Annotated in this window: 50 protein-coding genes and 1 pseudogene (1 of these 51 running past the window's edge); 22 read left to right on the top strand and 29 right to left on the bottom strand. The window is 52.0% G+C overall.

Annotation, left to right across the window (positions count from 1 at the left end):
* A protein-coding gene (locus tag P3339_RS02115) for a glycosyltransferase (protein ID WP_040629039.1) crosses the window boundary here: on the top strand, window positions 1-1,054 show its 3' portion. It extends 2 nt beyond the left edge of the window; 1,054 of the gene's 1,056 nt are visible here — the last part of the coding sequence; its start codon straddles the left edge of the window (only 1 of its three bases is visible, at window position 1); it ends in the stop codon at window positions 1,052-1,054.
* A 153-nt stretch (window positions 1,055-1,207) separates the two neighbouring features.
* Here the strand turns inward: P3339_RS02115 and P3339_RS02110 are convergent, their stop codons facing one another.
* The 4 genes from P3339_RS02110 to P3339_RS02095 all read right to left on the bottom strand — a co-directional run bounded on the left by P3339_RS02110 (window position 1,208) and on the right by P3339_RS02095 (window position 5,399).
* Window positions 1,208-1,669, bottom strand: coding sequence for a DUF4136 domain-containing protein (locus tag P3339_RS02110; RefSeq protein ID WP_282952276.1), 462 nt, complete (start codon window positions 1,667-1,669; stop codon window positions 1,208-1,210).
* Between the two features lie 86 nt (window positions 1,670-1,755).
* Window positions 1,756-3,975, bottom strand: a complete 2,220-nt coding sequence (locus tag P3339_RS02105; protein WP_282952275.1) for a PqiB family protein — start codon at window positions 3,973-3,975, stop codon at window positions 1,756-1,758.
* Window positions 3,976-4,065: 90 nt separating this feature from the next.
* A complete protein-coding gene (locus P3339_RS02100; RefSeq protein ID WP_282952274.1) occupies window positions 4,066-4,752 on the bottom strand; it encodes a paraquat-inducible protein A in 687 nt (228 codons plus the stop codon).
* Window positions 4,749-5,399 (bottom strand): paraquat-inducible protein A, encoded by a 651-nt coding sequence (locus P3339_RS02095; RefSeq protein ID WP_020414300.1) that lies wholly within the window; start codon window positions 5,397-5,399, stop codon window positions 4,749-4,751. Before P3339_RS02095 ends, P3339_RS02100 begins: the two co-directional genes overlap by 4 nt.
* Window positions 5,400-5,754: 355 nt before the next feature.
* Between P3339_RS02095 and P3339_RS02090 the strand changes: the two genes are divergently transcribed.
* Entirely contained in the window at window positions 5,755-7,254 is a 1,500-nt protein-coding gene (locus P3339_RS02090; protein WP_020414299.1) for a TolC family outer membrane protein, read from the top strand.
* A 44-nt stretch (window positions 7,255-7,298) separates the two neighbouring features.
* On the opposite strand, the gene P3339_RS02085 is transcribed toward P3339_RS02090, so the two are convergent.
* The 3 genes from P3339_RS02085 to P3339_RS02075 form a co-directional block, all read right to left on the bottom strand.
* Complete coding sequence (locus P3339_RS02085) at window positions 7,299-7,574, bottom strand: hypothetical protein (protein WP_282952273.1); 276 nt, start codon at window positions 7,572-7,574, stop codon at window positions 7,299-7,301.
* Entirely contained in the window at window positions 7,571-8,443 is an 873-nt protein-coding gene (locus tag P3339_RS02080) for a 3-deoxy-D-manno-octulosonic acid transferase (RefSeq protein ID WP_282952272.1), read from the bottom strand. Before P3339_RS02080 ends, P3339_RS02085 begins: the two co-directional genes overlap by 4 nt.
* 254 nt (window positions 8,444-8,697) lie before the next feature.
* The gene (locus P3339_RS02075) at window positions 8,698-9,489 is read right to left on the bottom strand and encodes a glycosyltransferase family 2 protein (RefSeq protein WP_282952271.1); all 792 of its coding nucleotides are present in this window, start codon (window positions 9,487-9,489) and stop codon (window positions 8,698-8,700) included.
* A 316-nt stretch (window positions 9,490-9,805) separates the two neighbouring features.
* Here P3339_RS02075 and P3339_RS02070 point away from each other — a divergent pair, with 316 nt between their 5' ends.
* Together P3339_RS02070 and P3339_RS02065 are read left to right on the top strand one after the other, a co-directional pair.
* Window positions 9,806-10,924, top strand: coding sequence for a glycosyltransferase family 4 protein (locus P3339_RS02070; protein WP_282952270.1), 1,119 nt, complete (start codon window positions 9,806-9,808; stop codon window positions 10,922-10,924).
* 4 nt (window positions 10,925-10,928) lie between these two features.
* Window positions 10,929-11,594: a YrbL family protein gene (locus tag P3339_RS02065; protein WP_282952269.1), complete on the top strand. Its 666-nt coding sequence runs from the start codon at window positions 10,929-10,931 to the stop codon at window positions 11,592-11,594.
* Here the strand turns inward: P3339_RS02065 and P3339_RS02060 are convergent.
* Window positions 11,591-12,481 carry an ELM1/GtrOC1 family putative glycosyltransferase gene (locus P3339_RS02060; RefSeq protein ID WP_282952268.1) on the bottom strand — a complete coding sequence of 297 codons (891 nt, stop codon included), beginning with the start codon at window positions 12,479-12,481 and terminating at the stop codon, window positions 11,591-11,593. The two genes, P3339_RS02065 and P3339_RS02060, sit on opposite strands and share 4 nt — an antisense overlap.
* Window positions 12,482-12,751: 270 nt before the next feature.
* Here P3339_RS02060 and P3339_RS02055 point away from each other — a divergent pair, with 270 nt between their 5' ends.
* Both P3339_RS02055 and P3339_RS02050 read left to right on the top strand, forming a co-directional pair.
* Entirely contained in the window at window positions 12,752-14,116 is a 1,365-nt protein-coding gene (locus P3339_RS02055) for an O-antigen ligase family protein (RefSeq protein ID WP_282952267.1), read from the top strand.
* Entirely contained in the window at window positions 14,116-15,459 is a 1,344-nt protein-coding gene (locus P3339_RS02050) for a UDP-glucose dehydrogenase family protein (protein ID WP_020414292.1), read from the top strand. Before P3339_RS02055 ends, P3339_RS02050 begins: the two co-directional genes overlap by 1 nt.
* A gap of 79 nt (window positions 15,460-15,538) precedes the next feature.
* Here P3339_RS02050 and P3339_RS02045 read toward each other — a convergent pair whose 3' ends face one another.
* From P3339_RS02045 to tfpB, 3 genes are all read right to left on the bottom strand, one after another.
* Window positions 15,539-16,492 carry a branched-chain amino acid transaminase gene (locus P3339_RS02045; RefSeq protein WP_020414291.1) on the bottom strand — a complete coding sequence of 318 codons (954 nt, stop codon included), beginning with the start codon at window positions 16,490-16,492 and terminating at the stop codon, window positions 15,539-15,541.
* Between the two features lie 59 nt (window positions 16,493-16,551).
* Window positions 16,552-19,395, bottom strand: coding sequence for a bifunctional [glutamate--ammonia ligase]-adenylyl-L-tyrosine phosphorylase/[glutamate--ammonia-ligase] adenylyltransferase (gene glnE, locus P3339_RS02040; protein WP_282952266.1), 2,844 nt, complete (start codon window positions 19,393-19,395; stop codon window positions 16,552-16,554).
* Window positions 19,396-19,545: 150 nt separating this feature from the next.
* Window positions 19,546-21,321 carry a type IV pilus assembly ATPase TfpB gene (gene tfpB / locus P3339_RS02035; protein ID WP_282952265.1) on the bottom strand — a complete coding sequence of 592 codons (1,776 nt, stop codon included), beginning with the start codon at window positions 21,319-21,321 and terminating at the stop codon, window positions 19,546-19,548.
* Window positions 21,322-21,469: 148 nt separating this feature from the next.
* Here tfpB and P3339_RS02030 point away from each other — a divergent pair, with 148 nt between their 5' ends.
* The 8 genes from P3339_RS02030 (at window position 21,470) to ilvD (ending at window position 30,910) form a co-directional block, all read left to right on the top strand.
* Complete coding sequence (locus tag P3339_RS02030; RefSeq protein ID WP_020414288.1) at window positions 21,470-22,147, top strand: TIGR00153 family protein; 678 nt, start codon at window positions 21,470-21,472, stop codon at window positions 22,145-22,147.
* A gap of 10 nt (window positions 22,148-22,157) precedes the next feature.
* Window positions 22,158-23,432 carry an inorganic phosphate transporter gene (locus P3339_RS02025; protein WP_020414287.1) on the top strand — a complete coding sequence of 425 codons (1,275 nt, stop codon included), beginning with the start codon at window positions 22,158-22,160 and terminating at the stop codon, window positions 23,430-23,432.
* Between the two features lie 181 nt (window positions 23,433-23,613).
* The gene (locus P3339_RS02020) at window positions 23,614-24,603 is read left to right on the top strand and encodes a thiamine pyrophosphate-binding protein (protein ID WP_282952264.1); all 990 of its coding nucleotides are present in this window, start codon (window positions 23,614-23,616) and stop codon (window positions 24,601-24,603) included.
* Window positions 24,600-25,313, top strand: coding sequence for a thiamine pyrophosphate-dependent enzyme (locus tag P3339_RS02015; protein ID WP_282952263.1), 714 nt, complete (start codon window positions 24,600-24,602; stop codon window positions 25,311-25,313). Before P3339_RS02020 ends, P3339_RS02015 begins: the two co-directional genes overlap by 4 nt.
* 178 nt (window positions 25,314-25,491) lie before the next feature.
* A complete protein-coding gene (locus tag P3339_RS02010; protein ID WP_020414285.1) occupies window positions 25,492-26,370 on the top strand; it encodes a DMT family transporter in 879 nt (292 codons plus the stop codon).
* Window positions 26,348-27,511 carry an acetylornithine deacetylase gene (gene argE, locus P3339_RS02005; RefSeq protein WP_282952262.1) on the top strand — a complete coding sequence of 388 codons (1,164 nt, stop codon included), beginning with the start codon at window positions 26,348-26,350 and terminating at the stop codon, window positions 27,509-27,511. Before P3339_RS02010 ends, argE begins: the two co-directional genes overlap by 23 nt.
* Before the next feature lie 115 nt (window positions 27,512-27,626).
* Window positions 27,627-28,949 carry an amino-acid N-acetyltransferase gene (gene argA, locus P3339_RS02000; RefSeq protein ID WP_020414283.1) on the top strand — a complete coding sequence of 441 codons (1,323 nt, stop codon included), beginning with the start codon at window positions 27,627-27,629 and terminating at the stop codon, window positions 28,947-28,949.
* 125 nt (window positions 28,950-29,074) lie between these two features.
* Window positions 29,075-30,910 carry a dihydroxy-acid dehydratase gene (gene ilvD, locus P3339_RS01995; RefSeq protein WP_282952261.1) on the top strand — a complete coding sequence of 612 codons (1,836 nt, stop codon included), beginning with the start codon at window positions 29,075-29,077 and terminating at the stop codon, window positions 30,908-30,910.
* A gap of 48 nt (window positions 30,911-30,958) precedes the next feature.
* Here ilvD and P3339_RS01990 read toward each other — a convergent pair whose 3' ends face one another.
* The 10 genes from P3339_RS01990 to lgt form a co-directional block, all read right to left on the bottom strand.
* Complete coding sequence (locus P3339_RS01990; RefSeq protein ID WP_282952260.1) at window positions 30,959-31,609, bottom strand: energy transducer TonB; 651 nt, start codon at window positions 31,607-31,609, stop codon at window positions 30,959-30,961.
* A gap of 220 nt (window positions 31,610-31,829) precedes the next feature.
* Window positions 31,830-33,182 carry a tetratricopeptide repeat protein gene (locus P3339_RS01985; protein WP_020414280.1) on the bottom strand — a complete coding sequence of 451 codons (1,353 nt, stop codon included), beginning with the start codon at window positions 33,180-33,182 and terminating at the stop codon, window positions 31,830-31,832.
* Window positions 33,183-33,193: 11 nt separating this feature from the next.
* On the bottom strand, window positions 33,194-33,811 hold the full coding sequence (locus tag P3339_RS01980) for an energy transducer TonB (protein ID WP_282952259.1): 618 nt from the start codon (window positions 33,809-33,811) through the stop codon (window positions 33,194-33,196).
* A 5-nt stretch (window positions 33,812-33,816) separates the two neighbouring features.
* Complete coding sequence (locus P3339_RS01975; RefSeq protein WP_282952258.1) at window positions 33,817-34,218, bottom strand: ExbD/TolR family protein; 402 nt, start codon at window positions 34,216-34,218, stop codon at window positions 33,817-33,819.
* 114 nt (window positions 34,219-34,332) lie between these two features.
* On the bottom strand, window positions 34,333-34,860 hold the full coding sequence (locus P3339_RS01970; protein WP_282952257.1) for a MotA/TolQ/ExbB proton channel family protein: 528 nt from the start codon (window positions 34,858-34,860) through the stop codon (window positions 34,333-34,335).
* A 14-nt stretch (window positions 34,861-34,874) separates the two neighbouring features.
* Window positions 34,875-36,245 carry a MotA/TolQ/ExbB proton channel family protein gene (locus tag P3339_RS01965; protein WP_282952256.1) on the bottom strand — a complete coding sequence of 457 codons (1,371 nt, stop codon included), beginning with the start codon at window positions 36,243-36,245 and terminating at the stop codon, window positions 34,875-34,877.
* The gene (locus P3339_RS01960; RefSeq protein ID WP_020414275.1) at window positions 36,242-37,024 is read right to left on the bottom strand and encodes a DUF3450 domain-containing protein; all 783 of its coding nucleotides are present in this window, start codon (window positions 37,022-37,024) and stop codon (window positions 36,242-36,244) included. Before P3339_RS01960 ends, P3339_RS01965 begins: the two co-directional genes overlap by 4 nt.
* A gap of 287 nt (window positions 37,025-37,311) precedes the next feature.
* On the bottom strand, window positions 37,312-37,821 hold the full coding sequence (locus P3339_RS01955) for a dihydrofolate reductase (RefSeq protein WP_020414274.1): 510 nt from the start codon (window positions 37,819-37,821) through the stop codon (window positions 37,312-37,314).
* 10 nt (window positions 37,822-37,831) lie between these two features.
* Entirely contained in the window at window positions 37,832-38,665 is an 834-nt protein-coding gene (locus P3339_RS01950; protein WP_282952255.1) for a thymidylate synthase, read from the bottom strand.
* A gap of 6 nt (window positions 38,666-38,671) precedes the next feature.
* Window positions 38,672-39,523 (bottom strand): prolipoprotein diacylglyceryl transferase, encoded by an 852-nt coding sequence (lgt, locus tag P3339_RS01945; protein ID WP_282952254.1) that lies wholly within the window; start codon window positions 39,521-39,523, stop codon window positions 38,672-38,674.
* 95 nt (window positions 39,524-39,618) lie between these two features.
* Between lgt and P3339_RS01940 the strand changes: the two genes are divergently transcribed.
* The 6 genes from P3339_RS01940 (at window position 39,619) to mepK (ending at window position 47,091) form a co-directional block, all read left to right on the top strand.
* On the top strand, window positions 39,619-40,455 hold the full coding sequence (locus tag P3339_RS01940; protein WP_020414271.1) for an NRDE family protein: 837 nt from the start codon (window positions 39,619-39,621) through the stop codon (window positions 40,453-40,455).
* Between the two features lie 426 nt (window positions 40,456-40,881).
* The gene (locus P3339_RS01935) at window positions 40,882-42,849 is read left to right on the top strand and encodes a L,D-transpeptidase family protein (RefSeq protein WP_282952253.1); all 1,968 of its coding nucleotides are present in this window, start codon (window positions 40,882-40,884) and stop codon (window positions 42,847-42,849) included.
* Between the two features lie 250 nt (window positions 42,850-43,099).
* On the top strand, window positions 43,100-44,065 hold the full coding sequence (locus tag P3339_RS01930; protein WP_282952252.1) for a L,D-transpeptidase family protein: 966 nt from the start codon (window positions 43,100-43,102) through the stop codon (window positions 44,063-44,065).
* An 11-nt stretch (window positions 44,066-44,076) separates the two neighbouring features.
* Window positions 44,077-44,283 carry a hypothetical protein gene (locus tag P3339_RS01925; RefSeq protein ID WP_282952251.1) on the top strand — a complete coding sequence of 69 codons (207 nt, stop codon included), beginning with the start codon at window positions 44,077-44,079 and terminating at the stop codon, window positions 44,281-44,283.
* Window positions 44,284-44,310: 27 nt separating this feature from the next.
* Window positions 44,311-45,489 (top strand): L,D-transpeptidase family protein, encoded by a 1,179-nt coding sequence (locus tag P3339_RS01920; RefSeq protein WP_020414268.1) that lies wholly within the window; start codon window positions 44,311-44,313, stop codon window positions 45,487-45,489.
* A gap of 1,068 nt (window positions 45,490-46,557) precedes the next feature.
* Window positions 46,558-47,091: a peptidoglycan L,D-endopeptidase MepK gene (mepK, locus tag P3339_RS01915; RefSeq protein ID WP_020414267.1), complete on the top strand. Its 534-nt coding sequence runs from the start codon at window positions 46,558-46,560 to the stop codon at window positions 47,089-47,091.
* 56 nt (window positions 47,092-47,147) lie between these two features.
* Here the strand turns inward: mepK and P3339_RS01910 are convergent, their stop codons facing one another.
* Together P3339_RS01910 and P3339_RS01905 are read right to left on the bottom strand one after the other, a co-directional pair.
* Window positions 47,148-48,326 (bottom strand): imelysin family protein, encoded by a 1,179-nt coding sequence (locus P3339_RS01910; RefSeq protein ID WP_282952250.1) that lies wholly within the window; start codon window positions 48,324-48,326, stop codon window positions 47,148-47,150.
* Window positions 48,327-48,373: 47 nt separating this feature from the next.
* Window positions 48,374-49,039 (bottom strand): histidinol-phosphatase, encoded by a 666-nt coding sequence (locus tag P3339_RS01905; protein ID WP_020414265.1) that lies wholly within the window; start codon window positions 49,037-49,039, stop codon window positions 48,374-48,376.
* Window positions 49,040-49,207: 168 nt separating this feature from the next.
* On the opposite strand from P3339_RS01905, the gene P3339_RS01900 reads away from it, so the two are divergent.
* Window positions 49,208-49,885, top strand: a complete 678-nt coding sequence (locus tag P3339_RS01900; RefSeq protein WP_020414264.1) for an RNA pyrophosphohydrolase — start codon at window positions 49,208-49,210, stop codon at window positions 49,883-49,885.
* A 95-nt stretch (window positions 49,886-49,980) separates the two neighbouring features.
* A pseudogene (gene ptsP / locus P3339_RS01895) lies at window positions 49,981-52,247 on the top strand (phosphoenolpyruvate--protein phosphotransferase).
* A 70-nt stretch (window positions 52,248-52,317) separates the two neighbouring features.
* On the opposite strand, the gene gcvH reads toward ptsP, so the two are convergent.
* The 6 genes from gcvH to P3339_RS01865 all read right to left on the bottom strand — a co-directional run bounded on the left by gcvH (window position 52,318) and on the right by P3339_RS01865 (window position 57,655).
* On the bottom strand, window positions 52,318-52,704 hold the full coding sequence (gene gcvH, locus P3339_RS01890) for a glycine cleavage system protein GcvH (RefSeq protein WP_020414262.1): 387 nt from the start codon (window positions 52,702-52,704) through the stop codon (window positions 52,318-52,320).
* Window positions 52,705-52,770: 66 nt separating this feature from the next.
* Entirely contained in the window at window positions 52,771-53,859 is a 1,089-nt protein-coding gene (gene gcvT / locus P3339_RS01885; RefSeq protein WP_282952249.1) for a glycine cleavage system aminomethyltransferase GcvT, read from the bottom strand.
* 203 nt (window positions 53,860-54,062) lie between these two features.
* Window positions 54,063-54,539, bottom strand: coding sequence for a CBS domain-containing protein (locus P3339_RS01880; RefSeq protein ID WP_282952248.1), 477 nt, complete (start codon window positions 54,537-54,539; stop codon window positions 54,063-54,065).
* Entirely contained in the window at window positions 54,455-55,177 is a 723-nt protein-coding gene (locus tag P3339_RS01875; protein ID WP_282952247.1) for a CNNM domain-containing protein, read from the bottom strand. The genes P3339_RS01880 and P3339_RS01875 overlap by 85 nt, the downstream gene beginning before the upstream one ends.
* A gap of 130 nt (window positions 55,178-55,307) precedes the next feature.
* Window positions 55,308-56,312: a rhomboid family intramembrane serine protease gene (locus P3339_RS01870; protein WP_282952246.1), complete on the bottom strand. Its 1,005-nt coding sequence runs from the start codon at window positions 56,310-56,312 to the stop codon at window positions 55,308-55,310.
* A gap of 107 nt (window positions 56,313-56,419) precedes the next feature.
* Complete coding sequence (locus P3339_RS01865; RefSeq protein WP_020414258.1) at window positions 56,420-57,655, bottom strand: UbiH/UbiF/VisC/COQ6 family ubiquinone biosynthesis hydroxylase; 1,236 nt, start codon at window positions 57,653-57,655, stop codon at window positions 56,420-56,422.
* Window positions 57,656-57,671 lie beyond the last annotated feature (16 nt).

Below are 57,671 nucleotides of genomic sequence, written 5' to 3'. Positions count from 1 at the left end.
GAGTAACAAGCCAATTCGAGTGGCACAAGTCCTCGCCGGCGCCGAACACGGTGGTGCGGAAAATTTTTTTGTACGCCTGGTAAGTGGATTAAACCCAAGAGGGGAAATTAACGAGAAGGCATTTATTCGTAACCACGACCATCGCGTACAGGCACTGCGTAACAATGGCGTTGAAACTGAAGGCTTCAAGTTTGGTGGCAAGCTGGATTTTCTCGGCCGCAGAATTTACCGGGAGGCCTTGGGCAACTGGCAGCCCGATATTGTGATGACCTGGATGGGGCGCGCCACGATTATCACCCCCAATTCAAAAAACTACTTACTGGTTAGTCGCCTAGGGCACTACTACAATCTTAAGTACTACCGCCATGCAGATTACTGGATCGGTATCAGTAAAGGCATCTGCCAGCATATGATTGATGGCGGTATCCCCAAAGACCGCATTTTTCATATCCCCAACTTTGCCGACGAGACTCCTGTAGAACCTCTACCACGCAACAGTTTTAATACTCCGGAAGACAAACCCCTGATTCTCGCTGCCGGACGTCTGCATATCAATAAAGGGTTCAATGTTCTGCTGCACTCCCTGGCACAGATTCCCAATGCGACACTGTGGCTAGCAGGTGCTGGGCCAGAGGAGGCTAAATTAAAGGCCCTGTGTCACAGGCTTGGCCTGGATCAGCGGGTACGCTTTCTGGGCTGGCGCAACGATGTCACCACCCTGATGCGCACTGCCGATCTATTTGTGTGCCCATCACGCCACGAGGGATTGGGCTCGATCGTAATGGAGTCCTGGGCGCACCGCTGCCCAATAGTAGCAACCAACTCCCAGGGGCCGGGTGAGGTAATTACTGACGGTAAGAGCGGCCTAATCACTCCGATCGATGATGCAGACGCACTAGCTAAAGCCATTAAATCAGTACTGGACAACCCTGAGTTGCGCCAGAGCCTGATTGAAAATGCGTCGGAGGTCTATGCAAATGGCTATTCGAAAAAGTTTATCGTGGACTCCTATATTGAGCTCTACGATAAACTAATGCACCGAGGGCGCCCTTAATGAACAAAAAAAGCCACCAATTTATGGTGGCTTTTTTCACATCAGGCCAAAATTTTGGCACCTGCTACTGATAAGCCTCCGGTAAATCCCTCAATAAGGCGCTCACACCCCGGACAATGAGACGCTGGCGCTGCTCAATGCTATCTGGGCGAGTCAGTAGTTCACTGGCACTTCCACCCCAAATAATTTCCCCCCTGGGCGACCAATCCCCACACTCATAATCACCAGAGGGGCATCAGTAAGCGGCGGTAACTCTACAACCTCTTGGGGCGCATTACTGTCAAACTGTTTATCCCAACTGGGGTCCCTAGTATCCCCGGAAAAAAACTCATCAACAACGGCAACCTGGTAGTCGACCACCATATCGGCTTCCTGGTCCTGCCCCACCTGACGATAACCTCTTTGCTGCAACTGCGCCGCGACTGTGCCACGCATTTCTTCATCCAACTCCACCAATTGCGCCGGCGCATCGGGCGCATCCCCGAGCGGCGTTACTCCCCATTTGTAGGTGGAAAAAGCCACCGGCTGGGCTCCTGTATTTACTCGCTCCACCTGCATCTCCTGGCATCCTGCCATTAATAGCAATGTCACCAGACCCGTCATTATGTAACGCATAAATACTCCTTAACTTTCATACTTATTTAACCGGTTCAGAAAAATCATAGAGTTCTATTTTGGGACTCCACTTATACCATTCAGGTTCAGCTTTTGGGTACAAAGGATAGTGACTGCCGCTCTCCACCTCGAAACCCATGAAGGGCGCTTCCGGCGTCGCAAAGGCAACCCCCTTTTATCAAGGCTTGAGCGGATTCTGTATTGACATTAAGACCGCTCCTCAAACCAAAATTCACCTCTACACCACTGGCATTCCAAAACACAGTGTGCTCACGCACTAATGGTTGATACTGCGGCTCGATATGCACATAGATGTAAACTCGGTCAGCCAATTCTCCCAGGGAAAAACCTGTAACCTCACCCACCTGGACCTGCCGGTAATAAACGGGACTCCCAGCTACCAGAGAGCCGCGCCTCGCGGCATCCAGTATCACAGCTAACCCCGGTCGGCTCATGGTATCGGCAAGATCCTCTTTAGGCGCTTGCAGCTCTGCATAAAACTCCGTTTGCATGGGCCCCAGGCCCGGCTCTAAAGCCAAATAGCGCCCGGTTATCAATGTATCCAGGTGGGCAACTTTACTTATGCCTATCTGTGGCGACACCACCCAAATACGTGTGCCTGCACGGGCAAAGCTTGCACCACGGTGATAAAGCTTGGCACGGGCATGGACCTCTCCGAGGCCTGCGCCAAGACGTAACCGAGTAATTTCCCCAATTTGCACACCTTTATAGCGCAGAGGGGCCCCAACTTTCAGCCCTTCCGCACTGGGAAGGTTGATTCGTATTTCAATCCCTTCTTCAAGTGCATCCTCACGACTGCTGTACAGAGGAAATTGATCACCATTTTGCACTGGTGCTGATTTCGCACGATCCTCACGCCGGATGCCAAAAGCAACGCCCCCACGCAACAATGACATCAAGGAGTCCGCCTGTACTTCAATCCCCTCACTAAGACTGGCACTGGCGCGCAGACCGCTGACATTCCAAAAACGAGTACCCTGGTGTACCAAGTGCGCATAGCGCGGCTCAATTACCACGTACACCTCAACCCCCTCACCATCTCTACGCAGCTCCATTCCCTGCACCTTACCCACTTCGATACGCCGGAAGTACACAGGAGCTCCTCGTTGAAGTGAACCTGGGTTGCGTGTGGTGAGACGCAGGTGTAAACCGGGTACGCGGGGATCTCTTGGCGGTGCCGAGGCACGTGCCGTAAAAATACGCTGGGATCGGTTTCCCCGGCGAAGATCTACTTCGATGCGATTGCCCTGAATCAGCTTGTTAAGGCCGCCAGTAAAGTCAAATGTGGGGGCTAGCCAGAAACGAGTATTTTCACTGAGGAGGTCATCAGTTACTGGGTCCATCAACACTTTAACTTCTATGCCATCCATACGCTTGTTAGCTTTTGCCCTGCTGACTTCACCTACTTGAATCCCCTGGTAATACACTTTGGTGCTGCCAGGCGTAACATCTACACCGCGATCAAAATTTAAAGTGACAGAAATCCCTGCATCTGCAGCAGCAAAATTTTTATATAATTTAAATTCTGTGCCATTTACGGCTAAGGGGGATTGACGCTGAGATTCCGGGGTATAAAAGCTGACACCGCCGGCAAACAAGGCGGCAAGAGATTCCAAATTAATGCTAATTCCGCTGATGCCACCTTCAATTGAAATACCTGAACTGTTCCAAAAACGGCTGCCCCGGTGAATTAGATAGGCATATTCACGGCGAATAAACAGCTCGATACTGACTTCATTACCATCCTCTTCAAGGCTGTAATCCGCTACCTGGCCCACCCTTAACTGGCGGTAATAAACAGGAGAGCCACGGCTCAATGAGCCCAAGCGGCGGGATTTGAGCACCACGCGCAGGCCATCTCCGCGAATAAATGCCGGGGGCTGGTCCAGCGCAACAAATTCGCGCTTGCGTTTGCCGCTGCCAGATTCAACTGCAATATAGTTACCTGATAGTAATGTCTCTAAACCACTGATACCTGTGATGGAAAGCTCCGGTTTCACTACCCAGAATTCAGTCCCTTCAACTAGCAGATACTCTGCACTGCGATTGAGGCTGACCTCCGCCAACACTCCATCAGCACCATTCAACTCCTTAGCATTGGGTACCAGGCGTACATCCTGCACAAGGCCGATATCTACACCGGAATACTTCACGACGGTCTTCCCCTTCACCAAGCCATCGCCAGAGTGAAACAGGATGCTCGCCTTTACATCTCCCTCGGCCACGTCCTGGTATAGCAGCCAAACTGCGATCAGCCCCGCCACCAAAGGCAGAATCCAAACCAACGGTAATCCCTTACTCGCGCGCACCACCCCCGCTGGGCCCCACCGTTTAAACGTGCCCCTTCAACACCACTATTTTCAGGGGGCAAATTATCAGCCATTTTCTGCGGCACCCCGATGTGCCGTCTCCGGTGCTACATCCTTACTGTATAAGTCACCATCATAAGCATCCCAAATAAGTCGGGGATCAAAAGAACGTGCAGCCAACATAGTAACGATTACCACAGAGGCGAAAGCGGTGCTGCCAGGACCCGCCACCACCTGAGCAATAAATCCCATATCGACTAATGCCACCAAAATGGAAATCATAAAAAGATCCAGAAGAGACCATCGCCCAATACCGGCAACTACCCGATAGATTTTCATTGCCTGGGAAGGCACAAACGTTAGGCGCAGTTGCATCTGAACCAGCAATAAAGCCAAGCCCAACAACTTCATTACTGGCACAGCAATACTTGCCACAAAGACAATAAGCGCAATTCCCCACATCCCGCTGTTATATAGCTGCATAACGCCACTAATTATGGTGGTTGGGTCGCCGGCACCGAGGTAAACCACCGTCATAATCGGGAGAATATTTGCTGGTAACAATAATAGGGCCCCGGTAATTGTTAGTGCCCAGGTAAGCATCAAACTCCCCAAAATACGCCTGTGCACCCGCCCACCACAGCGAGGGCATCGGCAGTGCCCACCCGTAATTGGCAAAATAATTAATTGATGGCAGCTGAGACAGCTTGTCAGGCCCTCATGAATCCCTTTGCGAGGGAATTTCGAACTCATGTCAGTTTCTCCCGCTGAGCACGCCGAAGTGCCAGCCGGTGCCAAATGGCATTCTGGTCAAAACTGAGTGAAGAGAGATTCGCAACCAGCATCATGGCGCCAAAGCAATACAGCCCCGGTTCCACATCCATTTTCCCCAGATCCCTTAATTTAATCAGCGCTACAAGAATGCCGAGCATATATACATCCAGCATCCCCCACTCTTTTATATGTTGGTACCAGCGCACCGCAATAGAAACCCAGCGATCCAGCAGCCCCAAAAAACTGCCGCAACAAACAAATAACAGCAGCAGAAATTTTCCCAAAGGAGCCAGCACACTGCAGAATAAGACCAGTGACGCCAACCAGATATAGCCAGCTTTAAATAATGAATAAACACCATTCATCAGGGTATTCTCGGCACCAAAAGAGAATAACGAGAATTTAAGGAGCGGGAGACTCGCTGAGGGAATAAATAGCAGTAGCCCAGTCAAGCTTAAAGCAATGGTGTAGTAGACGCTGTGATTGGCATTGCGATGCAGAGTGCAACCACAGCGTGGGCAAGTCAGCTTTTGACCGGGCGGTGCCAACCCGCCAGTCAGCAATAGATCGCACTCATGGCAAGCATGCTGCCAACGTATCTGTTTATCATCACGCAGCTGTTCCATGTGCGAGAGGTCCTTGCCTTATCCTGCACAATTTTTGCCGCATCCAAATGCTTCGATGGCGCGTCTATTGCAATATAGGGCCATTGCCCTATTCAATGCTGCCCTGACATTGCCAGGCAGTTACCGGTAAACGCACATTCGCGTCGGTTTAACGAAGATATACCAAAAGCCGAAAGCGTCGCCTCGACGCTCAGGCTGGCCGCGGGTACACTCTCGCGACTGCTGATTGGGGAGACTGGCAGCACAACCTAACTTTGCGAGCCAAAGGAATCCACCGAGTACCCAGAACTCGAGTGCCGCTCCAGATACTTTTTAGAAGCTTGAAGACCGCACCCGCCACAGGAAGTTGAAACAGATGAAAAGAAGTAACCGCACAGAGCCGCGAGGCCGCCAGTTGCGTCCACTGAAGAAACTACTCGCCGCCGCCCTACTCGGATTCGGTGCCATGCAGGCCCAGGCCGACACCCTGTGGGATATTTATACTCAGGCGCTAGATAACGATCAGCAACTTGCCGCCGATCGAGCCACCTACCATGCAGGTATCGAGGCAAAGAACCAGCTGCGAGCACCGCTATTGCCGCAGGTAAATGCCAGATTCGAGGCCTCCAGAGTCCATGAATTTAACATCTCAAACGGGGCACAAATTCTTGAAGATGGCCCCGTTGATGGTGATCTAGTTGACTTTAACCGAAGATCAACCGGGACCTATCAAAATAGGGTGTACAATGCCACACTGACCCAAGCAATTTTTGACGCCCCTGCTTGGTTTGATTACCAACGGGGTAAAAGATTAACCAAAGTTGCTACTGCAGAATTTAGTGCCAATCAGCAAGAAATGATGCTTCGAGTCGCCACAGCCTATTTCGATGTACTACGCGCCTATGACATCCTGGAATCCGCAGTGGCCGAGGAGAAAGCCCTAGCCAAGCAGTTGGAGCAAACTCAGCAGCGATTCGAAGTGGGCCTAACCGCAATTACTGATGTGTATGATTCCCAGGCGGCCTTCGACAGCTCTGTAGCCCGCCGCTTAACCGCTCAAGACGAGCTGCTCAGTAACTTCGATGCCCTATCAATCCTCACCGGTAGCTATCACGATGAGGTTGCTCCTCTCGTAGATACCTTCCAAGTCGCACCTCCAGTGCCGGCTGAACGTGCAGACTGGGTCGACTTCGCTTTGGCCAATAACTTCGACTTGAAAGCTGCACGACTGAATGCCGAGGCGGCCCGCTACAATGCCCGTTCTGCCGCCAGTGAGCACCTGCCCACTCTTACCGGCTCCCTCTCCTATAACAAGCTCACCTCAAACGGCACTGAACGTGTGAGATTCAGAGACGAGACTCGCCAATCAGATACTGAGTTTCCCAGGGACTTGGACGACCGTGATTCTGTAGCCGCAGTCACACTGAATATACCGATTTATACTGGTGGCCTTTTGAGCGCCAATCGACGTGAAGCGCGTAACTTATCCTTTCAAGCACAAGACCTGCGCAACCTGGCTGAACGCAATACTATCCAAAACACCCGCACCCTACATCGTGCAGTGGTAACAGATGTATCCCGTGTGGCAGCCCGACAACAGGCTGTGGTCTCCGCAAAGAGTGCATTGGATGCCACTCAAGCCGGCTACGAGGTGGGTACGCGCAATATCGTAGATGTGCTTTTAGCGCAAAACACCCTTTATTCAAATCAAACCGAATATGCCAACGCCCTCTACGACTACATCATCAACACCTTAAGCCTTAAGCAGGTAGCGGGTCTCCTTTCACCACAGGATCTACAAGAATTGGATGTTATGTTGAACCCGGCCAACAATGTTCACCGGGTAGCGGAAGCCGGCCCAAGCGGTTCCAAGTAGCTAACTCGACTCCAAAGAAATGTGAGCAGCTCCAAGAGAGCCGCTCACATTTTTCCTGAACTCGGCATCAGCCTGTCTATCTCTTCCAGCAGGCGCTGCAAAGCCCCACTATTTTGCTTCGCTACTGCCCTAGCTCGTTGACCTAAGACCTGTCGCTCCTTATCGTTCAGTAACCACTGCTTTATCTGATTACTCAGTGATACAGCATCCGCCGCAATTGCCAATCCGCCAGCATTCTTTAAAAGATCAGCCACGGTCGCGAAGTTATGCATGTATGGCCCGGAGATAGTCGGTATCCCCCAGGCCGCCGGCTCAATCATATTGTGCCCTCCCACAGGGACCAGGCTCCCCCCACAAAAGCCACATCACAGGCACCATAGAAACGCAGTAGCTCACCCATGGTATCCCCTAAAAGAACCTGATCATCCGCTTTTGGAGCACCACCACTACTGCGCCTTGAAACCTGAAAGCCTCGCTCCTGACATAAACGGGCAACATCATCAAAACGCTGAGGGTGACGCGGTACCAAGACTAAAAGCAGATCTGAAAAGTCCTTAATCAGGGTAGAGAACGCATCCAGTATGATCTCATCCTCGCCGGCATGGGTGCTGGCTGCCAGCCAAACCTTACGATTTAAAGAGCCGCGCCATTGGTGGGATAGCGCCTGCGCTTCGCTGATGAGGCCCAGGTCAATATCCAGGTCAAACTTAATATTGCCGCTGGCCACTACTTTCTCTCGAGGCAGGCCCAGAGAAACAAAACGTTCAGCGTCTACTGGGTACTGGGCAACAACTTTATCCAAATTGCCCAACATTGAGCGGGTAAACCCAATAAATCGCCCATAACCCCGGGCAGATTTCTCACTCAAACGTGCATTGGCAAGCAATGCAGGGATCGCCCTCTTTCGACATAAACGCAGAAGGTTTGGCCACAATTCGGTCTCTACAATCACCAACATAGTGGGGTTGAGAGCTTCCAGAAATGGATTGAGGAACTCGGGTAAGTCATAAGGTAGATAATAATGGAGCAGGCGGCCACCCAAAATCGGGCTTAAGGACTTTGTAACCCGCTCGGAGCCTGTAGGGGTACTCGTTGTAACCAGCCAATGCCAATCAGGATAGCGAGCTGCTAATTGAGCAATAACGGGGATCGCAGCGAGGGTCTCCCCACAGATACGGAGTGAACCCATATTAATGGAGCTTGACTATAGCGTTTTGGCACCCGACCCAGCCGCTCCTCGAAACGCTGACGATAAGCTGGCTGGCTACGGCCGCGCCACCATAACCGAAAAAAATAAATGGAATGGCTAAGCGAAAAAGCCAGTTGTAAAGGGTCTGCATATATCCAGCTGTCACCAGTTGGCAATTATTTGGAATCCGAGCCGAAGCTCCAGCCAGCTATCTTACAGGCAGAGAGTACAACTTGAACTTTTTATGTGACTTACTAGCAGTCCACAACCCGGTAAAAATCTGAGCGAGCCCCAAACACTCCACAGGCCATGCCTACAGAACGACATAGGCGCAACCAAGGCCGGGAACCCAGGCGGAGCCCTCCAAAAACCAAGCCAAACAAGCAGAGAACCCCTGCAACCATAAGTTGGAATATCGCTGAAAGTAAAATTCCTAGCCGACTGCGCCCAGATTGCAACTTTTGCTTTGCAAGCGTGATACCTGCTGAATATTTGCGACGGGAAAGCCAGCGTAAGTTCGCGCGGCTTATTGGTACAGGTTCGAATACTTTTGCTTCAGCGCAATGAATGATGTCTCCACCCTTGGTATGCAGCTCAGAAAAGAACAACACATCCTCACCACCTCCAAAGGGATCCCGCTCATCAAAGGACAAGCTAAACTCACGAATTATTTTCATTGGAATCAGGACATTATTGGTGGCACAGTAGGTGAGGTGATCACCTGTTTGCCTCTTCCTTCGAGAGAAATATCTTGAGTAATAAGCCGGCACTGAGTCTGGCAATTCCCGTATCACACTACCATTCACTACCGTGTTGCCACCAAGCTCTTGAGCAAATCGAAACAACTTGACCAGCCAGTCTCGAGCCACCCATTCATCATCATCAATAAAAATAAGGTAATCCGCATTTTTGCCCTGTGCCTCTTGAATACAGCGATTGCGGGCAATGGGAATTCCACGGCGTTCTTCAAGGACGTAAAGAATTGGGAGGGACGAATCTGTTGCGAAGGACTCCACTACCGCCTTCCCCCTGCTCCTCAGGGTCATTATCCACTACTGTCACACTTACATCTGCATCTGCAGGTAAATCAAGCTCGGCAAGACTTTGCAAAGCAACGCGAAGTTGCTCCGGCCTTTTGCAGGTGCAGATACAAATGTCTAGCAGTGGTCGCAATTTAAACTCCACAAACAACCAAATATTAAATCAGGGCGTTAGCAATAGCAGCGCAGCCTATACCCCTCTATTTGGCATGTCTATAATATTTGACTTTTAGTAAGCCTGTAGTCAGCTCATCAACTTATTGCCCGTTGAGCTAGACAGTCTGAGTAATACCTAGTACACACTTATGTCGTGAAACAATCCATGAAAGTAATGCAACTGCTTCCCGCTTTAAACTCCGGGGGAGTCGAGCGGGGTACGCTCGACTTGGCAAGAATGCTCATTCAAGCCGGCCACACATCTATCGTTGTATCTTCTGGGGGCACCATGGTTCCAAAATTGGAATCCGAAGGGTCCAGGCATTTTACACTGCCTATCCACAAAAAGTCCCTAAGTAGTTTGCTACAGGTTAGACCGTTAAGACAACTTATCGAATGGGAAGCTCCAGATATATTGCATGTTCGATCCAGGGTCCCCGCCTGGCTCACTTTCTTGGCTTGGAGAAAACTAGATATCCAGTCGCGGCCACGCCTAATTAGCACCGCCCACGGCCTGTATTCAATTAATCGCTACAGCGCCATTATGGCCCGCAGCGAGCAGGTAATCGCAATATCCGAGTGCGTGAACGATTACTTACATGATAATTACCAAGCCTATCTACAACGTCCCCCAGAAGTGATCTATCGCGGAGTTGATACCGAGGAATTCAATCCCAACATCTCGGTTCCAGCTGACTGGAAAGCGAACATTGAGAAGGAATATCCAAATCTAGCAAATAAGCAATGGCTTCTCTTGCCCGGCAGGCTGACTCGCTGGAAAGGTCAAGAGGATTTTATTGAGCTAATCCAGCGTTTGATCAGTAAGCATCATGATATTCATGGGATCATTCTCGGTGGGGCTGAAGCTAACAAGAGCCACTATGAAAAGGAACTGAAACAAAAAGTAAGAGAGAAAGGAATAGAGGGGCACCTTACCTTTGTCGGCCATCGTAGTGATATTCGTTATTGGTATAAGGAATCTCGTCTCGTGTACAACCTATCCAAACGACCTGAGCCATTTGGACGTACCGTGATAGAATCTGCAGCTATGGGAACACCCGTAATTGGATACAACATCGGTGGTCCCGCAGAGTCTCTGCGTGTTTGCTTTCCACAAGGGTTGGTAGAGCAAAACGATGCTGAAGCACTTTATAATCGCTCACGGGAATTGCTAAAAGGCCCAAAACAAAAAGCCTCCCTTGCTGAAGACTTTACCCTCAAGCGCCAAGCAGAACATACCATCGAAGTCTATGAAACCATGATCAAAAAGTCGCCCGGAGCCTGATATAGTGATTGATTTAGGCTACAGTAAGCCTTTTGCCAGTGGTGGAAACCGCTTTTGCTACCGCCACCCAGAGAAACCTCTGCTCTGCATAAAGGTTATGCGCCCAGGGCGCACCGCAGAATTGCTCGGACGAGCACCATGGTACAAAAAGTGGCGCGGTGAAGATGATTTTGATGATAATTTGCGTGAACAAGAAGGCTATTCGCAAAAAGCTATCCAGCAAAATAAAGAAGGCCTCTGGCAACATTTACCTCGCTGGTACGGGATACAACAAACCAGTCTGGGCCCCGGTGCAGTAACAGACCTTATCCTGGAGAGCGAGGGCAACCCAGCCCCTACCTTGCGCCAATATCTGAATAAGCATGGCCTAAACAGTGAAATAAGATCTGCCCTTGAGCGCTTTGCAGCATGGCTCTTGGAGTATGGTGTACTGACCAAGAACCTGATTGCACACAATCTAGTTGTACGCAGGGAAAATGAAAAATTAGAAATTTATATTATTGATGGCTTGGGTTGTGCATCTTTTTTGCCCTTGCCTCAAATTTCTGACTTCTTCGCCAAACGCTACATTCAGCGGCGAATCCGGCGCATGTGGCTTCGAGTTGAGTGGGAGATTTCAGATAAGAAAACTCCCTGGAGGAAGTTTGAGTCTCAAGGCCTCAAACACTAGCGAAATGGCAAGTCGCAGCGGCGGAGTAAAGCCTGGGCACATAGGAGATATTGATCCAAAGGCTCTCGTCGCTTTTGTTTTGCCACCTCAGCTACTTGGTCACTAATAATTCCCTGGTCTACCAACCTTTGCACCGCAGCCCTGACTTTATTGGATCGTGCTCGACTTGGCACACGTATAACACCCACCTGGGCACTGCTCTGTAAAGATTCAAACAGCATAGAGATACTGTCTTCACTAACCCAAATTTGCTCAGCCGCCGCCATCTCTTCTTGTAACCACATGGGGGAGCAGGTACGCCAATCCACCATCTGGACATTGTCTACCAATAGTGAAGTAATCGTGCTCTCAGGAGTTCTGCGGCTATTGGACAACTGCCATTTAAGAGGTTGTTGAAGTAACTGATCCACTTGGTGATGAATAGCACTGTCATCCCATGAATAGTGACTACTTGGTCCCCCCAGTAATATTAGCCCCCGCCCAGATTTTTTAGACCCTTGTGGCAAAGGGCCTGTCAGTGCACCCTGACTGAGAATCACATTATCTAAAGGAGGCGGGCGGTCGTGCTCTGGCACTATCGAAAAGTCAAACCAGCGAAATGGCAACTGTGGGAGGTTAATAGCTACTGCACGCCCCCCAAAACGGTGACGTGCAGCTAACATAGGCAAACGACTTCGGCGGCCAGTTCCAATCAGAAAATCCGGCTTAGGGAGCTTGGGAATCTCACCGGCAGTTCCGAAAAGGATATTAGAGGCCGTAATGGAAGTGGAGATATCAAAGCTCCTAACCTGGCCCACGAAACTACTTCGCAACCCAGTGATCAATGCCGCACTTTGCTTTTCGTGTGCGCGGTTACCATCTAGAAAGCACCATATTGTCAGTTGCAAAAGAAATCCTTGATATGCAAACAGAGGCCAATTATTAAACAAGTCATCAACTTACTGGCACCAATTGCTAAAATCTTGTAGATGCTTTTACAGGGGCCGCCACTGTTGAACCCTCACCTCTTCCAGTATAACCTTCCAGCCGGTTGTGCGGATGCTTAGAACCCTGCACATCTAAAACTTATCAATGCACTAAATATATTACCTATTTCGAAGATTGTATCCATCTTAAGCTCCCCAGAGTATTGCTATAGCATTTACCGTTGGCAACCCATGGGCAGCTTCAGCAAGCCTTGTTTGCCTAAAGCAGAAACATTATCAACTACACACTTAGTTATGTCAGAAACTGGAAGTAACTCCAATCCACTCCCTCCAGCACGTTACCGAAGGCAAGATTCCAGGTGGGTCTCTATACCGCTCCGCATAGTTTACTTGGGGCTATTCCTTCTGCTTTGCGGTTTTTACCTGACTCCCAAGGTCTCGGGCGTACAAACAAGCTTCTATTTAACTTTACTGCCAGCGACACTTTTTCTGCTGCCTTGGAGAAAAGACTATTCGTTCATATTTTCATGGCAATTTGTTGCTTTTTGCAGCCTTCCTTTGATATTGGCACTATCCACTTTTTGGGCCGATGGTGCGAATGCTGATGTCGTGCGAGAGGCAACATACTACTGGAAGCTGGTACTCTATTTAGCGGCTTTTTACTGTGCGATATATCTATTATTAGAACAATATGGAGATAAAATTTTACGAAACCTATTACTTGCAATAATTTTAGTGGGATTAGTTTCCGGGATCGCCTCATTAATTGCATATGGTATTGATGGTGGGTTTCAGAAATTTTACCGTATAGGTGGAATATCTTTAGAAGGGAATATTGATAAAACCGGCATGCTATTTGGCTTCCACGCGTTGTTCTGCTGCTATGGAATCAGGCACTCCTCTCTATTTTGGCGCTGGCTATCTTGGACTGGATTAGTGATTTCCTGCACCTATATTTTTCTTTCACAGACCAAAATTCCGATAATAATGGCAGGGGTTGCTATTCTACTCTCAGCAACTCTAACTCCTTCGCGTATATTCAAAATACTTGTGGCACTGGTACTTTTTACTGCTATACCCTTTGCCTACTTTATTATGTTTGGTGACTTGCCGCTATTCCATCGAAGCGTCGCCTATTCAGCTCGCCTGGAACTATGGGGCAAAACTTTCGAAGAATTTATGCTTTCCCCTATCGTTGGCTCAGGGCTGGTTCACAAGCAATTTATCACGCTAAATCATGTACTGCCTCATCCACATAACTACCTCTTGGATGTGGCTCGCTTTACAGGCCTACTCGGCATCGCAGCTTGTGCCTGGCAGGGGCTAGGCGTGCTTTACACTGTCGCAACCAAGAAAAACCTACTTAGTTGGGTTCCAGGCTTATATGTTGCCTGGTTCCTGTTCGGTACTTTAGCGATGCTAATTTACGCCCAACAACCTTTGGTCAAACCTAACTACATCTGGTTCTTCTATTGGGCTCCTCTCGCAATCCTTTTGGCCCGCAGTTATCTTGAGCAAGGTAAACTCAGGCCCTCGGGCTCTGCTTACCAGCAGATCTACCAGAAACAAACTCCTCCAAATATTGAGTCAAACTGATGAATGTCACCGTTTTCGGCACCGGTTACGTAGGTCTGGTGCAAGCTGCTGTACTGGCTGAGGCCGGCAATAAAGTAGTCTGTATTGATATTGATAATGACAAAGTCGAGCGTCTGAAACAGGGGCATATCCCTATTTTCGAGCCAGGCCTTGAGCCGATGGTGAAAAGTGGGATCAACACCGGCAATTTGTCATTCTCGACCAATGCCGCTTATGGTGTTGAACATGGAGAGCTTATTTTTATTGCGGTCGGCACGCCACCAGATGAGGATGGCTCCGCCGATCTTAGACACGTCCTAACCGTTGCAAAGACTATTGCGCAACATATGGACAGCAAAAAATTTATTATCACAAAGTCAACGGTGCCCGTAGGTACTGCCGACAAAGTCCGCGCGACAGTCGAACAGCAGCTAACTGGCCGCAATAGACCCGATTTAACATTTGATATTATTTCAAATCCGGAGTTTCTCAAGGAAGGATCTGCTGTCTCAGATTGCATGCGCCCTGATCGCATCATAATAGGCACCTCTGAGGCCGAATCGGAGCAAAAGCTCCGCCATCTATACGCGCCATTTAATCGCAATCACGAGAAGATTCTCGTTATGGATGTTAAAAGCGCAGAGCTGACCAAGTATGCGGCTAACTGTATGCTCGCTACCAAAATCAGCTTTATGAATGAGATGGCAAATATTGCCGATAAAGTTGGTGCTGATATCGAGGCCGTGCGCAAAGGTATCGGCTCTGACCCACGGGTTGGCTATCACTTTATTTATGCTGGCATCGGTTATGGCGGCTCCTGTTTCCCAAAAGATGTCAAAGCCCTGATTTCTTCTGCACAGCAATTAGGCTTGTCGGCGGACATCCTCTCTGCAGTCGAATCACGCAACGAACAGCAGAAACACTATCTAGCCGAGAAAATTGTGGGACATTTTAAGGGGAACCTGAAAGGGAAAACCTTTGCGCTCTGGGGCCTTTCTTTTAAACCCAACACCGACGACATGCGAGAGGCACCGAGCCGTATCCTACTAGAACGCTTGTGGGAGCAGGGTGCACGGGTTCAGGCTTTCGATCCTGAAGCCATAGAAGAGTGTCGCCGTATCTATGGAAATCGAGCAGACCTAAAACTCTGTGCATCAAAAAATGAGGCACTGCAAAACGCCAATGCCCTGATTATCGCTACAGAGTGGCAACAGTTCAAAAGCATCGATACAGATGAACTGAAAGCAACTTTGGTTTCTCCAGTCATTTTCGATGGCCGCAATCAGTATGAGCCAAGCGAAATGCAGGAAGATGGATTTGATTACTATTGTGTGGGAAGGCCTGATACCAATGCAGCCCCATAATAAATAATATAATTACAAGTTTGATGAGTAATAAAAAACCCGGTTTTCACCGGGTTTTTTATTATCTCTGACCAGCATCTTAAGCAATTCGAATATTTACTTCAGGTGCATCAGTGACATCGCTCAACCACCCCCGATGAGCGGCGCTACGTCCCTGAACCACATCGAAATAGAGACTCTGTAAGCGGCCGGTGATCGGCCCGCGCCGACCACTGCCAATTGAACGCCCATCTAGAGAGCTGATCGGCAGTACTTCAGCCGCAGTGCCCGTAAAGAAGGCTTCATCGGCAATATATACTTCGTCCCGGGTAATCCGCTTCTCCACCACCCTGTATCCGCATTCCCTGGCGAGTTCAATTACAGTATCGCGGGTAATTCCATCCAGGCAGGAGGTAAGCTCCGGCGTATAGATGATACCTTCGCTAACGATGAAAAAGTTCTCTCCACTCCCCTCCGCCACATAGCCTTCTGGGTCTAATAGGAGCGCCTCATCACAACCGTTGCGCACAGCCTCCTGTAGAGCCAGCATAGAGTTGATGTAATTGCCATTGGCCTTGGCTTTACACATGCTGATATTGACATGATGGCGGGTATAGGAGGAGGTATTCACCTTGATACCTTGTTCCAAGGCCTCCGGGCTCATATAACTGGGCCATTCCCACGAAGCTACGATGACATGGGTTTTGAGACCCTCAGCACGTAACCCCATTCCCTCGGATCCGAAAAACACCATGGGCCTCAGATAGGCCTGATGCAGGTTATTCTCCCTCACTACCAAACGCTGAGCTTCATTCAGTTCATCAACATCGAATGGCATTGGGATATTCATAATTTTTGCAGAGCGAAATAGTCGGCGGGTATGGTCCAGCAAGCGAAAAATACTGGCGCCTCGGTCAGTTTCATAAGCCCGTACCCCCTCGAACACTCCCATCCCGTAGTGCAGGGTATGGGTCAGTACATGAACGCGTGCATCGCGCCAGGGGACCAGCTCACCGTCAAACCAGATAACGCCGTCGCGGTCGGCAAAAGACATGGGAAACTCCTACAAATCCTGAAAAACAGTTTAATCGGGCAGCAGGAGGTAGCCGGCCTTTAACCGAGCAATTGCTGCCAGTTTGTTTGAACGGTCTTTCTTTCCGCTGTGAATCGGTCATCGCTCACAATCCCTGGCAGTTGTTGTAGTGCCAGGCGATGACCCTCAGATCGGTAGGCTTTGTAGGCGTCGATCAGATGTCCAGCTTGTTTGGCTGGCATCAGGCCCGCGTCAATCAGACTTTCGAGAATGCGAATATTATCGGTATAACGCACTATCGAGGGCGCAGTTTGCGCCCAGGCCAGAGCAGCATATTGAACCAAAAACTCAATATCGACAATACCGCCCGCTCCGTGTTTCAGGTCGAACTTTTGATCATTGCTCTTATCGAGATGGGAGCGCATTTTATTTCGCATTGCGATCACTTCCTCGCGCAATTTCTGCTCATTTCTGTGCTCGCAAAGCAATCTCAAACGAAGCTCCTGGAAATCCTCACACAGGCGGCTGCTACCCGTCACCGGCCGGGCGCGCACAATTGCCTGGTGCTCCCAGGTCCAGGCACTCTCACGCTGGTACTTGTCAAATGCCGCCATAGAAGTGACCAGTAGCCCTGAATTACCAGAGGGCCTCAGGCGAGTGTCCACCTCATAGAGTGGTCCGCTCAATGTGCGCGTTTGCAGAATATGGATCAGGCGCTGCGCCAGACGGGTATAAAAACGCTGGTTATCAATGCTGGTATCCCCGCTAGTATTGAGCTGGGGGTCTGCATCATGCACAAACACAATATCCAGATCAGATCCATGGGCCAACTCGAGACCGCCAAGTTTACCGTAGGCGATAATGGCAAAACGCATATCCTCTACGGTAGCGCCTGCAGGCAAGCCGTATTTGTCCACCATCTGCGCCCAGGCCAGATGCAAAGATTGCTGTAGAATTGCCTCAGCAAGCCAAGTGAGGGAGTCGCTCACTCTCATCAGCGGCAGAGCCCCACTTACCTCCTGGGCAGCAATACGCAGGCTTTGACTCTGCTTGAAGTAACGCAACGCTTCCATCTGTTGCTCCAAATCAGCAGGATCAACGCGCAATAGTTCTCGACGCAGCTCATCTGCAATATCCTCCGCTGTAGCCGGCGCTAACAGGCGACGTGAATCCAGTAATTCATCCAGAAGTATCGGGTGGCGTGCGAGCTGCTCTGCAATTCGCGGGCTGGCACTACAAAGCCGCACTAGCTGGCTCAGTACCGGTGGGTTTTCATTGATCAAAACCAGGTAGGCGCTGCGGCGCAGTACTAAGCGCACTAGGGGCAGTACTCTAGCAAGCACCAGCAGCGGCTGCTCCTGTAAACTGGCTGCCGCCAATAGCAGAGGCATAAACTGGTCCAGGCGCTCCCGGGATGAAGCAGGCAATGCGATCACCATTGGTGAGTTGGATAGCTCCCGCAACAGATTCAGGGCCTCCCCAGCAGGGACAAAGCCAGCATCCGCCAAGCTCTGCAGGTTGATCTCCTCACTTCCCGGCTCATTACAGCTGCCCCAAAGCCCCTGCCATTCCTCCGCTACACGCGGCTCAGCGATCTCCTCCGGAGGCGCGATTACAGTATCGAATTCACTTTCGACTACATTGCGCACCGATGCCAACTCCCCGAAGAGTTGTCCCCAGTCATCCCGCCCCAGGGCATAAGCAAGCCGCTGACGTTCCTTATCATCTTGGGGTAATGCTTGAGTTTGCTGGTCTCGATAAGCTTGTAGCGCGTGCTCAACCCGGCGCAGTAACAGATAACAGTTTGCCAATTCAGAGGCTACACCGGGCTCTACATGCCCATCACTTTCCAATAGTGGTAGGAGCTTCAACAGGTTGCGTTCACGCAGTGCCGGTTGGCGGCCACCGCGAATTAACTGGAACGCCTGGGCGATAAATTCGACTTCGCGAATACCACCTCGACCGAGCTTGATATTGTCTGTTAGACCTTTTGCACGCACCTGGCGTTGAATCAATGCCTTCATCTCCCGCAGCGCATCGATCGCACTGAAATCGATATAGCGACGATAAGTAAACGGGCGCAGCAGCTCCATCAAATCTGCCGCAACTTCCTTATTACCGGCCACAGGTCGCGCCTTGACCATGGCATAGCGCTCCCATTCGCGTCCCTGGGTCTGGTAGTAGTCCTCCAGTGCAGCAAAATGGCTCACAAGCGGGCCACTGTCTCCATAGGGGCGCAAACGCATATCCACACGAAACACAAAGCCTTCGGCATTAATAGCATCCAATGATTTGATTAGTCGCTGTCCCAAACGCTGAAAAAACTTCTGGTTTTCCACGCACTGTTCGCCATCTGTGTGGCCGGGTTCCGGATAGGCAAAGATCAGGTCTATATCTGAGGATAGATTCAGCTCTCGCGCACCCAGCTTGCCCATACCGAGCACTACCATAGATTGCGCACGCCCTTCTCTATCCCGCGGCTCGCCATAGCGCTTTACCAGCTGGGAATGGTGCCATCGCAGCGCCGTATCAATACAAAGCTCCGCCAACTCACTCAGGCGCAGGCAAGTCCGTGGAATATCCCACTGGTCGGCAAAATCGCGGAATATCACCTCCGCGGTAGCGCGATTGCGCAGAAACCTCAGTGCGCTGTCGAGGCTTTCATCACTATTGAAGTCTGGCAGTGCAAGCCCAAGATCCTCGGCTTTTAACAGCTCAACCAAGAACTGAGGTTGCCGGCAGCAATAACGGTGAAAAAACTCAGAACCGATAAAGCTTCTTGCCAATCCCGGCTCTAGGGCCCGCTCTTCTGTAAGCCTCTCCACCTCATCACTAAAAGCAGTGCCCGCCTGTTCGCACCAATCACTCCACAATGAATCCAGCTGGTGTTTGAGTGGCTCGGGGCAATTGGCGTGGTCGAACATGGGGTATCAATCCTTAGAGCAGCTATGAGGCTGGTGTGCCTGCTCATTTTTTCCTAGGTCGAATTCAATTTTGAAGCGAGCAGCTTAGGACAGCTAGCTTCTTAATGCCTCCACCTATTCTTCACCAGCTAGGCAATCCAGCTCCAAACTTTAAAACGCAATGTCTGGCGGCGGAGCTACACGCAACACTTCCGCAACGGTAGTCAGGCCGGCTGCCACTTTTTTGGCACCTGAGAGACGCAAGCTACTCATACCCTCTCGCATTGCCTGACGACGCAGCTGCTGCAGATCGCAATCAGGGGTAACCTGTGCCTGGACAGGCTCACTGAACGGCAGTATTTCGTAAATGCCTTGACGTCCCAAATAACCGGTATTACGACACTCCAGGCAACCTATCGGTGCATATACCTTTTCCGGGAGCGGAGCCTTCCATGGGCGCACCAGGGAATGCCAATCGGCCTCTGCTATCTTATCCGCACGCTTGCATGACGGGCACAGGGTGCGAACCAGTCGCTGCGCCATTACCCCGAGGATGGTCGATTTAAGTAAGTAGTGAGGTAACCCCAGGTCAAGCAATCGAGTGACCGCCGTAGGGGCATCGTTGGTATGTAAGGTGGAGATCACCAAGTGCCCGGTAAGCGCCGCCTGTACCGCCATCTGCGCTGTCTCAAGATCGCGGATCTCCCCCACCATAATGATATCCGGGTCCTGGCGCATCAGGGTCCGAATACCTGCGGCAAAATCGAAACCGATAGAGTGGTGCACCTGGGTTTGGTTGAAGCTCTCTTCAACCATTTCAATCGGATCTTCCACCGTGGAGACATTCACCGCGCTGGTAGCCAACTGTTTGAGGCCTGTATACAGAGTGGTGGTCTTTCCCGACCCCGTAGGCCCTGTTACCAGTACAATGCCGTTGGGACGCGACAACATTTTTTGCCAGCGGGACAAATCTTCACCACCCAAGCCCAGGTCACTGTAGGAGCGCGCCAGCACTTCGGGGTCGAAAATTCGCATCACCAGTTTTTCACCAAAGGCTGTAGGCAACGTAGAGAGGCGCAGCTCCACTTCACTGCCATCGGGTCGCTTGGTCTTGATACGTCCATCCTGGGGCTTTCGCTTCTCAGCCACGTTCATTCGCCCGAGAATTTTCAGGCGGCTGGTCACAGCAGCATTCACCTGATCTGGCAGCTCGTGAATAGGGTGCAGCACACCATCGATACGGAAACGGATTCGCCCCACTTCCCGCCTTGGCTCGATATGGATATCACTGGCGCGCTGGTCGAAGGCATGCTGCAGCAGCCAGTCGACAATATTGACGATATGTTGATCGTTGGCCTCGGGATCCTTGAGGTTGCCGAGCTCCAGCAACTGCTCAAAATTGTTCGCAGTAGATGTACCTTGCAGGCCGCTGGCCCCAGAAATGGAGTTGGCAAGGGAGTAGAACTCCACGCAATAGCGCTTAATATCTGCGGGGTCCGCCACCACTCTCCGTACCATACGGCCACTGGTGTGCTCCAACTGCTCTTCCCAGCCCCTAGCGAAAGGCTGTGCAGTTGCAACCAAGAGTTCTTCTGCTCCCGCTTCAACACATAAGATCTGATGGCGCTTGGCAAACTGGAAGCTCATCACCTCGGTCACCGCACTCACATTCACTTTAAGCGAGTCAATATGATAGAGGGCATGAGAGGAAATATCTGCTAACCAGGCACTGAGAACTTCGCTGTTCAATAGGGCTCCGGGGGCTTTCCGGTTGGCGAGGTCGCAGCTTGCGATGTAGCTGAGAGGGTGCATTTGTGCCTGCTCAGCAGTACGCGGAGTACCTACAATCCGGTTAGCATCCTGCCTGCTCACATAGCCCTGGCCGACAAGGTCATCCAGCAGCCCATGTAAGTCCAGCAGCCTGTCCGCGGCTTTGCTCTCTGCCATTGGTAAACCCCCTTTATTCTCATATGGCGACGCCGCATTGTAGCCCCATCCTCAGGGTACAACAGTGCATCGTTAACGCACTATTACCGAAGTTGCTCCGATTGGGGTACCATGCCGCCGTTTCGCACCCTGAGCAATGGAGCTAACCATGGCCCTGTCGAATATTGCCAATCTGTTTGGCCGCTCTCCAATCAAGCCGATTGAGAAGCATATGGCTACGGCCCACGAGGCTTCAGCCGATCTGATTCCGTTTTTTGACGCACTGATCAAAGGTGATCTGGAAGAGGCGGAAAAAATTCAACTGCGCATCTCTGCCACAGAAAACCGCGCAGATGACATCAAAAGAGATCTGCGCCTGCACCTGCCGGACAGCCTGTTTATGCCGGTCTCCAGATCCGATCTGCTGGAGCTGTTGCACGCGCAAGATGAGGTTGCCAACACCGCGCAGGATATCGCCGGGCTGGCAGTGGGCAGGAAAATGCAAATCCCACAAAGCCTGCAGCCGCTCATGGCCACTTTTGTTGAAAGTGCTGTGGCGACCTCATCCCAGGCACTGCGCGCCATTAACGAACTGGATGAGCTGCTGGAAAGTGGTTTCGCCGGCCGTGAGGTCACCATCGCAAAGCGCATGACTGAAGAGCTGGACGAGCTGGAGCGCAAGTCAGACAAGCTGGAAATTGAAATTCGCGCTGCGCTTTTCGCCATAGAAAAAGACTTACCGCCGGTGGATGTAATGTTTCTCTACCGCGTTATTGAATGGATCGGCGAACTAGCCGACCGCGCCCACAGCGTGGGCAACCGATTGCAGTTGTTGTTGGCACGTTAGGGGGTTCAGCGTGGAAATTATTAGTCAATACGGCCATATTCTGTTGATTTTGGCCTGTGTCGCGGGCTTCTTTATGGCCTGGGGCGTTGGTGCAAATGATGTCGCCAACGCCATGGGTACATCTGTGGGCTCGCGCGCACTGACTATCAAGCAGGCGATCATTATCGCCATGATTTTCGAGTTTGCCGGTGCTTACCTAGCTGGCGGAGAGGTAACTGCCACCATTCGCAAGGGTATTATTGACTCGGAAATCTTTGCCTCGCAGCCAGAGTTGCTGGTTTACGGCATGCTATCTGCCCTTCTCGCCGCCGGCACCTGGTTGCTAGTGGCGAGCATCCTCGGCTGGCCAGTATCGACTACCCACTCAATCGTTGGTGCAATTGTCGGCTTTTCTGCAGTTGGCATCTCTGCCGACGCTGTGGCCTGGGGTAAAGTTGGCAGTATTGTAGCCAGCTGGGTGGTTTCTCCTCTGCTAGCTGGCACTATCTCCTTCCTGTTATTCCGCAGCGTTCAGCGGCTGATTCTCGATACCGAAGATCCATTCAATAACGCTAAGCGTTATATTCCCTTCTACATGTTCGCTGTAGGCTGGATGATCGCGATGGTGACCCTGACCAAGGGCCTGAAACATGTCTTGAAAGATGCCAATATCCAGCTGACATTCGTGCAGGATGCAGGCATCGCAGCCATTGCCGGTCTTATTGTGGCGGGTATCGGTATTGCCATGCTCAAGCGCGTGAAGCGCGACCCCTCCGCAGAATCCGAGAATCGCTTTGCCAATGTGGAGCGAGTCTTCGCGATTCTGATGATCTTTACTGCCTGTGCCATGGCTTTTGCCCACGGCTCTAACGACGTGGCCAATGCAGTAGGCCCACTCGCAGCGGTTGTAAACACTATCCAGAGCGGTGCGGTAACCGCCAAAGCCACTATGCCCTCCTGGATTCTGCTCCTTGGTGGCCTGGGAATTGTTGTGGGTCTTGCCACTTACGGCTTTAAGGTAATGGCCACTATTGGCAAGAAAATTACCGAGCTGACTCCGAGCCGCGGTTTTGCCGCCGAGCTGGGGGCTGCCGCCACCGTCGTTCTGGCCTCGGGAACTGGACTGCCAATTTCCACCACCCATACCCTGGTTGGCGCAGTTCTCGGTGTTGGCCTGGCACGTGGTATTGGCGCCCTGAATCTGCGTATGATCACGACCATTGCAGCTTCTTGGGTAGTAACTTTGCCCGCAGGTGCCGGTATTGCAATCCTGTTCTTCTACTTGTTTAAAGGTATATTTGGCTGATAAGCCAGTCTTAGGCTTTAAGAAAAGTCGATTAGAGGGAGGCCCCAAAAGCCTCCCTTTTTTATTGCCTCTAATTCGCCATCTACCTGTTTGAGCTACGCTGTTGCAACGCAGGGCGAGATAGCCTGCCCTTTTATCAGCCGGGAATTCCAGCCTCTCCAAGCAATTGGCCTCCACTGCAATGAAGACAACTAACACATGCCAATGGACTGTCGGAACCTACCTCGCGCAGAGGTTAAAAGATGCGGGAGTCCGGCATTATTTTGCTCTACCTGGCGACTATAACCTGGTACTGCTGGACCAGCTATTGATGCACAGGGACTTACAGATGATCAGCTGTTGCAATGAGCTAAATGCAGGCTATGCCGCCGATGGCTATGCACGTGCCACTGGTGGGCCATCAGCGGCGGTGGTCACATTCTCCGTTGGTGGATTGAGCATGATTAATGCCGTTGCAGGAGCCTATGCCGAGGACCTACCGCTAATCGCTATCTCTGGGGGCCCAAATACCAACTCTGAAGCTGAGTGGGAATACTTGCATCACACATTGGGCAAGGTCGACTATAGCTATCAGCGAGAGATGTATTCCCGCATAACCGCAGAAACCGTGATCATCCACCACCCCTCACTGGCACCCGCCGCTATCGATCGCGCAATTGATACGGCAATGTTGCGCCGCAAACCGGTATACATTGAGATCGCCGCAAATGTCGCCAATGCTCCAACTTCCGCACCCATACCCCGCGGTTTTGCCAGGCGCGCTACCAGCGATCCCGATTCCCTCAACGCTGCAACCAAGCATGTTGCCGAATTCCTTAATGCCGCTGAGAGACCGGTACTGATCGCCGGAAGTAAAATCCGTGCAGCCAATGCCCGCATCGCCCTTCACGATTTGGCCCAAAGCTGTAGTTACGGCGTCGCCACCATGCCCGATGCTAAGGGCATAGTGTCTGAGGCACACGAGAACTTTATGGGGATCTATTGGGGGCCAGTGAGTACGCCAGGTTGTAGTGAGATAATTGATACCTCCGATGCGCTATTGTTCGCAGGACCACAATTCACTGACTACACAACTACCGGACACCAACTGGGTTTTGAAAAAGCCGGGCAATCTTCTGCCACCCGGCCTCAATACAACTCGGGGAGACCTGTTACAGCAATGTGCACATGAACGACCTGCTTGAAGCTCTTGTAGGACAACTCAAACCCAACGATGGTGCACTCAAGGCCTACCGAAGAGTCAGCAGTCCAAAACACATTCCTCAGCCAGGCAAAGCCAAGACTCCACTATCTATCCGGCAACTGTTTACACGAATACAGAAACTGCTCGACCGTAAAAGCACTTTGCTGGTGGAAACAGGGGACTCATGGTTTAACGGTATGGAGCTATCCCTGCCTGAAGGTGCACAATTTGAAATCCAGATGCAATACGGGAGTATTGGATGGTCAGTAGGGGCGACTCTTGGTTACGCACTGGGGAAGGACAAAGGCCGCCTTATTTCCTGTATTGGCGACGGTTCTTTCCAGCTGACTGCACAAGAAATTTCCACCATGATCCGCTATCAGGTCGACCCGATTATTTTCCTGATCAACAACGGTGGCTATACCATTGAAGTGGAAATCCATGATGGCCCTTACAATAAGATTAAAAACTGGAACTACGCCCAATTAGTTGAAGTATTTAGTGCGGGAGAAGGTGATGCCTGGGGCTGTAAAGTCAGTACCGAGGGGGAACTGGATAAAGCTATTAAGGAGGCTAAAAGCCGTAAAGGGCTCTGCCTGATAGAAGTGATCATCGACCGCAACGATTGCAATGTGAATCTGCTGCGCTGGGGGAACCAGGTTGCGCGTAATAACGGCCGTGCAAACCGAAGCATGTAAAAAAACCAGGTAAAATGAGAACTACGTTCGCGCTCAAGTAAGAGCATTAGTCGTCCAGCCTTAGCCTCTATTTACAAAACCTAAGTGCTCTATAGCACCGCTTCCAATTGGCTAGCACGCCGGTAATACTACTTTTCCTGAACATAATAATGTCCATTACTTAACTTACGTCTTATCCATGCCACTGCTACTCTTTGTCACCTTCCTTTGGGCCCTTTCCTTCAGTTTGATCGGGGTTTACCTGGCCGGCCAGGTGGATAGCTACTTTTCCGCAATGAGCCGGGTATTACTCGCCTCCCTGCTATTTTTGCCGATGTTGCGGTGGCGTCGCTCAGGCACTCGCATTGCCTTAACCCTTATGACTATTGGTGGTGTACAGCTTGGGCTGATGTATTTGTTTTATTACCAGTCATTCCTTCTTCTGAGCGTCCCGGAAGTCCTGTTGTTTACCATATTTACTCCTCTGTATATTGCCCTTTTATACGACCTCCTCAAGAAACGAGTCTCTTTATGGAATCTGGCAATCGCACTATTAGCAGTTTCCGGGGCAGCTATTATTCGCTGGGATAAACCGAATGGCGACTACTGGAATGGATTCGCCATGGTCCAAGGGGCAAATCTATGCTTTGCACTGGGCCAAGTAGCCTACAAGCAGTTCATGCAGCACCGACAGCCACTTGAGCCCAGGCAAACTTTCGGCTGGTTTTTCCTGGGTGCCAGCTTAGTTACCGTGACAGCCTGGACACTATTGGGTGAAGCCAAATATCCGCAAAACGAAATTCAGTGGGGTGTACTAATCTGGCTAGGGCTGGCCGCATCAGGGCTTGGCTACTTTCTTTGGAACAAAGGCGCTACCCAGGTTTCCGCCACAACTTTGGCAGCTATGAATAACGCCTTGATTCCCGCGGGCTTATTGGTAAACCTGTTAATCTGGAATCGAGAAGCCGATATCACAAAACTGGCAGTGGGAGGTGGTGTAATTACCGCAGCCGTAATAATTAGCGAATGGCGCAACAGGAAAAGGGAGATCCACTATGGCGAGTACCGCAGTACCTAACCTCAAGGAGCAACTGCGCCAGCTTGTTGGCACTCCGAGTATCAGTGCCACAGATCCAGCGCTCGATATGGGGAACCGACCGGTGGTGGAACTATTGGCAACCTGGCTGGAAGCCCTCAATTTTAAAGTGGAATTGTTGCCCCTGAAAGGCAACCCTCTCAAGGCCAACATGATCGCCACTTTGGGCGGCAGCTCCGATGGCAATGGCGGACTGATTTTATCCGGACATACCGATACAGTGCCTTATGATGAGGGCCGATGGCAGTCCGATCCTTTCAAGCTGATAGAGCGAGACAATCGCCTATACGGCCTCGGTAGTAGCGATATGAAAGGGTTCTTCCCCCTTGCCATTGAGGCGGCCAAGTCCTTCTTAAATAAGCCTCTGCGCCAACCCCTTACGATTCTTGCAACGGCCGACGAAGAGACCTCAATGGCTGGGGCACAGGCATTGGTCGAAGCAGGGAAACCCCACGGGCGCTTTGCGATAGTAGGTGAACCCACCGGCTTGCGCCCTATACGCATGCACAAAGGGATAATGATGGAGGCAGTGCGAATCACCGGCCAGTCCGGTCACTCTTCCAATCCCAGCCTTGGCGCCAATGCCTTGGAAGCCATGCACTCAGTAATTGGAGAGCTGATGTCTTTGCGAGCCGAATGGCAGCAAAAATACAATAACCCGGGCTTTGCCGTACCTGTCCCAACCTTGAACTTGGGCTGCATCCATGGCGGCGACAACCCTAATAGAATATGCGGCTCTACTGAATTGCAATTCGATGTGCGCCCACTACCAGGCATGCATCTGGCAGACCTGCGCGCTGAACTGCAAAAACGTCTAGCCAGCTGTATCGACAACGACAGAATTCGCCTGGAAGTGATTTCCCTATTTCCAGGTGCACAACCTTTCGAGCAAGAGCAGAATTCTGAGCTGGTGCAGACTGCAGAAAAACTCTGTGGCCATACCGCCGGAAGCGTCGCCTTCGCTACAGAGGCTCCCTACTTGAAGAGCATGGGCATTGACACTATTGTGCTGGGTCCAGGTGATATTGACGTAGCCCATCAGCCAGATGAATACCTTGGGCTAGAGCGTATCAATCCCATGGTGGATATATTACGCAAACTGATAGCCCGCTTCTGCCTATAAGCACAGCACCCTAACTCGGCATACAGCAGGAGTCTGGGCACTTCGCCTGGAGTAGATAAAACCTCCAATACTTGTCTTTAAGCTGGCAAGTACCTCAGTAAACGGAAAGGCATTAGTGAGCGACGATAGCGCCTCCCTCAACTGGTTCCGCCATGCGGCACCCTATATTAACGATCTTCGCGGTCGCACCCTGGTGATTGGAGTCCCTGGTGACGCCCTGGAACACACCAATTTCCGTAATTTAGTGCATGACCTAGCGCTACTCGCCAGCCTCGGCGTGCGCTTGGTAGTCGTTCATGGCGCCCGCGCCCAAGTGAACCGGGCCCTTGCTGAGAGCGGCATAGAGAGCCGCTTTCACGACAATAACCGGGTCACCAATCGAGAGAGCCTGGAGATAATTAAAGCTGCGGTGGGTAGATTGCGATTTGATATCGAAGCCGCATTTTCACAGGGTCTACCTGACTCCCCTATGGCCCGCTCAGCTTTGAAAGTGATTTCCGGTAACCTGGTTACCGCACGGCCCTGCGGAGTGCTTGATGGTGTCGACTTGGGCTGGACAGGTACCGTTCGGAGAATGGAAGTCAATACCATTGAGCAAGCCTTAGACCAGGGTGCGCTGGTATTGCTCTCTCCACTGGGCACTTCGCTGACAGGGGAACTGTTCAATATCAACTACCTCGACCTGGCAGCGGAGGCAGCGCGGGTATTACGAGCAGAGAAGCTGGTACTGTTCCGCGAACCTGCCCAGTTAATCTTGGACGGTAACCCGGTTCACGAACTCAGTATTGTACAGGCTGAACAAGTTTCTGCTCGAGTACGAAGCAAAGCTCTAGGGTGTGCCATACGCGCCTGTAATTCCGGGATCGCTCGTACCCATTTGCTCAGCTACTGTCAGAATGGCGCTCTTATCCAGGAGCTGTTTCGCCGCGAGGGTGCCGGTACAATGATCTACCGGGATAGCTATGAAGTGGTGCGCCGTGCGCGTATCACCGATGTTGGTGGCATTCTCGGCCTTATTCGCCCGCTGGAGAAGCAGGGTGTCCTGGTACGCCGCTCTCGGGAAAAGCTCGAAGCAGAGATTGAGCATTTCACTCTGGTAGAAGTCGATGGGACCCCGGTGGCTTGTGCTGCTCTCTACCCGATCAGAGATGACAGCGGGATCACATCAGCAGCGGAAATTGCCTGTGTGGCCAGCCATCCCGAATTCCGCGGCGGTGGCCGTGGCGCCAAGTTGATGCGACACCTGGAGCGTCAGGCCCGCACCCTAAATGTCGATGAGCTCTATGTGCTCACCACGCAGACCGAGCATTGGTTTATTGAGCAGGGGTTTAAGCAAGTGGCGATCAAGGACCTGCCCACATCTCGCAAGTCTCTCTACAATATTCAGCGCAATTCGCGGATTCTGCGTAAACGCATCACTGCCAGCCCTCCTGCATAAACTGCTCCATCCGCAATTTTCATCCTAGTAAGTCGCGCAACTTGATCAATTTGCGCGAAAATATCCCAGATATCGGATTTTTTGATAAGCTGACGCTCTAATTTACACAGCCGGATGCTTGTACCATGCCCAGATATCGTTCCCGTACCTCCACCGCCGGACGCAACATGGCCGGCGCCCGGGCACTGTGGCGAGCCACAGGAATGACCGACGCCGATTTCCACAAGCCGATTATCGCCATCGCCAACTCTTTCACCCAGTTTGTGCCGGGCCACGTACACCTGAAGGATATGGGACAACTGGTGGCAAGGGAGATAGAGCGAGCCGGTGGTGTCGCCAAGGAATTCAATACCATCGCCGTAGATGATGGCATTGCCATGGGCCACGACGGCATGCTCTACAGCCTGCCCAGCCGTGAGATTATCGCCGATTCAGTAGAATACATGGTCAACGCACACTGTGCTGATGCCCTGGTATGTATATCCAACTGTGACAAGATCACTCCGGGAATGCTGATGGCCGCTCTACGTCTGAATATCCCGGTTATTTTCGTATCCGGCGGACCAATGGAGGCCGGTAAAACCAAGCTGGCCGATCATAAACTGGATCTTGTCGATGCGATGGTGATCGCTGCTACGGATACAGCAACTGATGAAGAGGTTGCAGAGTACGAGCGCTCCGCCTGCCCTACCTGCGGCTCATGCTCCGGCATGTTCACCGCAAATTCTATGAACTGTCTGACTGAGGCACTGGGCCTCTCACTGCCAGGCAATGGCACCCTGTTAGCCACCCATGTGGACCGCAAAGAGTTGTTCCTGCGCGCAGGACGAGAAATCGTTTCGCTAACGAAGCGTTACTACGAAGAAAATGACGAGAGCGCCCTGCCTCGCAATATCGCCAACCGCAGTGCTTTCATGAATGCCATGGCTCTCGATATCGCCATGGGTGGCTCGACCAACACGATATTACATCTACTCGCCGCTGCCCAGGAGGGCGATATCGACTTCAACTTACAGGATATCGATCGACTCTCCCGCGAGGTACCGCAACTGTGCAAAGTCGCGCCTAACACAGAGAAGTACCATGTTGAGGACGTCCACCGAGCCGGTGGGGTAATGGCGATTCTCGGCGAATTGGAATCTGCTGGGTTAATTGATGCCTCCCTGCCCACAGCCTACGGTGGCTCATTAGCGGATGCACTAAAGCAATGGGATATCTCTCGCACCGATAAGCAATCGGTGCGTGACTTCTACCGGGCTGGTCCCGCAGGAATTCCCACACAGACCGCATTTAGCCAGGCCTGCCGCTGGCCAACTCTTGATGTCGATCGCCAGCAAGGCTGTATTCGCTCAGCCGAGCATGCTTATTCTGCTGAGGGCGGGCTGGCAGTTTTATTCGGCAACCTGGCCCCTAATGGCTGCGTAGTGAAAACTTCCGGCGTAGACGAGGCGCTTTGGCATTTTGAAGGCCCGGCTCATGTGGTTGAGAGCCAAGAGGAGGCGGTTTCGCATATTCTCAAGGGCAAAGTTCACAAAGGTGAAGCCGTGATAGTGCGCTATGAGGGCCCCAAAGGCGGCCCCGGTATGCAGGAGATGCTCTACCCCACCAGCTACCTGAAATCCAAGGGATTAGGGGAACACTGTGCATTAATTACTGATGGTCGCTTCTCAGGCGGAACTTCCGGCCTCTCTATCGGGCATGTATCACCAGAAGCAGCTTCTGGTGGCACTATCGCCTTAGTGCGAAATGGAGATCCAATACATATTGATATTCCCGCCCGAAAAATAGAGGTCGCGATTAGTGATAAGGAGCTCGAGAAACGCCGCCAGGATATGGTCAGCCTCGGCCCACAAGCCTGGAAACCGGGTGAATCTCGCCCCCGCAAGGTTAGTAAAGCTCTTAAAGCGTATGCGTTACTCGCCACCAGTGCCGATCGGGGCGCGGTGCGAGAAATTAATTGACTAAAAACATGAAGTAAAACGGCCCTCTTTGAGGGCCGTTTTTTTATTTCATTGCGCCAACTTATAAGTAATACGATTACGCACACCATAGCGCTCTACAGGCTGACCGTCTTCCATTTGCGGCTGGTATTTAAATCGCTCAGCCGCTGCCAGTGCCGAGCGATTGAATACATTGGTAGGCTTCCCAGCGCTGTCGAATCCCCCAACTACCTGGGCATCACGCACCGCTCCGGTTTTGGTTATCGTAAACTCCACAACTACGTAACCCTCCATGCCTCTGCGCATAGCCACACTAGGGTAACGCGGTGCGGGCTTATAAACAGGAAGAGGTTCTCTCGATACAATAACCGGGTTACCCCCAGTTTCAGCAACCGGCGGAGCAACCGTTGGTATGGTATCTATAATCTCTACGTCTCTGATCACCTCAGTGCGCTGAATTGGTGGCGGAATATCCTGAGGGCTGGGCGGTGCCTGGTACTCTTTAACCGTTACCACCTTTTTCTCAGTGATATCTATTGGTTGAATCGTCGGTAACGGCTTAGCCACCGGCTCCACAAAATTAGTGGAAATCAACTGGCTCATTAAAAAAATCAACCCGAGAGTTATCAGGGCAGCATAGGCCAAACCTTTGGCATAGCCAGAAAGCTGATAGGTAAGTAGAAATTCAGGGCTGGAAATTGGCGGGCAAGCTCTATCCATAACACCTCTCCTATTATTGTTAGGGTGCAAAAACGGCATCTGGAGTGCCGAAATGGAAAAAGCTGATCAGCTGACTCTAATCATTAGTCAATTCACGAAAAAATGCAAATAGTCCATTAATACAGGTTATTTAGCCTGGGCAATTGAGAGAACTCTAGAAAAGAAAAAAGGCCATACATTTCTGTATGGCCTCCTAAAAAAGGTAAATAATTGAAGGAAATTAAATCGCTAACTGCTCTTCACGCTTTTTCTCACCCTCAACGTAAGCGATCCACTGCTGCGCAGACTTTTTAGAGCGCTCATCTTTTGAAGCTTTCTTGAGACTTACCAAAGCTGCGTCATAACGTTTCAGGTTAGCATTAGCCATACCCATCACGATGTGCAGCTGATCGACACGCTTAATTTTGCCTTTTGCAAAAGCCTTCTTGCCCATCGAAATGGCTTTCTCATTCTGATCCAGATCCAAATAGATACCGGCCAAACGTGAGTAAATTTCCCCTTTGTCAGACAAGCTAGCTGCAGCCTCCAGCTGAGGGATTGCTTTTTGCAGCTCCTGAGCCATCTGGTAAGCCTGGGCTAAAGTCTCCAGGTTCTTAGCTGTTCGAGGGATCTTCTTCTCTTTAATACCTTTGGCAATAACCTTGGCACCTTTATAAGGCATTTCATGCCCCATAAAGAGATAGCCCATGTTCAGTAAATCCCGATCTTTCTCCAAAGCACCAGCAATATAAGCTGCTTCCATCATATGAAGCTGGTCTTTGTCACGCTTAAGCTCACCGTACATAGCTGCAAGAGTTTTGTAGTACACCGGCTTCGGGTAATACTGCACTAATTTTTCCAGAACACCCGCTACTTTTTTGTAGTCGTTGCGCTCGAAATACACAAACTGCTGCAACCCGTACCAGCCTTCCTTCGGTACCTTGCCCTCTTTCTCATACATGGATACCGCTACGTTGATATCCTTCAGTGCCTTAGCTTGGTCACCAACTTGGTTATAAGCCTGAGCACGCAATGCATAAGAATCTGCAGTAATACGATCAGAAACCTTGAACCACTGGTTCAAGTAATTGATCGCCTGCTTATAGTCTTCGGTTACGAAATAAAGTTGGGCCAAGGTAAACAAAGTGCCCACTTCAAGTGCTACTGGCAGGTTTTTTTCACCCTGACTCAGCACTTTCTTGAAGTAAGGAATAGCCTCTTTGTAGCGCTCGGTACTGTAGTAAACCACACCAAAGAAATTGTACATCTGTGCTATTTCATAGCCATTGTACCGTTTCTTGCTCGCATCCATTTCCTTCAGCGCAGCAAGAGCACCCGCCCAATCCTCTGCATCTGCAGCTTCCTGGGCCTTTTCCAGTTTTTTATACGCCGCTTCGCGCATTGCCGGAACTTTACGGGTCTTTTCTTTACTAGGCTTTTTTTGCTCTTGAGCCTGTGCCGAGGCGAAAGATGCGGAAACACCCGCTGCTTCAAGCACGGTAACACTGACTGCTGGTGCCAAGACCAGGGGCAGCGCTACTGAGGTGCGCAGAGCGAGCTTGGACAAACTTTTGCTAATGCTTGTCAACTTCATAGTGCTTCCCCTTAGTTTTTGGCCATATTAAAGCTGATCTTAGTCCTTACATTGGGAACTTCGGTCGGCTTGCCATCGACTACCCGCGGCTTGTACTTGTATTTCAGTGCAGACTTAAGCGCAGCTCTGTTGAAAACAGAAGTAGGCTTACCATCTAGCGTGAAAGCTTCAATTACGATGGGGTCACGTACAGAACCGTTTGTGGTCACCGTATATTCCACAATCACATACCCTTCCATTCCGCGCTGCAGGGCGCGTCGAGGGTACTGAGGCTGCACCTTAACAATTGGCAGATAATCCCCCTCACCAAAGCTGAAGCCCGACAACTTGACGCCGCCACCTGCTCTAGGGGCAGCAACACTGATACTGGTATCAATATTCGGGTCTTCAAACTCAGGCTCTGGCATCTCCGGCGGAGGCGTTTCTGGCTCCTCCGGTTTCACCGGTTTGGTCGTATCGTACTGTGTTTCGATCTTCTGCTCAGGCATCACCACATCGGCAACTTTGAATTGCTCCTTTTCCTCTGGAGCCTTCATGTTTGCCTGAATCAGCTGATGCATGGTGAAGATGAGGCCGAAGGTGGTGGCTACCGCCAACGTACCTGCCCCAAGAAGTCTTACCGGATTCATAGCTGTTAACTCTTTTCTGTCGCGACCGAAACTTTCTTGATGCCAATTTTCCTGGCAGCTTCCGCAATCAGGGCAATCTTCTCAATACTCGCTTCCTTATCGGGCTGAATTACCAACCACCCTTTTGGGTTTTCCGAGTAGAGGCGCTCCAGGACAATTCTCACCTGGCGCTCATCAACCTTATCTTTGGCAATCCAGATCTCATCACTGTCGTTGATCGCTACCAGAATAGAGGCGGCCTTGAGTTCAGCGGTTGTCGCATCCGGCTTCACAACATCAGCACCCGGTTCTTTAATAAAAGTCGCGGTGACGATAAAGAAGATCAGCATGATGAACACCACGTCCAGCATGGGCGTGAGGTCGATAGCACCCGCTTCTTCTTCTGCCGTATTTTGTCTTTTGCTCATAGCAACTCTCTTAGCGAACTTTCCCGCGAGGGGCTCAAGGGAGCACCCTCGGTGAAAATATCTGGTTGGCTAAACCTTCACAGCAAATAAGCTCACCTATTCGCTTATGTGTGCTTAGTGGTCCATCGTCAGATGGTCTTCCAGCAGCTGAGTCTCACGCTCTGCTTTCCGGGCAAGGTAAGTGTTGGCAAATACACCTGAGAGGGCCGCAACCATTCCCGCCATTGTCGGGATAGTTGCCATGGATACACCACTGGCCATCTGCTTGGCGTCACCACCACCAGTAATCGCGAGAACATCGAACACATTGATCATGCCCCAGACCGTACCCAGCAGCCCGAACAAGGGCGCAAGGGCAACACAAGCCTGGATCATATCCATATTGTCCTGAATTTTCTCGGATACCCGGGAGATCATCGCGTAGCGGATCTGGTGGGCCCCCCAGGATTTGCGCTCACCGCGCCCCTCCCATTGGTCAACCACACCTTGAACATCAACCTTCAACGCTTTGTTGAAGTAAAAGACCCGCTCAAAAATCAGCGTCCACATAAAGAAGGTCAGGCCGGCGATCAGGAACAGTACTGGCCCGCCCGACGCCATAAAGGCGTTGACGGCGGCCCATGCGTCGATTAATGCGTGCATGTTGCCGCCTCCTCTTATTTACGCTCGGCGTTTTCCGCCACGATACCGGCACTCTGCTCTTCCAGAATATGCAGAATACGCTTGGCGCGGCCGTTAACGATGGTGTGCATCAATACAGTCGGGATAGCAACACACAGACCGAGAACGGTGGTAATCAATGCAGAAGAGATACCACCAGCCATAGCTTTAGGATCACCAGCACCGAAGATAGTAATCGCCTGGAAGGTAATGATCATACCGGTAACGGTACCCAGCAGACCCAGCAGCGGAGCTACCATTGCAATAATCTTCAACAGGTTGAGACCGGATTCAATTGCTGGGCGCTCTTTCAGAACGGCTTCTTCCATCTTCAGCTCTAGAGTCTCGCCGTCGACACCTTTGTTTTCTTCAGCTACTGCCAGTACACGGCCCAGTGGGTTATTCGTATTAGGGGTAGCTGAACGCAGCTGAGCACTTACCTTGGCACTAACACCGGTCAGAACAATCAGGCGGAAAATGGCCAGCAGCATCGCAAATACACCAACTGCAGTGATGATATAACCTACGATGTCACCCTGGTGCCAACGCTCAACAATATCCGGGCTGTTGATCATGGCTTTCAGGTAGGAACCACCGGTAGGACCAGTCGGGTCAACACCAAATGCACTGAAGCCAGCTGTGGAGGCCTGCAGGCTTTCTGCCATACCCTGGAACTTGGCATCCGGCTGACGGATCAACTCAGCCATTTTGTAGGCTTTATTCATCTCCAGGTACTTGCCGTTGGAAACCAAGTTGAAGTTACCAACACGCACAACTTCCTGCTGAGCCTGTTCTCCGCTAGGCTTGATCACAGTTGCGTTGAACTTAACAACCTTGCCAGACTCCACGGTCTCACGCTGAATCTCAAACCACAGGCGTTCGATCTCTTCGATAGTGGGCAGCTGAGTAGCGCTGTTCATCTTTGCCAGCAGGCCATCAATAAACTCGGTACGGCCAGGATACTGGGCAGATACCAGAGAAGAGCCAACATTCGCTCTCAGGTCTGCTGCAGTAGAGGACATATGGCCGAATAGCTCTTTCAGGGAGCCCAGACGCTCGTCCAGCTGCTGGCGCTTCTGGTCAACAGCAACTTCCTGTTCCTGGTATTTCTTTTCCAGCTCGGCAGAGCGCTTTTCTTCCGCCGTGCGAGTGTCTTTGGCCTTGTTCAGCAGAGATTGCTGATTAGCTTTCTGGCGACGGAAATCAGCTTCACGCTGTTTGTGCTCTTTGGATTCAGCAATTTTGGATTGTTGAACCATTTTCAGCAGATCGTCGAGGGAAGCTGCTTTCTCTTGGGCAACAGCAGAGAAGCTGATCAGGCCAGCCGCTGCTGCAACTAATACGCGTTTGGCAATAGAGGATTTCATTGCGCTGCCTCCGGAGCCGGGATCGGCATGGTCATGATGTCGATAGTGGCCTGCTTCTTGGCGATCTTCAGGCCATTCATGAGGGCGCGGCGATATTCGCCAGCATCGATTTCAACCCAGGCTTTCTGGCCTTTATCGTAGGCAAGAGAGATCTCGGAATCGGTAGTCTGAGCCAGCAGAGCGATACGGCCGATCTGCAGCACGTTTACTTCGCGCTCCTGGCCATTTACGTTCAGGGAATCACCGTAAGTGTCAATCTTACGCGCGTACTCCGCTTCGAAGTTGTACAGCTCCAATACCTGACGGAATTTCTCCGCAACAGTAATATCGGAACGGTCCATATTGTTCTTTACACCTTCGAGGTTTGCCATGCGCTCGTCCAGTTTGAACGGGGCATCCAATTCGATGAACTGCTCCAGACCTTCCAGCATGCGCAGGATCAGCGGCTGGATTTGACGTTCAATGACAGTAACGTTGGCAATAGATGCATCCAGCTCATTGATAACCTGGAGCTGGTTGGCCAGCTGCTTTTCCAGCTGACGGTTGTATACGCGCAGACCATCGATTTCTTTATTGACCACCTTGAAGTCCTGCAGCAGGCTGCTAGTTTCTTCGGCAATCTTGTCGATGCGCTTTTGCGATGCCTGGGCCGCAGTGGTTTTCTGCTGGCCGACGGCGAGTACGTTATCGAGAGTATCCGCAGTGGCTACGCTGCCGTAGAGCGCGCCGGCAGACAGCGCAGTGGTCAGCGCCACAGCCATGAATCGCTTGGTTTTCATTAGACCCCCCAGTGGGTTCAATATTTCACAACATGGTCGCGATGAGTTAGCTGCCACAACGCGGTGTCCTTTTGTTTTAAAAACATTGGTTAGAAGACAGCTAAGAGCCGCACATTGTAAACAGCCGATTTGATTATTCAAATGCCGATTGTCAGCATCGGCCCGCATGGGTAGCAAGGTAACAACCGGGTAACAAAACCGGGTCACTTGCACACATTGGCGGCGGTGTTCCTTGTGTAGGCTGTCGCAGAATTTAACAGATTGATCAACTTTTAATCAAATTGTTTTTATTTAAATCTGTCGTACTGAACTAATGCGTAGTTGTACTCATTCTTGTCTGAAGCAGGGTAACACTCCCGCACCACTTCGACCCATGAGTCGTCAATCTCTGGGAAGAAGGCGTCCCCTTCCACATCGGCATCTACCTCGGTGATATAGAGTCGCGCTGCCATTGGTAGGGCCTGGCGGTAGACCTGCGCCCCACCGATCACCATCAATTCAGCCGCACCTGCCAGTGAGGCCCGCTCACGGGCAAGGTCCAGGGCGGACTCCAGAGAGTCCACCACTTCGACACCTTCAGCTGCCCAATCACGATTGCGGGTGATCACGATATTGACGCGACCCGGTAGAGGTCGGCCGATAGACTCATAGGTTTTGCGCCCCATCACTACAGGTTTGCCCATAGTCGTGCGCTTAAAGAACTGCAGATCACCTGAAATACGCCAGGGGAGCTCATTGTTTTTACCGATAGCACCATTGCGCGCTATAGCCGCAATCAGGGCGATAGATGTATCCATACCTCTCCCCTTAAACCGCGACCGGTGCCGGTATATGCGGATGAGCTTCATAGTTTTGCAGCTCGAAATCTTCAAAGCGGAAGGCGAACAGATCTTCCGCATCGGGGTTTAGTTGCATCTTTGGTAGCGGCAGAGGCTCACGCTGCAATTGCAGCTCAACCTGCTCCAGGTGATTGGAGTAGAGATGAGCATCACCAAAAGTATGAATGAACTCGCCCGGCTTAAGGCCACAAACCTGTGCCAGCATCAGGGTTAGCAGGCTGTAGGAAGCAATATTAAAGGGGACTCCGAGGAAGATATCCGCGCTGCGCTGATACAACTGGCAGGACAACTTACCCTCAGCCACGTAAAACTGAAACAGCGCGTGGCAGGGAGCGAGCGCCATACGCCCCTCGCGGGCATTATCTGCCGGGGAAATCCCCTCATCGGGAAGATCTGCCGGGTTCCAGGCACTGACAATCAGGCGCCGGGAATCGGGACGGGTTTTTAATTGGTGTACCAGTTGTTCAATCTGGTCGATTTGACGGCCATCCGGTGTCGGCCAGGAGCGCCACTGATGGCCGTATACCGGACCCAGGTCACCATCTTCTGCGGCCCACTCATCCCAAATTCTTACCCTATTTTCCTGCAGGTAACGGATATTGGTATCCCCCCGCAAGAACCAAAGGAGTTCGTGGATGATCGAGCGTAAATGGCACTTTTTCGTGGTAATTAGCGGAAACCCCTCCGCGAGGTCAAAGCGCATCTGATACCCAAAAACGCTTAAGGTGCCGGTGCCTGTACGGTCACCTTTTTCCGTGCCGTGATCGCGCACATGGCGCATTAGATCGAGGTACTGCTTCATCTATTGCTATGCTCCGCCATTAACTTGGGAACGCGTCCGCTTATTGCCATTTTTACCTCTACGCCCCTCTGGTAGAGGCTGGGTTCGGTAACTCCACACCAGCAGAGCGATACCGGCCAAAATCATCGGCAGGCTCAGAAGCTGGCCACGGGTCATCCAGCCAAAAAGATCGAAACCGATATGACCATCCGGTTCCCGCACAAATTCCACGAGGAAGCGGAATATGCCGTAAAGCAGAACAAACATACCGCCTACGGCAAGGCGTGGACGCGGTTTACTGGAAAACCACCAGAGCACAGCAAAGAGCACAAGCCCTTCAAGAAATGCCTGGTAAAGCTGGGAGGGGTGCCTGGACAGCAGCTCAGGATCGCGGGGAAATACCATGCCCCAGGGGCCTTCAGTCGGCCGGCCCCAGAGTTCCTGGCCGATAAAGTTGCCCATCCGGCCCAGTCCCAAGCCAATAGGCACCAAGGGAGCCACAAAGTCGATTAGCACGGGGAAGGTTGTACCAATTTTACGGGCGTAGAGAACGGTAGCCAGCATCACTCCCACCAGGCCTCCGTGGAAGCTCATGCCGCCCTCCCACACTTTAAGCAGCGAAAGCGGATTCTCAATCAATTGCGGCAGGTTGTAGAAGAACATATAACCGAGTCGCCCGCCAACAACTACGCCTATTGCACAGTAAAGAATTAAGTCTTCGACTTCTGATTTAATTACCGGAGACCATGGTTTGGTGCTGCGACGCAGTGCCAACCACCAGGCTGCGATAAAGCCGAACAGGTACATCAAGCCATACCAGTGCACTTTTAATGGGCCAATAGCGATGGCCACCGGGTCTATTTCAGGGTAAGTCAGCATGGGGGAATCGAGATTGTTTGTTAAGCGCGTATTATGGTCGCAAAGCGCCCCGCAGCGAAAGGGGCGCGCCCTTCCCCACCGCCCAGGAAGCCGCTATGTGCCTACTACTGTTTGCCTATCGCTGCCACCCCGAGTACCCACTCCTGTTGATCGCCAATCGAGATGAATTCTACGCTCGTCCTACCGCCCCAGCAGCGCAGTGGAACACGGGAAGCTTGGTAGCCGGGCGGGATTTGGAAGCTGGCGGCACCTGGGCAGGCATATCCCCCGGCCGTGTCGCCGCAGTCACTAATATCCGCGAACCCGGCACACCCGAACCTGACAATGCGCTTTCCAGAGGGGAAATTCCGGTTAATTTTTTGACTGGCATGAGTACACCAGAGCAATTTGCCAGGACCCTTCAAGGGCCTCGCTACCGCGGCTTTAATGCGCTGCTATTTGACCTGAGAGCAGAACACCCTCTCACCTGTGCCGGCAATCGCCACACTCCATTTTTATTTACGGCAGGGGTTCACGGAATTTCCAACGGAGCACCAGATGCCCCCTGGCCCAAGGTCGAAAAGGGAAAGGCCGGTTTAGAACGGATTGTACAAAATATCAAGGGCCCAATTTCCGGCCATAACTTCGTAGAGCCAGCCCTCAGCTTGCTTCAAGACAGACAAAGAGCTGCGGACGCAAACCTTCCCAAAACGGGTGTTGGCCTTTCCCTTGAACGAGCCCTGTCGTCAATATTCGTACAGATAAACCATAGGGAAAAACTTCTGCCAGCCGACACCAAAACAGATAACTTGACTGGAGGTTACGGTACTCGCGCCAGCACCGTAGTCGCTTTTAATCGAAATGGCGCCAGCCAGTTATGGGAACAGACCTTTGAAAATGGTGAGCCGCAGGGACCCTTGCGTCACTTTTGCCTCGCTCCTCCAGAGCCATAAAAACCCCATGAAAAACTGTGACTTAGCCCACTTTTCACATTTGATTAGCCGTATCTAATCGTACAAGCACTCACCCACTAATGGAATTATTTCCGCCAAATAGAATAAATGTGCATGGTTGATACAGCTAGATTGTCGCTTTTTTCTTTCACACTTAATCTAAGAAGAAGCAAACGCCAAGCAAATTCCTCATTTGTTGCCATACTTACTTTCACAGACTGAAATTGGTTGATATTCGCGCAAGTGCGGCGCCAATTGTGGTCTAAATAAGAGGATGTCGCGCGGGACGCATGACAAGTGCGAGTCAACGCTGAACACCAAAATGTTTCTGGATGGGCTCGCCACAGGTTGGGAAGGTATGAACGATCTGGCGCCCGGTATTATCCGCAAGACAACCCCGGGCCCCTGCAGTATCGCTGAGGTACCATGTCTTATTTCAACCCTGAGCTCCGCAAACGAAAATCCATTCTGCCCCTGCTAACCCTGGGCACTCTTTGTGTCTCTATTCTCTATTATGCCTTTGCCGCGAACCAAGAAACGGTGCCGGTATTGCCTGAAAACGCCGTACGACCTCACTTGGTTCACTGGCTGGAAGAAAACCCTGACGCTTGGCCAGCCCAAGATCCTATATTCAACCCTGCCGCGGTGCGCAGAATTTACCAGCGCACGGATTACCGTCTACTGTGGTTCGATAACTACAACCTGAGTGAAAGCGCCAACGATCTGTTGAAGCAACTTACAGCAGCCAGCTCAGGCAATCCCAGCAGCATGGTGGATTACCGCTACCATCTCGGTTATTTCGACCGCACTTTGAGAGACACCCCCCAGCGACTGCAGATGGCCGCAGTTCTCGATATCCTGCTCACCGACGCGTTTGTCTCCTATGCCCAGGACACCCAACTGGACCGGCTAAGCCCCAAGAGTCGACCGCGTCGCGGTATCACTCCTGTGTTCCGTGATGACCAGGGATTTCGCATGGTTGCTCTGATACAACCCAGCCAGCGAGAGACCAATGAACATCGTGGGCGCAAACATTTTCGCGGCTACAACCGAGCGCGCATTATCGGCAGCACCCCACGCAGCCGCCATTACTCACGCGATTACGAAACTGACCGCGATCGCAATTATTCCAGCTCATCAAGCGCCAATCGCAGCTACAACCGCTCACGACACAGCTCTTACCGAGATAACAATGTAAATGGCTCTGGAGCCGGGAGTAATGGCAGCCGCGTATATTACAATCAAGGCCGTAATGCCAATGGTCGGGGAAGCGAGGCGGTCCCGCGCACGGAAAATAGCGAGGGGCCCTACTTCGAGGAGAATAAACCCTACGGTAGTGATGCATATGCCTTGAGAAATGAGCTTGAACGGCTGCGCAAAATCTCTGCTAGCGGGCGCTGGCGTCCCATTCCTCCAGGACCTGTTATGACTATGGGAGCACGCCACCCCCATGTGAGCCACCTGCGGGATATGCTCTCCCTATACGGTGACTATTCCAGTCGCTACAGTTATGGGGGCGTCGACCCCAACCGATTCGACCGCGGACTGCACGAGGCAGTGCTGCGTTTCCAAAAGCGCCATGGTCTTAAACCCGATGGAATTGTGGGCCGCGGCACGCGCAAACGGCTCAACCTCTCCCCTACTGCTCGGGCAAAAATTGTTGAGATGAATATTCTCCGCAGGGAGGAGTTGCCGGCCAATCTTGGGGAGCGCTTTATCCAGGTCAACATTCCCGCTTACCGTCTCCAATACGTGGAGAACAACCAGGTAAAGCTGGCCATGAATGTAGTTGTGGGTAAGAAAAAACATGCAACGCCTGAAATTACTACGAGGGTTAGCAAAGTAGTGTTCAATCCCACCTGGACTGTACCACGCAGTATCCTGGTGAATGAGATCCTGCCCAAAGCGCGCAAGAACCCCACCGGCATGGAAAACATGGGCTATCGGGTGGTTAGTGGTAGAGGGGAGTATCTACCGCTCACATCCCAGAATCTCTCGGCGGCAGGCGCGGGTTCCTACCTGATGCGCCAGATGGGTGGGGAGGAGAATATGCTCGGCCGGGTGAAATTTGAAATCCCCAATAAACACGATGTCTATCTGCACGATACGCGCGCGCGCAAATTATTCTCGCTGACCGACCGGGACTATAGCCACGGCTGTATCCGGTTGGAGAAGCCACGCCACTTGGCTGAGGCGTTATTGCGTCCACAGGGCGAATGGGATCATTGGCGTATAGACAAGCTAACCGTCGGCGAGGAAACCACCGAAGTAGACCTGAGGCAACTGGTCAAGGTGTATATCACTTATTGGACCGCCTGGGTGGATGGCCAGGGCAGGCTGAACTTCCGCCCTGATATCTATGACAAGGACGGACTCAGTGATAACCAGTTCTAAGTTATCGGGGCGGTCCCAGGGCCGCCCTTAGCCTCGTGAAAGTAATACCTATATACCTTTTCCTGTGAGTACCAGCAGCATCCATTCCCCATAATTATTTAGAGTTTCACGGTCACAAGTTACCACTGTGAGCAGAGTGATCATTTCCGGTGATCCTTCTTTGCTTACAGGGGTGACTTATGGGTGTTGGCTTTTCCCTTCTCGTTTGCGTGTTGCACGAAAACCGATGTGGTGCGGTTGCGCAATAATATTGGCTGTTGCACTGGGCTTTGAGCAGTCGATAGCAGTCGCCGCGCCAGGAAACGCCAAAAAAGATGATTCGATTGAGGGCGTTTCTGGCAGTGATCCTTTTTCCCCTTACGGCCGTCAATATGCCTTGCTAAGCGAGGAGCTGGCGCGCTACAGCGCCTTAGCGGAGGGGGAACAGTGGAAGCCCCTATCTAAAGGGCAACCTATAACTCCCGGAAGCCGCAGCCCTAGGGTCGCGCAGCTCCGCAGCCTGTTGATGCTGTATGGCGATTACCGGCCAGAAGACTTTGCTGAAACTACCGAAAAAGGCAGCCTGGAAGCTGATGTCTACGATAAGCCCCTGCAGCAGGCAGTACGCCGGTTTCAAAGACGCCACGGCCTGAAAGCCGATGGACTTGTGGACGAACGCACTCGCAGTCGTCTCAATACCAATCCTGCCAAACTGGCACAAATCCTGAGCGCCAATCTTCAGCGCTGGGAACAACTGCCCAAAGACCTGGGGCCACGCTATATCGTTGTTAATATCCCGGAATTCAGCCTCCGCCTGATCGACGGTGATCGAGAGCAGTTTCGTATGAAAGTGGTAGTGGGCAAACCGAAGCACAAGACTCCACTGATCGCCACGCGTATGACCCGCCTGGAATTCAATCCAGTGTGGCGTGTGCCGCCGAGTATCGCGCTGAAAGAACTTTTGCCAAAAGGCAGCTCGGCCCTGAGCGCCAAGGGCTACCGACTGGTCAACCACCGCGGCAGGGCTGTTCCCTTTACCAGAGGTAATGTCGCTGGCGTTCGCCGAGGAAAAGTAACGCTGCAGCAAAAAGGTGGACCGGGCAATGCACTGGGACGGGTCAAGTTTGTTATACCCAATCGCCAGGCAATTTTCCTGCACGATACAAACAGCAAGCACCTTTTCAAAAAAACCAACGCGCTTTCAGTCATGGCTGCATTCGTCTGGAAAAACCGCTGAAGTTTGCCCGCATGATGCTGGCTCAACAAAATCGCTGGAATAGGGCGCGCATAGACCGGGCACTGATGAGTAGCCGCACCCATGGCGTACAACTGAAAAATCCTCTTCCGGTCTATATCGCCTATTGGACTGCCTGGGTGGATGAGCATGGACAGCTACAGTTCCGACCGGATATTTACCAACGTGATAAAGCCGGTGCGGGGACAAACCGTGGTTAAGCACAAGTATCACCACGGGAGTTATTTATGGTCAAGATTCCCCGCCATCTAGGCCTAGCAGCCTTACTCAGTTTGGCTATCGCCTCTGCGACGCCAATACACATTGCCATGGCAACTAAGGAATCTGTGGCTCTAAACCCAGTCAATATCAGTAATCAACTGCGCTCTGAAGCCAACCATTATCGGGAGATTGCCAAACGCTGGCGGCCCATTAATGAAGGGGGCCCTCTTCAGGCAGGGGATAAAGACTTACGCGTGCTGCAATTGCGCAAATTGCTTGAACTATATGGAGACTATCGCGGGCAACCGGGACCTGCGTCAGCCCCTCAGAAGGATCACTTGCGCTTCGACAGCGCCCTACAGTCAGCCCTTGAAAATTTTCAGCGCCGCCACGGACTTCCCGCCACCGGGGTTGCCGATAATGAAACTCTCTCCGCCCTGTCAGTTTCCCCCGTTGAGCGCGCTAGGCAAATGACCCTGAATGCGGATCGCTGGGACCAACTATCCCTTCCCGAGGATGGCCGCTATATATTGGTCAATATTCCCAGCTACCGATTGCAGTTGGTCGAGAATGGACAGGTTAAGCTGGACATGAAAACAGTGGTTGGCAAAAGTAGCACCCGTACACCGAACATGCACAGCCGTATTACCAGTGTCGTCTTCAATCCCACCTGGACAGTGCCGCGAAGCATTCTGATTACCGAACTCCTCCCCAAGGCGCGACACAACCCCGCCGCCATGCACCGTCGTGGCTACCGAGTAGTTCAATATCGTAGCGGAGCCACATCACCAATTACCGATGAAAGCCTCGCCCGTGCAGCCGGTGGCCACGCCACCTTGCGTCAGGTGAGCGGTCCTGACAACACCCTCGGCAAAGTAAAATTTGTTATTCCCAATAAGCAGGCAATCTTTCTACACGATACTCAGGCCCAGAGCCTATTTTCAGAACAACAGCGAGCATTCAGCCACGGGTGTGTACGGCTCCAGCAGCCGGAAGAGTTAGCTTACTCACTTCTTGAGTCTCAGGGATGGGACAGAACTCGCGTTGCTCAGGCCACAACCGGCAGTGAGGTCCTCAATGTTCCGATCAAGCCCGCCCCACGGCTTTTTATTGTCTATATGACAGCCTGGATAGATACCCATGGGCGCCCACAGTTCCGTCAGGATATTTATCACCGCGATAAACATCAGGCCCCTCTGAACTAGCTCCACAAGTGAGTCCGATTTTTGACAACCTGAAAATTATCTACGCTTTAAAACCTAAAAAAATAGTGAAATAAACGCGAACAAAATTTTAGTCATCTGGGCTAAACGTTTTTGTAATGAAAGAAGCACAGCGCTTTTACGGTATCTTTAGGAAAAATCTCAATTCTTAAAAAATCAGATTCAAAAGCCCCATAGCGCTAAGATATGGAATTGAACAACTTGATTTTCTTTCTGGTTATTTAGCTAAAGGCTCTATTTCGACTAAAAAGTCCAACACACATTGAATACTGATAGAGTTACAATTCTCAAAACTGTAAAAACGGCTGCAGCCTACGGTAGTTTTTAAGTACTGAAAAAAGAAGGTCGCAAAGGCAACTTTAGCCACAAACCCCAGCTAAGATTTATAGCAATGGGTAACCGAGATCGCAGAATTCTATAGCTTTGCAAGAATTAAAAAAGGAGTACTGTGGCCAACATTCTTATTTAATAAAAATATGAAGCATCCTGCAGAACTTTTACTTACACCAATCAGGCGCACTCTTATCCACAACCATCACATCGGGATAAAGTATCTATCTGAAGGATATGTAGGAATCATACCCTCAATGTTGTATATACATGTATATACATTCAAAGGGGAGGGGTAATAGATAGAGGTGGACTTTCTCCCATGCTACATAGGGCTTTCTAACAACCTACCAGCAGCACTCTTCGTATATTTGAATAGCTCTCAAAAGAGTAGGTAATAGGCCTCTTACCGTGTCCGAGCCCCACTTTTCTATCACTTTCCCAGCCCTATGGAACCTAACAGTCGCAGAAAAATGTTTTTTTAACGTTGGCAACAAAATGACAACGCTGTCTCATTGCTAACAGGTATCCTTGAGTTATTTCTGGAAAATTTCCACCCGCCGGTAGCATAAGAGAAAAAATTTACCAGCATAGCGGTATGATTATTTCCGAATTAGCAGCTGCAAATTTGTAACAACTGGTTATTTTTTGTACATTTTCCGCCGTACCCGGATGCGCTATCCGACGCGCTCCGAAGAGAATTAACGACGAGGCGGAATTATGAAGAATCCATCCAGACGTCGATTCCTGGCAGTGACCTGCGCAACTGCGGCGGCGGTCAGCGCCGGACCGACTTTCGCTAAAGTAGGTAGCTCCCGCACCCTGAAGATGCGCAACCTGCACACAGGGGAGAAGCTGGAGGCCGCCTACTGGGCTAACGGAGACTACAGCAGCAATGGCTTGAAACAATTCAACAAATTGCTGCGCGACCACCGAGCCAACGAAGTGACTCGAATGGACCCGAAACTGTTGGATATCGTGTATAAGCTGAAGGAAAAGTTCAATTACACAGGTACCATCGAGATTATCTCGGGATACCGATCGGCCAAGACCAACGCCAAGTTGCGTGCTGCAGGCCGCGGAGTTGCCAAGCGCAGTTACCATACTCGTGGTATGGCCCTGGATATCCGCATGCCGGGCGTCCCACTGTCAAAACTGCGACAGGCGGCACTGGCTCTAAAAGCAGGCGGTGTTGGCTACTATCCGAAAAGTAACTTCGTCCATGTAGATACTGGCCCTGTACGTCGCTGGTAAGACTGAGAAAGTATTCCAAATCAAAAACCCCGGCCATTGCCGGGGTTTTATTTTGATCAGTTCCCTATCGTAGGCAGGGATACCGGCATAACATCCTTTTCCGATAACGGAACCTGGGTTGTTCCTGCCATCAAACCCGCCATACGTTCAAGCAGTTTACGCGCCCGCACCAATTGCCCCGGCTCAGCCAGCTCAAACGGATCCTCCATCTTCAGCAACAAGGCCTCAAAATCCGAAAAAGTCTCTTCCAGTGCACTGACCTGATGACGGTCAAGCAATACTTCCGCCATGCCGCCACCACCGGTAGGTATCCAGTTGGACTGTAAAGTCGCCATGATGCCCAACAGAGCCTGCTTAGAATCCGCAGCCCGACCACTTTCCACGTCACTCTCTGAGCCCTCGGGAAGGCGCCGTAATACTTGTTCATCAATTACCTGAGTATGCGCAGCACGAATTTGCTGCAGCCGTGCCACAGGCCCCAGAGACAGATACTCACGTGACAAATTATTGGCTGAAGTCGGCCAACGGCGCGCGAGACCGGCCATATCCTCTTCCATACCCTTGGCAATCAGCCGGGTCAGTTCGCGGCGACGATTCACCGCCAGCGCCTCAGGTTTCTCACCGTTACTATCGGGGATAAAGTCCTCTGCAGTGCGCTCTCCCGTGGGCCCCCAAAGCATGACTTCCAAGGCATGAAACCCCGTACTGGCTTCCTCATGGGCGGTAAGCCTGTGTTGCTTACGTAAATTAGCCAGGGTCAGCTCGATTGCAGTGTCATTGACAATGCCGCTGTCTGAATACCCTGGCACCGTATCCAGGTAGCCAGCCTGGGCTGGCCAACTGTCCAATGCCAGCATCAACTTGCGCCCCTGGCTACGCAAGTCCACCGGGGAAAACGCCAACTGTATATAGGGAAGGGTTGCCGCAAACTCCCGGTGTGCATCCAGCCAGGAGAGCCTGGCCTCTTCAAGCTGGTCCTCACTGGGATTTGCCAGTAGAGCTTTAACTGCGCGCTGTAAAGTTTCCACTGATGCATGCGTGTGGAGTACCTGGGCCTGTCCCGCCTGCCAAATTGCCAGAGAAAGGTCTGAGGCCGCCTGTTCACTGATCTGTTGCGGCGCCACATCCCGAAGAGTCTTGGGCGGTTCCACGGGCTCCTTCTCACATCCCAATGTGAGCGCCAAGCCACCGAGCAAGAGCACCACAACCAGATACCGAATGCTATGTCCGTTCACTCAATTCCTCATTATTCCCATCACCGCAAAGATCTTGGCTACGCAATTCAGCGGCTCTCCCGCAAGCTGATAACTGGCCAACCGCGCGCTTCTGCCTCTACACGCAGGCGCGCGTCGGGATCTACAGCCACCGGGTGCTCCACTTCGGCCAATAGGGGCAGGTCATTAATGGAATCGCTATAAAACCATTTCTCCCTGCTTTCAAACTCTGGGTTATGCGCCAGCCATTGGCGCAGGCGCAGCACCTTGCCGGCCTGGTAACAGGGCTCTCCGACAACCCGCCCAGTAAACCGGCCCTCTAATTCTTCGGGCTCTGTAGCCAACAACGTGTCTACTCCCAGACGCGCGGCAATGGGCTCTACCACAAAACGATTAGTGGCTGTGATAATCATAATGTGATGCCCTTTGCGGCGATGTTCGCCGATCAACTCCTGCGCCGCAGGCAACCACAACTCACTGACCACTTCCTGCATAAATTCGCTCTGCAGGTTTTCCAGTTGACCGCGTGAAATCTGCGACAATGGTTCCAAAGCGAATTCCAGATAGGCAAAAATATCCAGATCACCACGTTGATAATCCTGGTAGAAGCGGTCATTGGTGGAGCGATAGCGCTCACTATCCACATGCTCCCGATCCACAAGGAACTCGCCCCAGGCGTGATCACTGTCTCCACCGATCAATGTATTATCGAGATCAAATATTGCCAGATGCACCGCCAGCTCCCCCGTAAACTATAGATTCCCAAAGGGTATTTCACCGCCATGGTCAGGCCACCATCAACGTAGCGGCAGTCAATTTTACCTCGCACTTGCCCGTATCACACGGACTACGTCACTGAATTGCTGTAAACCCACCTCTGTGGAACAATGCGGGACAAGTAAGTGCTGCGCACGGCAACACACAACAGTATTGAGGACGGTATTTTGGGCGACGGCAAGCCGGCACAAGCCGGGCGAAGAAACCGCCGTAGGCCCGCCAAACAGTCAAATCGCACCGATAACCCCGCAGCCAACAACCGCAACCGGGGCCAGGGTAGCGAAAACAGCAGCAATATAGATACCGAGGGTTTCCGCCCCAATGTCGGTATCATTGTGCTGAATGTCCGCGGTCAGGCACTGTGGGCTAGGCGGGTAGGTGGCAAGGACGCCTGGCAATTTCCCCAGGGAGGTATAAACCCAGGCGAAACCCCAGAACAGGCGCTATATAGGGAACTGTACGAGGAAATTGGCCTTACTCGCGATCAAGTCAGTCTGATTGCCTGTACTCGTGGCTGGCTGAGATATCGCCTGCCTCAGCGACTGATTCGTCGACGCTCTGAGCCACTGTGTATAGGGCAAAAACAAAAGTGGTTTTTGCTGAAGCTGGAAGCGCAGGAGTCCTCTATCAGCTTCGATAATGGCTACAAACCTGAATTCGACCACTGGCGCTGGGTGAATTATTGGCATCCACTGAGTAAAGTAGTCACTTTCAAGCGCGAGGTTTACCGTCGTGCTTTGACCGAGCTGGCCCCCCAACAGCTTCAGCTGGAAAGACGCTGGCTGCGCGACAAGGGTGAGTGACCCGAAACCTGCTCCTGGTGCGGCTCCGCACCTCCTCTGGCCCCAGGTTAGCCCTGGGCCTATAAATTTCTCCGTTGATTGGCGAGGACAGGCCATTGCTCGGATCTTTACGTAGTATCGTTCAAGAAGTAAACACCGCCAGAGACCTTCCTGCGGTGCTCGAAATTATTGTTCGACGTGTGCGTGAAGTGATGCATACCCGGGTCTGCTCCGTATACCTTCGTGACAAACAATCCGGAAATTATGTCCTGATGGCCACCGATGGCCTGCTCCCAAGTGCCGTGGGTCAAGTGCACTTGGCGCCTGGCGAGGGCCTTGTGGGCAACGTGGTTACCCGCGAAGAGCCCATTAACCTGGAAAAGGCCGAAGCTCACCCCGCCTTCCAGTATTTTCCCTCCACTGGCGAGGAGCGCTTTAGCGCTTTTCTGGGCACGCCGATTATTCACCACCGCACCGTACTTGGTGTTTTGGTTGTCCAGCAGGAGGAAGAGCGCCGTTTCGATGAGGGTGAGGAAGCCTTCCTGGTCACACTGTCCGCTCAATTGGCCGGGGTTATAGCGCATGCGGAGGCCACCGGTATGCTGGCCACCATCCGTAGGCAGCGCCAGGAAACCCATTTCTCCGGTATTGCCGCCTCACCTGGCATTGCCATCGGTCGTGCACATATTGTCACCCCCCAGGCCAACCTGGCCACCGTGCCCTATTCCCTGTGCTTGGATATTGAGGACGAACTCGCCTTATTCCAGCAAGCACTCAGCACTGCCAGGGAAGAAATCCGCGAAGTAGGAGAAAGGCTCAAAGGAGACCTGAACCGCGAGGAGCGTGCGCTGTTCGACGCCTATATCAGTATGCTGGACGATAACTCTCTCGCCGTTGAAGTCTGCGACCGTATCCAACAGCAATTGAGTGCCCCCAGGGCCTGGGCCGAGGTCATGCTCGAACATGTAAGGCGCTTTGAAGCCATGTCCGATTCTTATTTTCGCGACAGGGCAGCCGATGTTCGCGACCTGGGCTCCAGGGTTCTCTCACATCTGCATCAACGCCAGCAGAGCGAGCGAGACTACCCGGATAACACCATTCTCGTGGGAGAGGAGTTAACAGCGGCTGTATTGGCTGAGGTCCCACGGGAAAAGTTAATCGGCGCCGTCTCTGTAAAGGGCTCCTCCAATAGCCACGTAGCTATCATTGCCCGGGCCATGGGTCTGCCTGCCATTATGGGGGTGCAGGATCTCCCCTATGAGACTATCGATGGTGTCGATATGGTTGTGGACGGCTATCGGGGCGACCTACATATCCATCCCGGCGCGGAACTGAAGCGCCGCTATGACGATATTGTGGAGGAGGAACACCAGCTTGCCCGTAGCCTCGACCATATGGCCGGGCTACCAGCGGAAACAGCTGATGGCCACCGGGTTTGCCTGCTAGTTAATACCGGGCTAATGGCCGATGTAGTGCGCTCCCTGGAACGAGGTGCGGAAGGCGTGGGCCTATTTCGGACTGAAGTACCTTTCCTGCTGCGCGACCGCTTCCCCTCTGAGGAAGAGCAGCGGGAAATCTACCGGGAACAGCTGGAGGCCTTCGCGCCCATGCCGGTCACCATGCGAACCCTGGATGTCGGTGGCGATAAGGCGCTGGCCTACTTCCCTATCGAAGAAACTAACCCCTTCCTCGGCTGGCGCGGTATCCGCGTTACCCTGGACCATCCGGAAATATTCCTGGCGCAGGTGCGCGCCATGATGAAAGCCAGCTTAGGGCTCAACAACCTGCGTATCATGTTACCAATGATCAGCGGGCTCAATGAACTGGAAGCTGCGCGCAGGTTAATAGAACGCGCCTACGGAGAGCTGCTGGAAGAAGGGTATGAGATTGAAATGCCGCCGGTTGGTGTCATGGTGGAAGTGCCTTCAGCCATTTACCAGATTCGCGAGCTGGCCGAGCGCGCCGACTTTATCTCAGTAGGTAGTAACGACCTGACCCAGTATCTGTTAGCGGTAGACCGCAACAACACACGTGTAGCCAATATCTATCACGCCCTCCATCCCGCGGTGCTTCGCGCGCTACAGGAAATCGTCACCATTGCACATGCAGAGGGCACCAAGGTGAGCATCTGTGGAGAGCTGGCCGGCGAACCCGGGGGGCGCTGCTGTTAGTGGCAATGGGCTATGACAGACTATCGATGAATGCCACCAATTTGCCAAGGGTAAAGGCTACCTTGCGCGCTGTGCGCCAGGCAGATACCGAGCTGCTTCTACACCAGGTGCTCAAAATGGATTGCGCTGACGAGATTGAACAAACCGTGAGCGCCTTTTTGCAGAGGATCGGCCTCAAAAATATTCTGCGCCCAGCAAGTGCACGGCATTAAGTCCGATACTCTTCAAACAAAAAAGCCGCTGCATTTGGCAGCGGCTTTTTTGTTTGAGAGCAGGAAGTAATTACTCCGCTGACTCCTCGCGATACGCCTCGGCATCCAACATATTGTCCAGCTCACTCACGTCACTGGGCTTGATACGGAAGAACCAGCCATCATCGTAAGGGGAAGAATTCACGGTTTCCGGAGAGTCTTCCAGAGCCTCGTTCACCGCGACAACCTCACCGGAAACGGGGGAGTAAATATCGCTGGCAGCTTTCACCGACTCGACCACACCAGCCTCATCTCCTGCAGCCAGGGTGCTGCCAACTTCGGGGGTTTCAACGTATACCACGTCGCCCAGAGCATCCTGAGCGTGATCGCTGATGCCGATAGTTACGGTGCCATCCTCTTCCAGGCGCGCCCACTCGTGGCTGGAGAGGTATTTCAGTTCATTGCGGATTTCGCTCATGCTGTTATCCCTTGATTAAGCATCTGAATTTATTGTCTTGCCAACGCGTACACCTGCGGGCGACGCTTAAATAACCGATTTGCCATTGCGCACGAAACAGGGCTTCACCACCCTGACTGGCTGCAGCTTTTTGCGGATTTCCACCTCAGCGGTATCGCCAACACTGACCGGTACCCGCGCCATGGCAATGGAGTAACCCAGGGTCGGCGAGAAGGTCCCGCTGGTAATGATACCGCGCTCTTCTGTACCGTCTACCACCACCTGTTGGCCCGCCCGCAGTACACCGCGCTCCTCCAGGACCAGACCAACCAGCTTGTGCTTAACGCCCTGCGCTTTTTCTTCTTCCAAGACTGCACGGCCAATAAAGTTGCGGCCTTCCGGCTCCCAGGCGACGGTCCAAGCCATATTGGCCACCAGTGGGGAAGTCTCTTCATCCATTTCGTGGCCGTAGAGGTTCATACCGGCTTCCAGACGCAGAGTATCGCGAGCACCCAAACCACAAGGCGCTACGCCAGCATCGGCGAGAGCGCGCCAGAAGCCGCTGGCGTCCTCACCCGAGAGCATGATTTCCAGGCCATCTTCACCGGTATAACCGGTGCGCGCCACAAACCAATCACCACGGGCCACACTTTCAAATACTTTCAACGCATCGATTGCCGCAGTCCAGTCGATACCCAGGACTTCCTTGGTTTTAGCGATTGCATTGGGACCTTGGATAGCGATCATTGCAAGATGAGGACGCTCTGTGAGAGTCACATCAAAAGATTCTGCCTGCTTGTTCATCCAGGCTAAGTCTTTGTCGCGGGTCGCGCAGTTCACCACCACTCGATAACCAGGATCACGCAGGTAAACGATCAAGTCGTCGATTACACCGCCTTGGTCATTGAGCATACCAGTGTAGAGAGCCTTGCCAGGCTTGCCGTCTAGCTTGGCCACATCATTGGCCAGCAAATAACGCAGGTAGTCGCGAGCAGCGGGCCCATCGACATCTACTACGGTCATGTGGGAGACATCGAACATCCCCGCATCGGTGCGCACCTTATTATGCTCATCCAGCTGGGAGCCGTAGTGTAGCGGCATGTCCCATCCACCGAAGTCCACTATTTTGCCACCCATGGCGACATGTGTGTCATACAAAGGCGTTCTGTTTCCCATCTTAATTCTCAGTCCGTCAGGTTCCGAAGCGGCGTATTCTAGCGGCTTGAGTACAAACCTTGCCAGCAGGCTATCCGCGGCGACATTTATGGTCAGCAAGCTTAGCAGCCGCCGGGACTAAAACCTGCACAGAATGCCGGAGGCCGTCAAAGATTCCGCTGGTGCCACCGGTAGTAAAAAAAGTGGCATGAAGAGCGGATAGATTAGTCCCGCGGACGCTCACTCTCCTTATTGCTTTCTTCTGGTTTTTTCTCTTCTTGAGCCGATTCGTCCACCTTTAGACCATATTTTTTGGAGCGCCAACGCCACAGCCGCTTAGCCAACTCCTGGCGATCAGGGGTTTTATCAGCCTCATCGACAATCTCTTCACCGAGCAAGGTCTCAAGAAGATCCTCAAGGGTGATCAATCCCTCAAGGCCACCATACTCATCCAGCACTGCGCTGATCTGCACCCGACGAGATAGCATTTTCTGGAAGGCCTGATAGATCGTGGCAGTTTCCGGCAGCATCAGCATCTCACGGCGGAAATCCTCCAACTTACGCTCGCGCTCTCCCTTGGCATAAGCAAGTAAAAGCTCCTGTTTAAGTACAAAACCTACAACGCAATCTGGATCGCGATTTTCATAAACAGGGATACGCGAGAAGCGCCCTTTTTCAACTTCCTCATAAGCCTCAGCCAATGTTGCATCCTGGGGCAGGAAAAAACCACGGTGCGTGGAGTCATCACCTCTCGTACCGAGTGATCCCGCAGGGTAAAAAAGAGATTGCGTAAAATATTGGACTCACGCTGTTCCAGCTGGCCCTCAGCCTCACCAATCTCGGCCATAATCGCAAATTCATCGCGGCTAAAGCCGGTCAGGGTCGGCCCATGGGAGAGGCCGCGGGTTAACATTTCAGACATTTTGACAAACGGATAGAGCAGCCAAACCAGCCCCCGCAACCCGTAAGCAGTAAATGGTGCCAGTTGACGCCAATAAACCGCTCCCAGGGTTTTGGGGATAATCTCAGAAAAAACCAGAATTAACAGTGTCAGGATCGCAGAGGCAATTCCCAGGTATTGATTGCCAAAAACCGCCGCTGCCTGGGCTCCAGCCCCGGCAGCACCGGCGGTATGAGCGATGGTATTCAGGGTAAGAATTGCGGCCAGGGGCGCATTGATATCCCCCTTGAGTTTACGTAGCAGAGGGCCGGCCTTATGTCCCTCGCGCTCCAATAGTCGCACGTAGGGCGTTGTTACACTGAGAATGACGGACTCGGCTATAGAGCACAAAAATGAGAAACCGAGAGCGATAAATACATAAGTAATTAAGAGAAGCATATATCCCTGGTTACAGAAAAACTGGAATTGAATTTTTGCGTACTGCCAACGACACAACAAGCCTGTAACAAGCTAAAAAAGCAAAAATATTATCAAATGGGCCAATAACAGCCGGACAAGGCCCCACTTATCAAAACAGGAACAACAAACGCAAGTGCACCTTAGGGAGCGGTTCAGCCTGGAATAAACTTCCGCCCCCGCCCACAACGCAATACACTAAAGCAACGACCAAGCCGCTAACGAAGCCCCCTATATGTGCTGCGTTTGCAACCCCGACTCCGGTGAAAAATGTCACAACCCCCAAAGCGCATAAAACCAGCCAAGCCAAAGCCACGGTGATAATACCTACGGGAATATCACGCCATGCTGGCTGAAAACGCTGCACTACCAAAGCAAACCCTACAAGGCCATACACCACTCCAGACATACCACCAAAAAGAACCCTCGGCTCCCACAAATACTGGGAAAGATTGGAGGCGATAGCCCCGATAAGTACCAGCAACGTATACATGAGGCTGCCACCCCGGGCCTCCAATGGCCGACCTAATATCCAAATACCCAAAGCATTGAACAAAGCATGGGGCAGGGAAAAGTGCACAATAGCTGGTGTCAACAACCGCCACCACTGCCCATTTTGTAGATGCCAGGCAAGAGAGGAATCTGAGAGAGGATTGCCCGTTTGATCCGGGTAGATCAGCAAAGCACTGGAGAAATTATTCGCTTGCAGAAACCAGCCAACAAAACATAGGGCAATCAACAAGAGGCTGACTGGTGTCTTATCCAGGGGAAAACTTGGTAACACTGAGACTTGGTTATGTGCCTGTTCAGACGATACATTTCTTTTAGGTTGATGCGCTGATTCCGTCTCGGGATCATTCACTTCAACTGCCGAATCAGGCGCACCATTTGGCTGAGCAGCTTGTAACTGGACCCTGTCGAGGTCAACTTCACCAGCATCCCAGCGCTGCAGCAGGGGTTTAAGTACTTCTGCTAGGTTGCCATCAAAGGTCATTATCTGCTGCCGGTTTTTCTCCTCAACGATTCGCAACGGCAGTTGATAACGTTGAATAAAATGCGCCAGTGCACAGAGATCCTTCGAAAGAGGAAAGGAATAAATAACTAACCACTGGCTCAAATCGGTAAACCCTTCTAATTGGATTGCCTGACATCACTCATTCCAACGGGCCCTTTTGCACTTACCGGCGCTATATTTTAACAGCAATTACAAGGGGCAAGCTCTCACTACACCGCCATGGCCCGCAGAATGATACGCTTTTTTAACATGGGGCTGGCGTCCACCATACTCAAGCCAGTATTGCGCAGCCAGCGCCAGTGCAAATCGCCAGCACCAAACAGAGATTTAAACGCACTCATGGCTTTTAAGGTTGCAGCATTATCCCCGCGGCGACGACGTTCGTAACGCGCCAACACCGAGGCGTGTGCAGGTTCCAGCCCGCGGGACAAGGCACGGTCTACTTCATCGGTGAGAACACGCACATCCTGGAACCCAAGATTCACGCCCTGTCCAGCCAGAGGATGGATACTATGGGCCGCGTCCCCAACCAGCACGGCACCGGGGCCATGATAGCGCTCCGCATGGCGAGCACGCAGAGGAAAAGAAAAGCGCTCGCTAACTGATTCGACTTTACCGAGCCGACTTTCGAAAGCTTTTTCCAGATTCAGAGCGAAGGCCTGGTCATCCAACATCAGCAGCTCCCGAGCGAGTGGGTCATCCGCCGACCAGACAACGGCACAGTGATTGTCATCCCCGAGTCCAGCTAGAGGCAGGAATGCCAGGGGGCCACTCTGCAGGAAACGCTGCCAAGCGGTATGGCGATGAGGCTTTTCGCAGCGAGCGACACATACCAGGGCTGCCTGATGATAATCCGTATCCTGGCAGCGAATTCGGAGCAGGTCTCGCACTTTAGAACGAGCGCCATCGGCCCCAATCAGCAGGCGGGTGCGCACTATCTCGGCCCGCTCACGCAACTCTTCTATGTCATTGAGCTGCTCACCACGCGGCTGTAAGTGCCAAAGCCCACAGTCTCGCCACCAACTTTCCAAACGAAAGCCATTGACCAGCTCCACATTCGGCAGTGCCTCAAGCCGGGCCCTCAAAGCAGCAACAATCACATTGTTTTCTACAATATGGCCGAGATTTGGTAATTGCACATCGCGGCTGTTAAACCTTACTGAACCGGTGCCGTCGGCATCCCAGACTCGCATTTCCACATATGGGCAGGCGCGGCGCGCAGAAATCTCCGCCCAGGCACCAACCTCCTCAAGTAACTCCCGTGAAGCTTGAGTTAAAGCCACCACCCGAGGCTCATAATTTTGGGAGGGTTCCGGCACAGTCCCCTCGGAGGCCTCCAGCAGGGCAAGACGCATATCCGGGTGGCGCACCGCCAACAGTGCGGCCTGGGCCATCCCCACCATACCTGCGCCAACAATGGCAAAGTCCAAACGGTGTCTATTCATATTCAAGCCAATTCCG

Source organism: Microbulbifer sp. MLAF003 (assembly GCF_030012965.1).
GTDB lineage: Bacteria > Pseudomonadota > Gammaproteobacteria > Pseudomonadales > Cellvibrionaceae > Microbulbifer > Microbulbifer variabilis.
Note: the sequence above shows the minus strand (reverse complement) of the source record. Positions and strands in the feature narration are given on the sequence as shown.

Excerpts from the sequence above, each read along its gene's own strand:
- P3339_RS02110 (WP_282952276.1), bottom strand. The coding sequence starts at position 1,669 with ATGCGTTACATAATGACGGGTCTGGTGACATTGCTATTAATGGCAGGA.
- P3339_RS02100 (WP_282952274.1), bottom strand. The coding sequence starts at position 4,752 with ATGAGTTCGAAATTCCCTCGCAAAGGGATTCATGAGGGCCTGACAAGC.
- P3339_RS02095 (WP_020414300.1), bottom strand. The coding sequence starts at position 5,399 with ATGGAACAGCTGCGTGATGATAAACAGATACGTTGGCAGCATGCTTGC.
- P3339_RS02090 (WP_020414299.1), top strand. The coding sequence starts at position 5,755 with ATGAAAAGAAGTAACCGCACAGAGCCGCGAGGCCGCCAGTTGCGTCCA.
- P3339_RS02085 (WP_282952273.1), bottom strand. The coding sequence starts at position 7,574 with ATGATTGAGCCGGCGGCCTGGGGGATACCGACTATCTCCGGGCCATAC.
- P3339_RS02080 (WP_282952272.1), bottom strand. The coding sequence starts at position 8,443 with ATGGGTTCACTCCGTATCTGTGGGGAGACCCTCGCTGCGATCCCCGTT.
- P3339_RS02075 (WP_282952271.1), bottom strand. The coding sequence starts at position 9,489 with ATGACCCTGAGGAGCAGGGGGAAGGCGGTAGTGGAGTCCTTCGCAACA.
- P3339_RS02070 (WP_282952270.1), top strand. The coding sequence starts at position 9,806 with ATGAAAGTAATGCAACTGCTTCCCGCTTTAAACTCCGGGGGAGTCGAG.
- P3339_RS02055 (WP_282952267.1), top strand. The coding sequence starts at position 12,752 with ATGGGCAGCTTCAGCAAGCCTTGTTTGCCTAAAGCAGAAACATTATCA.
- P3339_RS02050 (WP_020414292.1), top strand. The coding sequence starts at position 14,116 with ATGAATGTCACCGTTTTCGGCACCGGTTACGTAGGTCTGGTGCAAGCT.
- P3339_RS02045 (WP_020414291.1), bottom strand. The coding sequence starts at position 16,492 with ATGTCTTTTGCCGACCGCGACGGCGTTATCTGGTTTGACGGTGAGCTG.
- glnE (WP_282952266.1), bottom strand. The coding sequence starts at position 19,395 with ATGTTCGACCACGCCAATTGCCCCGAGCCACTCAAACACCAGCTGGAT.
- tfpB (WP_282952265.1), bottom strand. The coding sequence starts at position 21,321 with ATGGCAGAGAGCAAAGCCGCGGACAGGCTGCTGGACTTACATGGGCTG.
- P3339_RS02030 (WP_020414288.1), top strand. The coding sequence starts at position 21,470 with ATGGCCCTGTCGAATATTGCCAATCTGTTTGGCCGCTCTCCAATCAAG.
- P3339_RS02020 (WP_282952264.1), top strand. The coding sequence starts at position 23,614 with ATGAAGACAACTAACACATGCCAATGGACTGTCGGAACCTACCTCGCG.
- P3339_RS02015 (WP_282952263.1), top strand. The coding sequence starts at position 24,600 with ATGAACGACCTGCTTGAAGCTCTTGTAGGACAACTCAAACCCAACGAT.
- P3339_RS02010 (WP_020414285.1), top strand. The coding sequence starts at position 25,492 with ATGCCACTGCTACTCTTTGTCACCTTCCTTTGGGCCCTTTCCTTCAGT.
- argE (WP_282952262.1), top strand. The coding sequence starts at position 26,348 with ATGGCGAGTACCGCAGTACCTAACCTCAAGGAGCAACTGCGCCAGCTT.
- ilvD (WP_282952261.1), top strand. The coding sequence starts at position 29,075 with ATGCCCAGATATCGTTCCCGTACCTCCACCGCCGGACGCAACATGGCC.
- P3339_RS01990 (WP_282952260.1), bottom strand. The coding sequence starts at position 31,609 with ATGGATAGAGCTTGCCCGCCAATTTCCAGCCCTGAATTTCTACTTACC.
- P3339_RS01985 (WP_020414280.1), bottom strand. The coding sequence starts at position 33,182 with ATGAAGTTGACAAGCATTAGCAAAAGTTTGTCCAAGCTCGCTCTGCGC.
- P3339_RS01980 (WP_282952259.1), bottom strand. The coding sequence starts at position 33,811 with ATGAATCCGGTAAGACTTCTTGGGGCAGGTACGTTGGCGGTAGCCACC.
- P3339_RS01975 (WP_282952258.1), bottom strand. The coding sequence starts at position 34,218 with ATGAGCAAAAGACAAAATACGGCAGAAGAAGAAGCGGGTGCTATCGAC.
- P3339_RS01970 (WP_282952257.1), bottom strand. The coding sequence starts at position 34,860 with ATGCACGCATTAATCGACGCATGGGCCGCCGTCAACGCCTTTATGGCG.
- P3339_RS01965 (WP_282952256.1), bottom strand. The coding sequence starts at position 36,245 with ATGAAATCCTCTATTGCCAAACGCGTATTAGTTGCAGCAGCGGCTGGC.
- P3339_RS01960 (WP_020414275.1), bottom strand. The coding sequence starts at position 37,024 with ATGAAAACCAAGCGATTCATGGCTGTGGCGCTGACCACTGCGCTGTCT.
- P3339_RS01955 (WP_020414274.1), bottom strand. The coding sequence starts at position 37,821 with ATGGATACATCTATCGCCCTGATTGCGGCTATAGCGCGCAATGGTGCT.
- P3339_RS01950 (WP_282952255.1), bottom strand. The coding sequence starts at position 38,665 with ATGAAGCAGTACCTCGATCTAATGCGCCATGTGCGCGATCACGGCACG.
- lgt (WP_282952254.1), bottom strand. The coding sequence starts at position 39,523 with ATGCTGACTTACCCTGAAATAGACCCGGTGGCCATCGCTATTGGCCCA.
- P3339_RS01940 (WP_020414271.1), top strand. The coding sequence starts at position 39,619 with ATGTGCCTACTACTGTTTGCCTATCGCTGCCACCCCGAGTACCCACTC.
- P3339_RS01935 (WP_282952253.1), top strand. The coding sequence starts at position 40,882 with ATGTCTTATTTCAACCCTGAGCTCCGCAAACGAAAATCCATTCTGCCC.
- P3339_RS01925 (WP_282952251.1), top strand. The coding sequence starts at position 44,077 with ATGATGCTGGCTCAACAAAATCGCTGGAATAGGGCGCGCATAGACCGG.
- P3339_RS01920 (WP_020414268.1), top strand. The coding sequence starts at position 44,311 with ATGGTCAAGATTCCCCGCCATCTAGGCCTAGCAGCCTTACTCAGTTTG.
- mepK (WP_020414267.1), top strand. The coding sequence starts at position 46,558 with ATGAAGAATCCATCCAGACGTCGATTCCTGGCAGTGACCTGCGCAACT.
- gcvH (WP_020414262.1), bottom strand. The coding sequence starts at position 52,704 with ATGAGCGAAATCCGCAATGAACTGAAATACCTCTCCAGCCACGAGTGG.
- gcvT (WP_282952249.1), bottom strand. The coding sequence starts at position 53,859 with ATGGGAAACAGAACGCCTTTGTATGACACACATGTCGCCATGGGTGGC.
- P3339_RS01875 (WP_282952247.1), bottom strand. The coding sequence starts at position 55,177 with ATGCTTCTCTTAATTACTTATGTATTTATCGCTCTCGGTTTCTCATTT.
- P3339_RS01865 (WP_020414258.1), bottom strand. The coding sequence starts at position 57,655 with ATGAATAGACACCGTTTGGACTTTGCCATTGTTGGCGCAGGTATGGTG.